General features: G+C 61.3%; 51 protein-coding genes and 1 tRNA gene (2 of these 52 only partly in view). 31 read left to right on the forward strand and 21 right to left on the reverse strand.

What is annotated here, in order from left to right; genetic code table 11:
- From gyrA to hemB, 3 genes are all read right to left on the reverse strand, one after another.
- A protein-coding gene (gene gyrA, locus KUD11_RS11150) for a DNA gyrase subunit A (RefSeq protein ID WP_181375261.1) crosses the window boundary here: on the reverse strand, positions 1-1,598 show its 5' portion. It extends 1,162 nt beyond the left edge of the window; only the first 1,598 of its 2,760 coding nucleotides appear in the window; its start codon is at positions 1,596-1,598; its stop codon lies off the left edge, out of view.
- A 304-nt stretch (positions 1,599-1,902) separates the two neighbouring features.
- Positions 1,903-2,466, reverse strand: coding sequence for a lipid-binding SYLF domain-containing protein (locus tag KUD11_RS11155; RefSeq protein ID WP_109384637.1), 564 nt, complete (start codon positions 2,464-2,466; stop codon positions 1,903-1,905).
- Between the two features lie 123 nt (positions 2,467-2,589).
- Positions 2,590-3,597 carry a porphobilinogen synthase gene (gene hemB / locus KUD11_RS11160; protein ID WP_109384636.1) on the reverse strand — a complete coding sequence of 336 codons (1,008 nt, stop codon included), beginning with the start codon at positions 3,595-3,597 and terminating at the stop codon, positions 2,590-2,592.
- A gap of 116 nt (positions 3,598-3,713) precedes the next feature.
- Between hemB and KUD11_RS11165 the strand changes: the two genes are divergently transcribed.
- Entirely contained in the window at positions 3,714-4,241 is a 528-nt protein-coding gene (locus KUD11_RS11165) for a component of SufBCD complex (RefSeq protein WP_109387923.1), read from the forward strand.
- A 9-nt stretch (positions 4,242-4,250) separates the two neighbouring features.
- On the forward strand, positions 4,251-7,715 hold the full coding sequence (gene mfd / locus KUD11_RS11170; protein ID WP_109384635.1) for a transcription-repair coupling factor: 3,465 nt from the start codon (positions 4,251-4,253) through the stop codon (positions 7,713-7,715).
- Positions 7,716-7,846: 131 nt separating this feature from the next.
- Here the strand turns inward: mfd and KUD11_RS11175 are convergent, their stop codons facing one another.
- Entirely contained in the window at positions 7,847-8,083 is a 237-nt protein-coding gene (locus tag KUD11_RS11175; protein ID WP_109384634.1) for a hypothetical protein, read from the reverse strand.
- A 3-nt stretch (positions 8,084-8,086) separates the two neighbouring features.
- Positions 8,087-8,740, reverse strand: coding sequence for an alpha/beta hydrolase (locus KUD11_RS11180; protein ID WP_109384633.1), 654 nt, complete (start codon positions 8,738-8,740; stop codon positions 8,087-8,089).
- A gap of 182 nt (positions 8,741-8,922) precedes the next feature.
- On the opposite strand from KUD11_RS11180, the gene KUD11_RS11185 reads away from it, so the two are divergent.
- The 11 genes from KUD11_RS11185 to KUD11_RS11235 all read left to right on the forward strand — a co-directional run bounded on the left by KUD11_RS11185 (position 8,923) and on the right by KUD11_RS11235 (position 18,037).
- Positions 8,923-9,384 carry a Fe-S cluster assembly transcriptional regulator IscR gene (locus tag KUD11_RS11185; RefSeq protein ID WP_109384632.1) on the forward strand — a complete coding sequence of 154 codons (462 nt, stop codon included), beginning with the start codon at positions 8,923-8,925 and terminating at the stop codon, positions 9,382-9,384.
- An 88-nt stretch (positions 9,385-9,472) separates the two neighbouring features.
- On the forward strand, positions 9,473-10,513 hold the full coding sequence (locus KUD11_RS11190; protein ID WP_258305373.1) for a cysteine desulfurase family protein: 1,041 nt from the start codon (positions 9,473-9,475) through the stop codon (positions 10,511-10,513).
- A gap of 16 nt (positions 10,514-10,529) precedes the next feature.
- Positions 10,530-12,053 (forward strand): Fe-S cluster assembly protein SufB, encoded by a 1,524-nt coding sequence (sufB, locus tag KUD11_RS11195; protein WP_109387921.1) that lies wholly within the window; start codon positions 10,530-10,532, stop codon positions 12,051-12,053.
- Positions 12,054-12,101: 48 nt separating this feature from the next.
- Positions 12,102-12,878 (forward strand): FkbM family methyltransferase, encoded by a 777-nt coding sequence (locus KUD11_RS11200; RefSeq protein ID WP_224380212.1) that lies wholly within the window; start codon positions 12,102-12,104, stop codon positions 12,876-12,878.
- A 44-nt stretch (positions 12,879-12,922) separates the two neighbouring features.
- Complete coding sequence (locus tag KUD11_RS11205) at positions 12,923-13,525, forward strand: hypothetical protein (protein WP_109387917.1); 603 nt, start codon at positions 12,923-12,925, stop codon at positions 13,523-13,525.
- 36 nt (positions 13,526-13,561) lie between these two features.
- Complete coding sequence (gene sufC, locus KUD11_RS11210; RefSeq protein ID WP_109384631.1) at positions 13,562-14,317, forward strand: Fe-S cluster assembly ATPase SufC; 756 nt, start codon at positions 13,562-13,564, stop codon at positions 14,315-14,317.
- Positions 14,317-15,603: a Fe-S cluster assembly protein SufD gene (gene sufD, locus KUD11_RS11215; RefSeq protein WP_109384630.1), complete on the forward strand. Its 1,287-nt coding sequence runs from the start codon at positions 14,317-14,319 to the stop codon at positions 15,601-15,603. The genes sufC and sufD overlap by 1 nt, the downstream gene beginning before the upstream one ends.
- Positions 15,603-16,088 (forward strand): YIP1 family protein, encoded by a 486-nt coding sequence (locus KUD11_RS11220; RefSeq protein WP_109384629.1) that lies wholly within the window; start codon positions 15,603-15,605, stop codon positions 16,086-16,088. Before sufD ends, KUD11_RS11220 begins: the two co-directional genes overlap by 1 nt.
- On the forward strand, positions 16,073-16,684 hold the full coding sequence (locus tag KUD11_RS11225; RefSeq protein WP_181375260.1) for a Yip1 family protein: 612 nt from the start codon (positions 16,073-16,075) through the stop codon (positions 16,682-16,684). The genes KUD11_RS11220 and KUD11_RS11225 overlap by 16 nt, the downstream gene beginning before the upstream one ends.
- 1 nt (position 16,685) lies before the next feature.
- Complete coding sequence (locus tag KUD11_RS11230) at positions 16,686-17,906, forward strand: cysteine desulfurase (protein WP_109384627.1); 1,221 nt, start codon at positions 16,686-16,688, stop codon at positions 17,904-17,906.
- 54 nt (positions 17,907-17,960) lie between these two features.
- Positions 17,961-18,037: transfer RNA gene (locus KUD11_RS11235), tRNA-Arg, on the forward strand.
- A gap of 835 nt (positions 18,038-18,872) precedes the next feature.
- Here the strand turns inward: KUD11_RS11235 and KUD11_RS11240 are convergent.
- The gene (locus KUD11_RS11240) at positions 18,873-20,255 is read right to left on the reverse strand and encodes a M20/M25/M40 family metallo-hydrolase (protein ID WP_109384625.1); all 1,383 of its coding nucleotides are present in this window, start codon (positions 20,253-20,255) and stop codon (positions 18,873-18,875) included.
- A gap of 235 nt (positions 20,256-20,490) precedes the next feature.
- Here KUD11_RS11240 and hemA point away from each other — a divergent pair, with 235 nt between their 5' ends.
- The 3 genes from hemA to ispG all read left to right on the forward strand — a co-directional run bounded on the left by hemA (position 20,491) and on the right by ispG (position 24,331).
- Positions 20,491-21,726: a 5-aminolevulinate synthase gene (gene hemA / locus KUD11_RS11245; protein WP_109384624.1), complete on the forward strand. Its 1,236-nt coding sequence runs from the start codon at positions 20,491-20,493 to the stop codon at positions 21,724-21,726.
- Between the two features lie 108 nt (positions 21,727-21,834).
- Positions 21,835-23,115: a helix-turn-helix domain-containing protein gene (locus KUD11_RS11250; RefSeq protein ID WP_109384623.1), complete on the forward strand. Its 1,281-nt coding sequence runs from the start codon at positions 21,835-21,837 to the stop codon at positions 23,113-23,115.
- A gap of 70 nt (positions 23,116-23,185) precedes the next feature.
- Entirely contained in the window at positions 23,186-24,331 is a 1,146-nt protein-coding gene (gene ispG, locus KUD11_RS11255) for a flavodoxin-dependent (E)-4-hydroxy-3-methylbut-2-enyl-diphosphate synthase (RefSeq protein WP_109384622.1), read from the forward strand.
- Between the two features lie 27 nt (positions 24,332-24,358).
- On the opposite strand, the gene KUD11_RS11260 is transcribed toward ispG, so the two are convergent.
- Together KUD11_RS11260 and KUD11_RS11265 are read right to left on the reverse strand one after the other, a co-directional pair.
- Positions 24,359-25,111: a DsbA family protein gene (locus tag KUD11_RS11260; protein ID WP_109384621.1), complete on the reverse strand. Its 753-nt coding sequence runs from the start codon at positions 25,109-25,111 to the stop codon at positions 24,359-24,361.
- 32 nt (positions 25,112-25,143) lie between these two features.
- Complete coding sequence (locus KUD11_RS11265; RefSeq protein ID WP_109384620.1) at positions 25,144-26,463, reverse strand: M48 family metalloprotease; 1,320 nt, start codon at positions 26,461-26,463, stop codon at positions 25,144-25,146.
- Positions 26,464-26,519: 56 nt separating this feature from the next.
- On the opposite strand from KUD11_RS11265, the gene KUD11_RS11270 reads away from it, so the two are divergent.
- The 6 genes from KUD11_RS11270 to KUD11_RS11295 all read left to right on the forward strand — a co-directional run bounded on the left by KUD11_RS11270 (position 26,520) and on the right by KUD11_RS11295 (position 35,162).
- Entirely contained in the window at positions 26,520-27,662 is a 1,143-nt protein-coding gene (locus KUD11_RS11270; RefSeq protein ID WP_109384619.1) for a pyridoxal phosphate-dependent aminotransferase, read from the forward strand.
- Positions 27,663-27,762: 100 nt separating this feature from the next.
- Positions 27,763-28,983, forward strand: a complete 1,221-nt coding sequence (locus tag KUD11_RS11275; protein WP_109384618.1) for an N-acetylmuramoyl-L-alanine amidase — start codon at positions 27,763-27,765, stop codon at positions 28,981-28,983.
- 100 nt (positions 28,984-29,083) lie between these two features.
- Positions 29,084-31,600: a penicillin-binding protein 1A gene (locus tag KUD11_RS11280; protein ID WP_109384617.1), complete on the forward strand. Its 2,517-nt coding sequence runs from the start codon at positions 29,084-29,086 to the stop codon at positions 31,598-31,600.
- 113 nt (positions 31,601-31,713) lie between these two features.
- On the forward strand, positions 31,714-32,838 hold the full coding sequence (prfB, locus tag KUD11_RS11285; RefSeq protein WP_109384616.1) for a peptide chain release factor 2: 1,125 nt from the start codon (positions 31,714-31,716) through the stop codon (positions 32,836-32,838).
- 98 nt (positions 32,839-32,936) lie between these two features.
- The gene (locus tag KUD11_RS11290; protein ID WP_109384615.1) at positions 32,937-34,319 is read left to right on the forward strand and encodes an amidase; all 1,383 of its coding nucleotides are present in this window, start codon (positions 32,937-32,939) and stop codon (positions 34,317-34,319) included.
- 57 nt (positions 34,320-34,376) lie between these two features.
- A complete protein-coding gene (locus tag KUD11_RS11295; protein ID WP_109384614.1) occupies positions 34,377-35,162 on the forward strand; it encodes a DUF2189 domain-containing protein in 786 nt (261 codons plus the stop codon).
- Positions 35,163-35,165: 3 nt separating this feature from the next.
- Here the strand turns inward: KUD11_RS11295 and KUD11_RS11300 are convergent, their stop codons facing one another.
- The 3 genes from KUD11_RS11300 to KUD11_RS11310 form a co-directional block, all read right to left on the reverse strand.
- Positions 35,166-35,378, reverse strand: a complete 213-nt coding sequence (locus tag KUD11_RS11300; protein WP_109384613.1) for a hypothetical protein — start codon at positions 35,376-35,378, stop codon at positions 35,166-35,168.
- Positions 35,375-36,538: an aromatic ring-hydroxylating oxygenase subunit alpha gene (locus KUD11_RS11305; protein ID WP_109384612.1), complete on the reverse strand. Its 1,164-nt coding sequence runs from the start codon at positions 36,536-36,538 to the stop codon at positions 35,375-35,377. The genes KUD11_RS11300 and KUD11_RS11305 overlap by 4 nt, the downstream gene beginning before the upstream one ends.
- A 148-nt stretch (positions 36,539-36,686) precedes the next feature.
- The gene (locus tag KUD11_RS11310) at positions 36,687-37,499 is read right to left on the reverse strand and encodes a helix-turn-helix domain-containing protein (RefSeq protein ID WP_109384611.1); all 813 of its coding nucleotides are present in this window, start codon (positions 37,497-37,499) and stop codon (positions 36,687-36,689) included.
- Between the two features lie 246 nt (positions 37,500-37,745).
- Here KUD11_RS11310 and KUD11_RS11315 point away from each other — a divergent pair, with 246 nt between their 5' ends.
- Entirely contained in the window at positions 37,746-38,090 is a 345-nt protein-coding gene (locus KUD11_RS11315; RefSeq protein ID WP_109384610.1) for a hypothetical protein, read from the forward strand.
- A gap of 53 nt (positions 38,091-38,143) precedes the next feature.
- On the opposite strand, the gene ilvN is transcribed toward KUD11_RS11315, so the two are convergent.
- The 6 genes from ilvN to KUD11_RS11345 all read right to left on the reverse strand — a co-directional run bounded on the left by ilvN (position 38,144) and on the right by KUD11_RS11345 (position 43,529).
- A complete protein-coding gene (gene ilvN, locus KUD11_RS11320; protein WP_109384609.1) occupies positions 38,144-38,704 on the reverse strand; it encodes an acetolactate synthase small subunit in 561 nt (186 codons plus the stop codon).
- 38 nt (positions 38,705-38,742) lie between these two features.
- Complete coding sequence (locus KUD11_RS11325) at positions 38,743-40,497, reverse strand: acetolactate synthase 3 large subunit (RefSeq protein ID WP_109384608.1); 1,755 nt, start codon at positions 40,495-40,497, stop codon at positions 38,743-38,745.
- A 413-nt stretch (positions 40,498-40,910) separates the two neighbouring features.
- Positions 40,911-41,258, reverse strand: a complete 348-nt coding sequence (locus KUD11_RS11330; RefSeq protein WP_146190824.1) for a hypothetical protein — start codon at positions 41,256-41,258, stop codon at positions 40,911-40,913.
- A gap of 69 nt (positions 41,259-41,327) precedes the next feature.
- Positions 41,328-42,158: an arginyltransferase gene (locus KUD11_RS11335; RefSeq protein ID WP_109384606.1), complete on the reverse strand. Its 831-nt coding sequence runs from the start codon at positions 42,156-42,158 to the stop codon at positions 41,328-41,330.
- A gap of 89 nt (positions 42,159-42,247) precedes the next feature.
- On the reverse strand, positions 42,248-42,703 hold the full coding sequence (locus tag KUD11_RS11340) for an RDD family protein (RefSeq protein ID WP_109387915.1): 456 nt from the start codon (positions 42,701-42,703) through the stop codon (positions 42,248-42,250).
- 358 nt (positions 42,704-43,061) lie between these two features.
- A complete protein-coding gene (locus KUD11_RS11345; RefSeq protein ID WP_109387913.1) occupies positions 43,062-43,529 on the reverse strand; it encodes a YbaK/EbsC family protein in 468 nt (155 codons plus the stop codon).
- Between the two features lie 78 nt (positions 43,530-43,607).
- Between KUD11_RS11345 and KUD11_RS11350 the strand changes: the two genes are divergently transcribed.
- The 5 genes from KUD11_RS11350 to KUD11_RS11370 all read left to right on the forward strand — a co-directional run bounded on the left by KUD11_RS11350 (position 43,608) and on the right by KUD11_RS11370 (position 49,308).
- The gene (locus tag KUD11_RS11350) at positions 43,608-46,439 is read left to right on the forward strand and encodes a bifunctional [glutamine synthetase] adenylyltransferase/[glutamine synthetase]-adenylyl-L-tyrosine phosphorylase (RefSeq protein ID WP_109384605.1); all 2,832 of its coding nucleotides are present in this window, start codon (positions 43,608-43,610) and stop codon (positions 46,437-46,439) included.
- Positions 46,440-46,451: 12 nt separating this feature from the next.
- Complete coding sequence (locus KUD11_RS11355; protein ID WP_109384604.1) at positions 46,452-46,733, forward strand: hypothetical protein; 282 nt, start codon at positions 46,452-46,454, stop codon at positions 46,731-46,733.
- Positions 46,734-46,887: 154 nt separating this feature from the next.
- Positions 46,888-47,517 carry a DUF6778 family protein gene (locus KUD11_RS11360; protein ID WP_109384603.1) on the forward strand — a complete coding sequence of 210 codons (630 nt, stop codon included), beginning with the start codon at positions 46,888-46,890 and terminating at the stop codon, positions 47,515-47,517.
- 37 nt (positions 47,518-47,554) lie between these two features.
- Positions 47,555-48,772, forward strand: coding sequence for an RSP_2647 family RNA methyltransferase (locus tag KUD11_RS11365; RefSeq protein WP_109384602.1), 1,218 nt, complete (start codon positions 47,555-47,557; stop codon positions 48,770-48,772).
- Positions 48,769-49,308, forward strand: coding sequence for an RSP_2648 family PIN domain-containing protein (locus KUD11_RS11370; RefSeq protein ID WP_109384601.1), 540 nt, complete (start codon positions 48,769-48,771; stop codon positions 49,306-49,308). The genes KUD11_RS11365 and KUD11_RS11370 overlap by 4 nt, the downstream gene beginning before the upstream one ends.
- Positions 49,309-49,359: 51 nt before the next feature.
- Here the strand turns inward: KUD11_RS11370 and KUD11_RS11375 are convergent, their stop codons facing one another.
- The 3 genes from KUD11_RS11375 to KUD11_RS11385 all read right to left on the reverse strand — a co-directional run bounded on the left by KUD11_RS11375 (position 49,360) and on the right by KUD11_RS11385 (position 52,277).
- Positions 49,360-50,040, reverse strand: coding sequence for a M48 family metallopeptidase (locus tag KUD11_RS11375; RefSeq protein ID WP_109384600.1), 681 nt, complete (start codon positions 50,038-50,040; stop codon positions 49,360-49,362).
- Positions 50,041-50,098: 58 nt separating this feature from the next.
- A complete protein-coding gene (locus KUD11_RS11380) occupies positions 50,099-51,247 on the reverse strand; it encodes a M24 family metallopeptidase (protein ID WP_109384599.1) in 1,149 nt (382 codons plus the stop codon).
- A gap of 76 nt (positions 51,248-51,323) precedes the next feature.
- A complete protein-coding gene (locus KUD11_RS11385) occupies positions 51,324-52,277 on the reverse strand; it encodes a radical SAM protein (RefSeq protein ID WP_109387911.1) in 954 nt (317 codons plus the stop codon).
- 154 nt (positions 52,278-52,431) lie between these two features.
- Between KUD11_RS11385 and zwf the strand changes: the two genes are divergently transcribed.
- Genes zwf through pgi form a run of 3 tightly spaced genes read left to right on the forward strand, consistent with a single transcriptional unit; the run spans position 52,432 to position 56,164 of the window.
- Complete coding sequence (gene zwf / locus KUD11_RS11390; protein ID WP_109384598.1) at positions 52,432-53,886, forward strand: glucose-6-phosphate dehydrogenase; 1,455 nt, start codon at positions 52,432-52,434, stop codon at positions 53,884-53,886.
- Positions 53,883-54,557, forward strand: coding sequence for a 6-phosphogluconolactonase (gene pgl / locus KUD11_RS11395; protein WP_109384597.1), 675 nt, complete (start codon positions 53,883-53,885; stop codon positions 54,555-54,557). Before zwf ends, pgl begins: the two co-directional genes overlap by 4 nt.
- A complete protein-coding gene (gene pgi, locus KUD11_RS11400) occupies positions 54,554-56,164 on the forward strand; it encodes a glucose-6-phosphate isomerase (RefSeq protein ID WP_181375259.1) in 1,611 nt (536 codons plus the stop codon). The genes pgl and pgi overlap by 4 nt, the downstream gene beginning before the upstream one ends.
- A gap of 33 nt (positions 56,165-56,197) precedes the next feature.
- Here the strand turns inward: pgi and eno are convergent, their stop codons facing one another.
- Positions 56,198-56,780 carry the 3' end of a phosphopyruvate hydratase gene (gene eno / locus KUD11_RS11405; RefSeq protein ID WP_109384595.1) on the reverse strand. The gene runs 695 nt beyond the window's last position, so only the last 583 of its 1,278 coding nucleotides appear in the window; its start codon lies beyond the right edge, outside the window — the gene reads right to left on this strand; it ends in the stop codon at positions 56,198-56,200.

Below are 56,780 nucleotides of genomic sequence, written 5' to 3' on the forward strand. Positions count from 1 at the left end.
TCACCGGACCAATCGACGATCTCGGTGCGGCGGGGGACGGCGAATTGCTCGCGCACCTCGGAAAGCTCATCGGAGATGATGCTCATGATCCGCTCGCGCGAGGCGAGAATGGCGAGGTATTCCTTGATCTTGGCGGCCAGCTCTTGCAGTTCGTCGGTGACTTCCTTGACGCCAATTTGTGTGAGGCGTTGCAGGCGCAGATCGAGGATAGCACGGGCTTGGGTCTCGCTCAGATTATACGTCCCGTCCTCGTTGGCACGGTGCGTTGGATCATCAATGAGCGCGATATATTCGAGGATATCGCCCGCAGGCCAACGGCGTGTCATCAGCTTCATCCGGGCCTCGGCGGCATCGGCCGACGAACGGATCGTGGCGACGATCTCGTCCACATTGCTGACGGCCACGGCGAGACCGCAGAGAACGTGGCTCCGCTCGCGGGCGCGGCGTAGCTCAAACGCGGTGCGGCGCGCGACAACCTCTTCGCGGAAGGCGATGAAGGATGTGAGGAACCGCCGCAGCGTCAATTGTTCGGGTCGCCCGCCATTGAGGGCGAGCATGTTACAGCCGAAATAGGTCTGCATTGGGGTAAAGCGGAAAAGCTGGTTCAGCACGACCTCGGCTGTCGCATCGCGCTTGAGCTCCACCACCACACGCACGCCATTACGGTCGCTTTCGTCCTGCACATGGGCAATGCCTTCGATGCGTTTTTCGCGTGCGGCCTCGGCGATCCGCTCAATCATCGTGGCCTTGTTTACCTGATAGGGGATCTCTTCGATAATAATGGCATAGCGGTCTTTGCGGATCTCTTCCATCCGGGTTTTCGCCCGCACGATGACGCTGCCACGCCCTTCAAGATACGCTTTGCGCGCGCCTGTCCGCCCCAGCATGATGCCACCCGTGGGGAAATCGGGGCCGGGCACATATTCGATGAGATCTTCGGAGGTGAGGTCCGGGTTCTCGATCAGCGCCAGCGTGGCATCGACCACTTCGCCAAGGTTATGGGGCGGAATGTTTGTGGCCATGCCCACGGCAATGCCGCCTGCGCCATTGACCAACATGTTCGGGAAGCGGGCGGGCAAGACAGTGGGTTCGCGGTCTTTGCCGTCGTAATTGTCTTGGAAATCAACGGTGTCTTTGTCGATATCGGCCAAGAGATAGGCCGCAGGCTTGTCCATGCGCACTTCTGTGTAGCGCATCGCGGCGGGGTTATCGCCGTCCATGGAGCCAAAGTTCCCTTGCCCGTCGAGAAGGGGCAGCGACATCGAGAAATCTTGTGCCATCCGCACCAGCGCGTCATAGATCGCGCTGTCGCCATGTGGGTGGTATTTGCCCATCACGTCACCAACGGCGCGCGCGGATTTGCGGTAGGGTTTGTCGTGGCTGTTTCCGGCCTCGTGCATCGCGTAAAGGATGCGCCGATGCACGGGTTTGAGCCCATCGCGCAGGTCGGGAATGGCGCGACTGACGATCACCGACATCGCATAATCGAGATAGGAGGTTTTCATCTCCTCCTCAATGGAGATGCGCGGCCCCGTGTAGGGTGGCTTCTCGGGAGCGTTTTCGTCTATGTTCTCAGGGGGTTGGGGCGTATCGCTCAACGTGCACCTGCCTTGCTTGTCATGCTCAATATCTTGTGTGACAGACTATATCAGAGGGCGGATATAGGGTGCAATGACCCATCTCTACAGGGGCCATATCCTAACAGGGATGATCGCTAACCTCTTGCGATAAAACAAAATTAATTAGTACCTTGTGTGAAAAACCTATGCGCTTCTTTTCGCGCGCTCACTGCTTCGCGCGGCCCCCATCAAAAGAGTGTCTCAGGTTTGCGATAAAACGCTTTGGGCGGCCAACAAAGTCATGGCCACCCGCTCGCCAATAAAGCCTCGCGCGTGGCAGCCCTTATGGGATGATGCGCGTGTATTTCATGCCTTCGATTGAGGCCCCGGCCAGAAGCCCGGCCTGCCCGAAGATCACCGCATTGACCGGCGCCACGGAGGTGGTCGTCTCGGCGCGGATATTCTCGCCCTGATCGCGGAAGACATATTCCACATCCGCACCCGCAGCCCAGCCGGAGGACCGGCGAAAGCCCGAAAGCGCCTCATCAGTCATGAAAAACAGAACATGGGCGAATTGTTGCGCGCCGATTTGCAAGCCGACGCTGCCCTTGGTGGCGGAGTAATAATCAACAGTTGCGCCGCCGATTTGCAGCGCACCGCGTCCGTAGCCGCCGCCAATGCCGAGGCCCGCCTCGGTGACGAGTGGCATCACTAGGATGCCCGTCGATTTGTCGGCCAAATCCTGCGTGCCGGGGAAATTGTTGTAGAGGTAGTTCAGCGTGGCGTCGACGCGCGCGTCGATCACTTGGGGGCCGGGGCTGCCGATACCGTTGCCACATGCTGCCATCGTGGTGAGGCCCGTGGCTGCTGCACCGAGCATAAGCCCGCGTCTTGTGAAGTTGCTCATAATATATGCCTGTATGTTGCCTGATACATGCCGAACGTTCGAGCGCCCGATCTGCGCAAAACTATAGGCGGAAGGGCGCGCAATGTCACCCGGTTTTGCAGTTTTTAGGCAAGATCGCGCCGCTTAGGCTCCGGCCTTGGCCAGGCGCCGCGCCATGGCTGGTGCAAAATAGGTCAAAATTCCGTCGCAGCCCGCGCGTTTGAACGCCATGAGGCTTTCTTCCATCGCGCGGTCGCCGTCGATCCAGCCGTTCTGCGCGGCGGCCATGATCATCGCGTATTCGCCCGACACCTGATAGGCGAATGTCGGCGCGCCAAATGTTTCTTTCGCGCGGCGACATATGTCGAGATAGGGCATTCCCGGCTTGACCATCACCATATCGGCACCCTCGGCAAGATCGCGCTCAATCAGACGCAGCGCCTCATCCGTGTTGGCCGGGTTCATCTGATACGTCCGCTTGTCGCCCTTCAGAGCACCAGACGCCCCCACAGCATCCCGAAAGGGGCCGTAAAAGGCGCTGGCATATTTAGCAGCATAGCTCAGCAGCATCACATTGCGGTGGCCCGCACCTTCAAGTGCGCTTCGGATCGCACCGATGCGCCCGTCCATCATGTCGGAGGGGCCGATAATGTCCACGCCCGCCTCCGCTTGGCTCAGCGCCTGCCGTACCAGCGCCTCGACGGTTTCGTCGTTGATGATCTCGCCATCCACCACGAACCCGTCATGCCCGGTGTCCGAATAGGGGTCGAGCGCCACATCCGTCATGATCGAAATCTCGGGCACAGCCGCCTTGATAGCACGGGTGGCGCGGTTGCTGAGGTTGTCGGGGTTCCAGGCCTCGGCGCAATCTTCGGTGCGGTTGCGGGCATCGGTGTAGGGAAAGAGGCAGATCGCGGGGATGCCCAGATCGGCAGCCTCGCGCGCGGCCTCAACCACCTTGTCCACGCTGCGGCGCACCACACTGGGCATGGAGGGCACCGGCTCTTCGATCCCTTCACCATCGCGCACAAAGACGGGCCAGATAAAATCCGAGGCACTCAGACTGTTCTCAGCCACCAGCGCGCGAATGGACGCGTTTTGGCGCGTGCGGCGCAGGCGTGTGGCGGGGAAGGGAGCTTGGGTTGGGCGCATCGAGACATTCCTTCTAAGGTGCCGTTTTACTGGCATGGAAATTGCCGCATCTCAAGGGGTAGGAATTGCCGCGCGGCGGCGGTATGAGGGGCGTTCAAGGCAATCGCGGGCAGGCCATGGACTGGTATACCACCGTTTTCGAACTCATCGACATGCGCAGCTTCAGCAACCTTTGGTACTGGATCGCGCTTGCTGTGCTGTGGTCAACCGTCAGCCATTGGGTTCTGGGCGTGCCGTGGGATCTGGTGATCCGCGCCCGCAAACAGCAGGGTCAGGCGCTTGAGGATATGGAAGCGCTGGTGCGGATCAACGTGGATCGCACGCTCTATATTGCGCGGGAATCAGGTCTGTTGCTGGCCGCTTTTGGGTTTTTCCTGCTAACGGTTCTGGTTCTCATTGGCTTCGTATACAAACGCGAATTTGCCCAAGCGGTGTTCTTGCTGGGGGTGCCGATGGGGATTGTCTGGCTTTTGTCCGTGGCCACCGCCACCCGGATTGAGGCGCAGGCGCTAGAGGGGGCGGCGCTGATCAAGCGGCTCCACAAGCACCGCACGATTGTGCAGCTGATCGGTGTCGTGTCGATCTTCATGACCGCAATGTGGGGGATGCTGCAAAATCTCTCGGCCTCGGTCCTCGGGATCTGAGGCGCGCGGATGGCTGGACCTGCTCCATTGACCGTGTCGGGCGCGCCCGAAGGGTTTGACGCGCAGCTTGTGCTCAAGGAGGCGGCTGGCGGCGGCGTGATCCATGTGGCGCGCGATGACAAGCGTATGGCGGCCATGGCGGCAGCACTGAGATTCTTCGCGCCCGAAATGCCGGTTTTGATGTTTCCCGGCTGGGATTGTCTGCCTTATGATCGGGTCTCGCCCAATGCCGATATCTCCGCCACGCGGATGGCCACGCTGGCCACGCTGGTGCATGGTGGGCCGTCCAAGTTTGTCTTGCTGACCACGCTCGGGGCCGCGATGCAGCGTATTCCGCCGCGCGATGTTTTGCGCAAGGCGGCGTTTTCCGCGCATGTGAACCAACAGATCGATGAGGCGGCGTTGCGCGCCTTTCTCGTGCGCATGGGCTTTGTGCAATCGCCCACCGTGACCGAGCCCGGCGATTACGCCGTGCGCGGCGGCATCATCGATATTTTCCCGCCGGGGTCGGGCGGGCCTGTGCGGCTTGATCTCTTTGGTGATGTGCTGGACGGCATCCGCCGCTTTGATCCGGCGACACAGCGCACCACCGCGCAGCTTCAGGCGATTGAGCTTGCCCCCGTCTCCGAGGTTATACTCGACGAGGCTGGTATCACCCGATTTCGGCAAAACTACCGGATCGAGTTTGGCTCTGCCGGCACGGATGACCCGCTCTATGAGGCGGTGAGCGCCGGGCGCAAGCATCAGGGCGTGGAGCATTGGCTGCCGTTCTTTTACGAGCATCTTGAGAAGCTGACAGAGTATTTGCCGGATGCACCTGTGGTGATGGATGATGCGGTTACCCCGGCGCGGCTGGCGCGCTGGGACAGTATTGCGGATCAATATGACGCGCGCCGCCACGCGCTGAGCGCCAAGGGACGGGGGGATAGCGTTTATAAGCCTGTGCCGCCGGAGCTTTTGTACCTCAACGACGCGACGTGGACCGCAGCCCTCGCGCCGCACCGCGCCATTCAACTGTCCGTCTTGCCGCAAGCCACCGGCGCGGGTGTCACGGATGCGGGAGGCCGTATCGGCCGCAGCTTCGCGCCGGAGCGACAGCAAGAATCCGTCAGCCTCTTTGGCGCTTTGAAGGATCATATCAACGCTCAATTGTCCAAGGGGCCTGTCCTGCTGGCGAGCTATTCTGAGGGCGCGCGCGAGCGTATGGAGGGCCTTCTGGCGGATGAGGGCTTGCTGGGGCCGGTGACGGTGAAATCCGCCACACGGATGGGCAAGTCAGGCTTGCATCTGGCCGTTTGGGGCCTTGAGAACGGGTTTGAAGGCCCGTTAGGCGACGGGCATCTGACGGTGATTGCAGAGCAGGATATCCTCGGCGACCGTCTCATCCGTGCGCCCAAACGCCGCCGCCGCGCCGAGAACTTCCTGACCGAGGCGAACGCGCTTAGCCCCGGTGATCTGATCGTGCATGTGGATCACGGCGTCGGGCGCTATCACGGGCTTGAGGTGATCACCGCGCTCGGGGCGGCGCATGAATGTCTCGTGCTGGAATATGCGGAGAACTCAAAACTCTACCTGCCGGTCGAGAATATCGAACTGCTCAGCAAATTCGGCCATGAAGAAGGCTTGCTGGACAAGCTGGGCGGTGGCGCTTGGCAATCGAAGAAAGCCAAGCTCAAAGAGCGTATCCGCGAGATGGCCGACAAGCTCATTCGCCTGGCGGCTGAACGTGCACTGCGCACGGCCCCCGTGCTCGACCCCGAGCATCACGCGTGGGAGGAATTCTCCGCCCGCTTCCCCTATGAGGAAACCGACGATCAGCTGCGCGCCATCGAAGACGTGATGGCCGACTTGCAAGCCGGCACCCCGATGGACCGCCTCATTTGCGGCGATGTGGGCTTTGGCAAGACCGAAGTGGCGATGCGCGCGGCTTTTGCCGCGGCCATGTCGGGGATGCAGGTCGCGGTAATCGCCCCCACGACCCTGCTCGCGCGGCAGCATTACAAAAGCTTCGCCGAGCGGTTTCGCGGCTTTCCCATCACCGTCCGGCCTCTGTCGCGTTTCATCAGCGCCAAGGAGGCGGCCGCGACCCGCGAGGGGCTGTCGCGCGGTCAGGTCGATATCGTTGTAGGAACCCACGCCCTCTTGGCCAAATCCATCCGCTTCGCCAATCTCGGCCTTCTGGTCATCGACGAGGAGCAACGCTTCGGCGTGGGCCATAAAGAGCGCCTCAAGGCCCTGCGTTCGGACGTGCATGTTCTCACGCTCACGGCCACGCCCATCCCTCGCACGCTGCAACTCAGCCTGTCGGGCGTGCGCGACCTCAGCATCATCGGCACGCCGCCGGTGGACCGCCTCTCGATCCGCACCTATGTCAGCGAGTTCGACACGGTGACGATCCGCGAGGCGCTCCTGCGCGAACATTACCGTGGCGGGCAAAGCTTCTACGTGGTCCCGCGCATCACGGATCTGCCCGAGATCGAGGCGTTTTTGGAAAGCCAACTGCCCGAGCTGAGCTATGTCATCGCCCATGGCCAGATGGCGGCGGGCGAGCTCGATACAAGGATGAACGCCTTTTATGATGGCAAATACGATATCCTCGTCGCCACTACGATTGTCGAATCGGGCCTCGATATTCCCACGGCCAACACGATGATCATCCACCGCTCGGACATGTTCGGCCTGAGCCAGCTCTACCAGATTCGGGGCCGCGTGGGCCGCTCCAAAACCCGCGCCTATGCCTATCTCACCACCAAACCGCGCATGAAACTCACAACAACGGCGCAAAAACGCCTCCGCGTGCTGGGCAGCCTCGACACGCTGGGTGCCGGCTTCACGCTTGCCTCTCAGGATCTCGACATCCGCGGCGCGGGCAACCTTCTGGGCGAAGAGCAATCCGGCCAGATGCGCGACGTGGGATACGAGCTTTACCAATCCATGCTGGAAGAGGCGATCGCCAAGATCAAAGCAGGCGAGATGGAAGGCCTCAGCGAGGCCGACACCCAATGGGCACCGCAAATCAACCTCGGCGTGCCGGTGCTGATCCCCGAAGATTACGTGCCCGACCTCGACGTCCGCCTCGGCCTCTATCGCCGCCTCAGCGGCCTGCAAAGCAAGGTGGAGCTGGAAGGCTTCGCCGCCGAGCTGATCGACCGTTTTGGCAAGCTGCCCAGGGAAGTGAACATGCTCATGCTTGTCATGCGCATCAAATCCATGTGCAAAAAGGCAGGCATAGCCAAGCTCGACGCTGGGCCGAAAGGGGCTACGCTCCAGTTCCACAACGATAAATTCGCGTCCCCCCAAGGCCTTGTTGAGTTCATAGAAGAGCAAAATGGCCTCGCCAAACTGCGCGACAACAAGATCGTCGTGCGGCGCGACTGGGCCAAGGAAGCCGATAAGATCAAAGGCGCTTTCGCCATCGCGCGCGATCTTGCAGAAAAGGTGATTGCCGAGAAGAAAAAGCGCAAGAAGGCTTAACCGCCCCGGCTTCTTTTCAGTTAAAATACTCAAAACCGCCCAAGAACGCGCTGCCGCCAATCGCATGGCGCAGGCTCCGCAATCGCGCGCCAATCCAAAAAAACCGGCGCGCCGCAAGGCGCTCCTTTGGATCAAGTGTCGGTTTGCTGCGTTGCCTTGAAGGCCTTGATGCGCGCCAGAAGCATCGCGCGTGCCTTTATGTTGGCGCGCCGGACGCGCACTGCGGTTAAAAACGCTTCCTCGGCTGTTTGCGATGTGGCCCCCATCAGATTGGCCAGATCATCAACGATCCGCTCATCGCCGGTTAAGTCCTCGGCTTTGAGCGCCTCTTGCGCCAGTTGGTCCGCCAGTTCCTCGGCAACCCCCATGGCTCAGCGCGTCCCTTCCGTCAGGCGGCGCTTCACATAGCCTGTAACGTTGTCAATCATCACATCCATATGAGGCTCTTCAAAGAAATGCCCGGCCCCTTCCAGCTGATCATGCTGCACAGTGATGCCTTGCTGCTCGTGCAGCTTGTTCACCAGCGTGGTCGTGTCCGCAGGCGGGGCCACACGGTCATTCGTGCCGTTGATAATGAGGCCGGAGGATGGGCAGGGGGCGAGGAAGGAAAAGTCATACATATTGGCTGGTGGCGATACGGAGATGAATCCGGTGATCTCCGGGCGGCGCATCAAAAGCTGCATCCCGATCCACGCGCCGAATGAAAACCCGGCAACCCAGCAATGCTTGGAGTTGGCGTTCATCGATTGCAGGTAATCGAGCGCTGAGGCCGCGTCGCTTAACTCGCCAACGCCCTGATCGTATTCACCTTGAGAGCGCCCGACACCGCGAAAATTGAACCGCAGCACGGTGAAGCCCATATTGTAGAAGGCGTAATGCAGGTTGTAGACAACCTTGTTGTTCATCGTCCCGCCAAACTGAGGATGGGGATGCAGCACGATTGCAATCGGCGCGTCCTTTTCCTTTTGCGGGTGATAGCGCCCTTCCAGGCGGCCTTCTGGGCCGGGAAAGATAACTTCGGGCATGGGAAGTCCTTTTGCGTCTAGGTGCGAGCTTGGCTTGACGGCGGAGGCTCATAACCTTAGAATTATTCTAAATTTACTGGGCGGGCGGCTGCGAAGCCCTCCAGTCGGCTAGCAAGCGAGATAAGCGCTGCACGCGGCGGCGTCAATCTTTTCGCGCAAGGCATAAGCAGGGGGACGGCGCGTTGAAACTGAGCACGAAGGGGCGATATGCCATGGTGGCGCTCTCGGATATAGCACTTCAACCCGAGGGGTCTCTCGTGACGTTGGGTGATATCTCGCGGCGGCAGAACATATCACTCCCCTATCTTGAGCAGCTTTTTGTGAAGCTGCGCCGGGCCGAGCTTGTAACGTCGGTGCGCGGTCCGGGCGGCGGATACAGGCTGGCGCGGGCGACATCAGACATTCGTGTGGTGGAGATTCTCTCGGCCGTGGATGAGACGGTGGACGCGATGCATAAAGGGGCAGGCGCCTCCGGTGGAGCTTCGGGCACACGGGCGCAATCCATGACCAACCGGCTTTGGGAGGGGCTCAGCGCGCAGGTCTATGTGTTCTTGCACCAGACACGGCTGAGTGATGTGGTTGGTAATTCGCTGGCCCCCTGTCCGGCCGTGCCCACGCTTTTTGCGGTGGTGGACGAGGAGTGATGGGGCTTTGCCCCCGCCGCGCAAAAATCAGGATTTTTGAGCGGCTCCCCCAGGATATTTTGAGCAAGAAGAGTATAGGGGATTTCGTGTGAGGGTGTATCTTGATCATAATGCGACAGCCCCTCTGCGCTCTGAGGCGCGCGCGGCCATGCTGGATGCTATGGATATCTGTGGCAACCCCTCCAGCGTGCATGGCGAAGGCCGAGCGGCCAAGGGCCTGATCGAGCGCGCGCGCGCGCAGGTTTCCGCAGCTCTTGGAGCCGATGGGGCGGATATCATCTTTACCTCGGGGGCAACTGAGGCCGCGGCGCTGGCCTGTGCGGGGCGGGGGCTTTTGGGCGCTGCGGTGGAGCATGACGCGGTGCGTGCGTGGATCACTGAGGATTTGGCTGTGGCGCAATCGGGCGCGGTCAGTGTGCCGCATCCGGGTCTGTCGGCCTTGCAACTGGCCAATTCGGAGACTGGCATCCTTCAGACTCTTCCAGAGGGGCTGGCCGTGTCGGATATGACGCAGGCGCTTGGCAAGATCCCCTTCGCATTCAATTGGAGCGGTGCCGAGATGGGGCTGATTTCGGCCCACAAGCTGGGCGGTCCCAAGGGGATCGGCGCACTTGTCGTGCGGCGTGGGACGGAAGTGGCGGCGCAGATCCGTGGTGGCGGGCAGGAGATGGGGCGTCGGTCTGGTACGGAAAACGTCATAGGAATCGTTGGGTTCGGGGCCGCAGCTGAAGCGGCTGCGCGCGATTTGGAGGCGGGCGTTTGGGCGCGGGTTGAAAAACTTAGAAACATTCTAGAAAAGACCATTGCAGATCATTCGAAAGAGACTATTTTTGTCGGGAATGATGGCGCGCGTCTGCCAAATACGAGTTGCATGATCACGACCGGTTGGAAGGGCGAGACGCAAGTGATGGCCATGGACCTTGCAGGGTTCGCCATCTCAGCGGGCAGCGCGTGTTCCAGCGGCAAGGTCAAGGCGAGCAATGTGCTCCTGGCCATGGGATTTGACGGGGAGGCGGCCAGTTCGGCCATTCGGGTTTCGCTTGGCCCGGAGACGACCCAAGAAGATGTAATGCGATTTGCCGAGGCTTGGGCAAGGCGTGCAGAGAAACACCGCGCCCGTGCGGCGTGATGACAAGGAGACAGCTATGACGGTTTTGGATGACACACAGGTCAAGGACGGCGTTGATCAGGAGACGGTCGATGCGGTGCGCGAAGTGGGCGGCACTTATAAACACGGCTGGTCCACGGATATCGAGATGGAGTTTGCGCCGAAGGGCCTGACCACCGATATTGTGAAGCTGATCTCCGAGAAAAACGAAGAGCCGGAATGGATGCTGGAATGGCGTCTGGAGGCGTATGCGCGCTGGCTCACCAAGGCAGAGCCTGATTGGGCGATGGTGGATTATCCTGAGATTGATTTTCAGGACCAGTATTATTACGCGCGGCCCCAATCTATGGCCGTGAAGCCCAAATCTCTGGATGAGGTGGACCCCAAGCTGCTTGCGACCTACGCGAAGCTGGGTATCCCTTTGAAGGAACAGATGATTTTGGCGGGCGTCGAGGGGGCCGAAGACATTCCTGCCGAGGGCCGCAAGGTGGCCGTCGATGCGGTGTTTGATTCCGTCTCGCTGGGCACCACGTTCCAGAAAGAGCTGGCGGAGGCGGGCGTCATCTTCTGCTCAATCTCCGAGGCGATCCGTGAGCATCCTGAGCTTGTGAAGAAATATCTCGGCTCTGTCGTGCCGGTATCGGATAATTTCTACGCGACTCTTAACAGTGCCGTGTTCTCTGACGGCTCGTTTGTCTATGTGCCGCCCGGCGTGCGCTGCCCAATGGAGCTTTCCACCTATTTCCGCATTAACGCGGAGAACACAGGCCAGTTTGAGCGGACATTGATCATCGCCGATAAAGGCAGCTATGTCAGCTACTTGGAAGGTTGCACCGCACCGCAGCGTGATGAGAGCCAGCTTCACGCCGCCGTGGTCGAGATCATCATCGAAGAAGATGCCGAGGTGAAATATTCCACCGTTCAGAACTGGTATCCCGGAGATGAGAACGGCAAGGGCGGCATCTATAACTTCGTGACCAAGCGCGCCGATTGCCGGGGCGACCGGGCCAAGGTGATGTGGACCCAAGTCGAGACTGGCTCCGCCGTGACGTGGAAGTACCCGTCCTGCATCCTGCGCGGCGATGATAGCCAGGGCGAGTTCTATTCCATCGCTATTGCCAACAATATGCAGCAGGCCGATACCGGCACCAAGATGATCCATCTGGGCAAGCGCACGAAATCGCGCATCGTGTCCAAGGGGATCAGCGCGGGCCGCGCGCAGAATACCTATCGCGGTCTGGTAAGTATGCACCCTAAGGCCAAGGAATCACGCAATTATACGCAATGTGATAGCCTTTTGATCGGGGACAAATGCGGCGCGCACACGGTGCCTTACATCGAGGTGCGCAACAACTCCTCGCGTGTGGAGCATGAGGCAACGACCTCCAAGGTGGATGATGATCAGATGTTCTATTGCCGCGCGCGTGGCATGGACGAGGAGGAGGCCGTGGCCCTCGTGGTCAATGGGTTTTGCAAGGACGTTTTGCAGGCCTTGCCGATGGAATTTGCCATGGAAGCGCAACAGCTTGTGGCGATTTCTCTGGAAGGCTCCGTCGGGTAACCCAGTGACTGTCTTTGCGATCATAGGGCCTGCCCGGAGGGTGCGGGGATGAGCGAAATTGTCTTGCCTTTGCCCGAACAGGCGGATGCGGGGTATTTCGACCTCGCAGTCGCACGGGCGGCCATGCACGCGGGAACCCCTTTGGCGTTCCCGCCGTTCGAGGTTCTGCATGTGCCGAGGATGGGGCTGAGCCTATGCTGCAACTACGTCCGTGATCCGATCCAGAATGCGTGGCGGCGGGGAGAGTTCTTTGAGGAAGAAGAGCTTTCCTTGCTGTCAGGCAACGTCAACACCGACGCGCATATCATTGATATTGGGGCAAATGTTGGCAATCATGCCCTCTATTTCGCCACCCGCATGAAGGCACAGCGCGTTGTCGTCGTGGAGCCTAATCCGCTGGCGATGGCTCCTTTGATGGCGAATGTTCTGATCAACCGGCTGGAGGGTGTGATCGACATCTCGGCGCTTGGGGTTGGTCTGTCAGACGCATCCGAGGCTGGATACGGGATGAAGCGGCACGATAAGAACCTTGGTGCGACAAAGATGTTTGCGGGCACCGGCGAGATGCAGGTGCATGCGGGCGACGATCTCTTTGAGGGCGAGACGCCTGACTTGATCAAGATCGACGTGGAAGGCATGGAAATAAAAGTGCTTTCCGGCTTGGAGCGTATGATTTCCAGATACCGTCCTGTGATCCTCGTAGAGGTGGATGGTGAGAATGACACGGCGTTTCAGGACTGGCGCGTGCGGCATGGCTACGCGGAGGCGGCAGCTATCCGTCATAGCCGCAAGAACTGTAATTATCTCCTGTTGCCCGAGGGTTGAGTGATGATCTTGGTGGCACAGCATACAAAGCGAGCGGGGCGCGCATGAGCGAGGCGGCAATCATAGAGCGGCCTGAGTTGACCCTGCCACCTGCGGAGGCGGCGCATGTGCGCAGCGCCTATTCTGAGGCGGATGTGATCCTTGAATATGGCTCAGGCGGGTCAACCATCGTGGCGTCCGAGCTGCCCGGCAAGACCGTGTTCTCGGTGGAGAGTGATCAGGCCTGGGCCGAGATGATGCAAGCTTACCTGTCGCAGAACAGGCCCGCGGCTGGTACGCGGGTCGATGTGATCTGGGCCGATGTGGGCCCCACGAAGGAGTGGGGCTATCCGCAATCAAACAAGGGTTGGCGGCGCTTTGCCGACTATCCTTTGGGTGTTTGGGAGTTGCCGGAGTTCAAACAACCCGATGTAGTGCTGGTGGATGGGCGGTTCCGGGCGGGCTGCGTCATGGCCACGGCGTTTTTGACCAAGAGGCCGGTGCGCCTTTTGGTCGATGATTACAAGCGGCGCAAATACTATCACAACGTCGAGGACTTCCTCGGCACCCCCAGACTGATCGGGCGTATGGCGGAGTTTGAGGCGCGTCCGATGCCCGTTCCCGCCGCCCGGCTGCGCGAGATTTTCACAATGATGACCCGGCCCTGAGCGGCCTTCACAAGATAAACGTAAGAGGAAGAATAAATGCTTGAGATCAAAAACCTGCATGTCGATCTGGAAGAAGAAGACAAGACAATCTTGAAGGGCGTGAACTTGAGCATCGAGGGCGGCAGCGTCCATGCGATCATGGGGCCCAACGGCTCGGGCAAGTCCACGCTGTCTTATGTGCTCTCGGGCAAGGACGGGTATGAGGTGACCAAGGGCTCTGCCACGCTTGAGGGCAAGGATATCCTTGAGATGGAGCCCGAAGAGCGCGCCTCAGCTGGCCTGTTCCTGGCGTTTCAATACCCGATCGAGATCCCTGGCGTGGGCAACATGACCTTCCTGCGCACGGCTGTGAATGCACAGCGCAAGGCACGCGGAGAAGAGGAGATGAGCGCTGCTGAATTCCTCAAGGTGGTCCGCGCCAAGGCCAAAGATCTCAAGATCGACGCCGACATGCTCAAGCGTCCGGTCAATGTGGGCTTCTCGGGCGGCGAGAAGAAGCGCAACGAGATCCTTCAGATGGCGATGCTGGAGCCCAAGATGTGCATCCTTGACGAGACCGATTCCGGCCTTGACGTGGACGCGATGAAGCTTGTCTCTGAGGGCGTGAACGCGCTGCGTGATGCGGGCCGAGGCTTTCTGGTTATCACGCATTATCAACGCCTTCTGGACCACATCAAACCTGATTTCGTGCACATCATGGCCGATGGGCGCATTGTGAAATCCGGTGGGCCTGAGCTGGCGCTGGAAGTTGAGAAGAACGGCTATGCGGATATTCTGGCGGAGGTGGCGTAATGGCTGCTGTGCAGAAAAAATCTGATACGACTGCGGCCCGGCTGGAGGGTCTGAGTATCCCCACGGGTGGTGCGTGGGCCACATCTGCGCGCGCTGACGCTTTGGCGCGCGTGCAGTCCATAGGGCTGCCGGACCGGCGGGACGAATATTGGAAATTCACCCGCCCCGATACGTTGGTGCAAGCAGAGGCGCCACGTGCGGCGCTCTTTACTGAGGACAAAGAGACGATCTTTGGCGAGGTTGATCGCCTTCAGATCGTCTTCGTTGATGGCGTGTTCGATGCGGATCAGAGCGATGATCTGAGCCTTGAAGGTGTGTCCATCGAGCGGCTACGTGATGCGGCGGAGGCCGATATCCATTGGGCCAAGGATCTCTACGGCGTCTTGGAGACGCGCGGGCAGGACCCCGTGGCGCGGCCTCTCGCGGCGCTCAACACCGCGGCGGCCACGGACGGGATCGTGATCCATGTGACCGGCAAGGCCGCGAAACCCATTCATCTGCGCTATCTGCATGCGGAGGAGACATCGGACGCGATCCTGCACCATCTGGTGAAACTGGAGGCGGGTGCGGATGTAACCATCCTTGAGAGCGGCCCGGCCGCGGCGCGGTTCAACAAATGCATGGAAATCGACATCGCGGATGGCGCGGCCTTTCATCATGTGCGCACCCAAGGGCGCGATCATGAGCGCCGCGCGGTCACGCATATGTTCACCCGTCTGGGCAACAAATCTGCGTTCAAATCCTTCACCATGACAGCCAATGGTGTGCTGACGCGCAATGAGTGCATCATTGAGCTGACCGGGGATGACGCGATTGCGCATGTTGCGGGCGCTGCGATGGGCGACGGCGACTTTCACCATGACGACACGGTTTTCATCACCCATGACGCGGAGCGGTGCGAGAGCCGTCAGGTCTTCAAGAAGGTGCTGCGCAACGGGGCCACGGGCGTGTTTCAGGGCAAGATCCTTGTCAAAGCGGGCGCTCAGAAGACCGATGGCTACCAGATCAGCCAGTCGCTTTTGCTCGACGGTGACAGTCAGTTCCTCGCCAAGCCGGAGTTGGAGATTTATGCGGATGATGTGATCTGTTCGCATGGCTCGACCTCGGGTGCGATTGACGAAGAGGCGCTCTTTTATCTGCGCGCACGCGGCGTGCCGGAAGGGCAGGCGACGGACCTTCTGACCCTGTCGTTTCTGGCTGAGGCGGTGGACGAGATCGAGGATGACGGTCTGCGCGAGGAGGTCACCGGCCTTCTGGCGGGGTGGCTGGAGCGTCGGCGCGGCTAATGCCTGTCTCCTCCGATATCGTGGCGACCTATAAGGGGCCGGGGCGTGTGATGCGCCGGCAACTTGATATGGGCGAGAATGAAGGCCGCGCGCTTGCGATCCTTATGGGCAGCTGTGTGCTGGTTTTCATCTCGCAACTGCCCAGTCTGGCGCGCAAGGCCCATCTTGACGGGGTGGAGCTGAACGGGCTGCTGGGGGCGTCGCTCTTCTCATGGCTTTTCATCGCCCCGTTGCTGCTTTACGTGGTCGCTCTCATCAGCCATGGGATCGCCAGGCTCTTTGGCGGTCGCGGCACCGGATTTGGCGCGCGTATGGCGCTTTTCTGGTCGTTTCTGGCGGCCTCACCGCTTTTGCTTTTGCATGGGCTGGTGGCTGGGTTTGTCGGTGCGGGGCCACAGATGACTCTCGTTGGCGTGGTATGGTGGGTGGTTTTGGTGCTCTTCTGGGCGCTCAGCCTGAAAGAGGCGGAATGGGGACGCAAATGAATGCGGCATTGATGCAGGATCTGGTGGGGCAGACGCTCACCGCACCGCGCGCGGCGGCAGAGCGGCTCATGGCGATGGGGCTGCCGCTCCAATGGCTGTGGATGGCGCTGGCGCTGATGTGCGTCCTCAACGCTATCGTCTATTCAATCTCGCTGGCGCTTGTTCCGGCTGTCGATCCGGTGACGGGTGCGCAGCTTGTGCCGGGGATGTTCCAATCCCCTTTCGTGTTTGCAGGCTTTCTTGGCGTCGCTTTGGTCCTGACCGTGCTGATGCTGGGCTGGGTTGGGCGCGGTATGGGCGGGCAGGCGCAGACCGGCGATCTTTTGGTGCTGATCGTGTGGATGCAGGTTCTGCGCCTTGGGGTGCAGCTTGTGATGCTGGTCGTGGCGCCTGTGGCGCCTGTTTGGGGCGCTCTTTTTATCGTTGTGGCCTCGTTTTGGGGGCTCGTTATCCTATGTGTTTTCATTCAGGCGGCGCATCGGTTTGAGACCGTGTTCAAGGCGATCTTGGTGTTGATCGTTGCGATTTTGGCAATGGCGGCAGGCTTGTCGCTTGTTCTCGGTGCCGTTGGCACAGCAATTCCCGGAGGCAGTTAGGATGCTTGATTTTCAAAAGGTGCGGGCGGATTTCCCGATCCTGAGCCGTGAGGTGAATGGCAAGCCTTTGGTTTATCTCGACAGCGGGGCGTCGGCGCAAAAGCCGCAAGTGGTGATTGACGCTATTACGCGCGCCTATTCTGAAGAATACGCCAATGTCCACCGGGGCCTGCATTACCTCAGCAACCTCGCGACCGAGAAATACGAGGGTGTGCGCGGCATCATCGCGCGGTTCCTCGGTGTGGCGGACGAGCGGCAGATCGTGCTGAATTCCGGCACCACCGAGGGCATCAACATGGTCGCCTATGGCTGGGCCATGCCACGGTTTGAGCCGGGCGACGAGATTGTGCTGAGCGTGATGGAGCATCACGCCAATATCGTGCCGTGGCATTTCTTGCGCGAACGGCAGGGTGCTGTGCTCAAATGGGTGGATGTGGACAGCGCCGGGGGCCTCGATGCGCAGGCGGTGATCGACGCGATTGGGCCGCGGACCAAGCTGGTGGCGATCTCGCATCTGTCCAATGTCTTGGGCACCAAGGTGGACGTGAAGGCGATCTGTGCGGCGGCGCGCGAAAAGGGTGTGGCAGTGATGGTCGATGGCAGTCAGGCTGCCGTGCATATGCCGGTCGATCTGGATGATATGGGTTGTGATTTCTACGCGGTCACCGGCCACAAGCTTTACGGCCCCTCAGGGTCCGGTGCTATCTTTGTGCGCTCTGATCGGATGGCCGAGATGCGGCCCTTCCTTGGGGGGGGCGACATGATCCGCGATGTGCACCGCGACACGGTCATCTATAACGACGCGCCGATGAAGTTCGAGGCCGGCACGCCGGGCATCGTGCAGACCATCGGGCTGGGCGTGGCGCTTGAGTATATGATGGATCTGGGGATGCAGAACATCGCCGCCCATGAGGACAGCCTGCGCGATTACGCCGTGGAGCGTCTGAGCGGGCTCAACTGGCTTCAGCTCCAAGGCACGCAAGCCGACAAGGCCGCGATCTTCAGCTTCACGCTGGACGGGGCAGGGCACGCGCATGACATCTCGACCATTCTCGACAAGAAGGGCGTGGCCGTGCGCGCAGGCCAGCATTGCGCGCAGCCCTTGATGGAGCATATGGGCCTTAGCGCCACCTGCCGCGCGTCCTTTGCAGTCTACAACACCACAGAGGATGTTGATGTGCTGGTCGAGGCGCTGGAGCTTTGCCACGAGCTTTTCGCCTGAGCGCTGATTTGACGTTGCGAGCAGGGCAGAGGGCGGCTATATCCCGCGACAGATGCACCTGTAGCTCAGCTGGATAGAGCGCTGCCCTCCGAAGGCAGAGGCCAGAGGTTCGAATCCTCTCAGGTGCGCCACAAGGGGTTTGGCACAGCCAAACACCTCAGCCGAAGTTCCGAACGCGCACGCTAGGGGTTTGGCACAGCCAAACACCTCCACCAGAATATCCAAGCAGGTACCCAAGGATGTTGGCATAGCCAAACACCTCCAAAGACGTCCAGGCGCGCACCTAAGCGGCAGGTGTTTGCAAAGCAAATACCGGGAACGGAAATGTGACCTCTGAGTTTGCCCCCACGCACTCCAAGCGAAATAGCGTGAATTCCTCCCCCTAAACGGGACCTCAAGGCGGGATTTATCGAGGTTGGCCTTGAGCCCTTATCAGATCACCGCAGCAAGCGCTGCGACTGTCTCGTTTGGAAAACTATCCAACAAAAGAGTGTTGGTGGCAGATTTGGTGCAAATTGATGTACTAAAGCGTTTTGAGAAAAACTGAGGCACTGCTTTTTTCGAAATATTTTAGGAAAATAGTTAATTTTATGTTAACACTTTTTTATTGTCAGGAGATTCAAATGAAATTTTTCACTTTAATTGCCGCGACGGCCGCCGTCGCACTCTCTTTGTCAGCAATGGTTGCCGATGCTCATGGGGGTGGTTGTCGGAAATCTTCTCCTCCGGGCCAATGTTGTCATGCAGATAATAGCAACGGTGGACGCGTACACTGCCACTGATTGGCATTGCTCTGGAGTTCAGCGTTCTGTGCTGCCTGCTGAAAGTACGTTTAAGAACTTTGCGGGTAACCTAAACGGGACAGGATGTCCTTTGCGTCGATAGATGCGCTCTCTTGTAGCGTTCCAAAACGCTCATTTTCAAGAACTACGCCAACAGAACCGCAAACCAAACCGACCAAACCCCTCACCCAATCGCATCCAAAATTCGCGCCCAGCTGCGGGTGCCTTTGTGGAAGCTTTCCATGTCGTATTTCTCGTTGGGGGAGTGGATGGCGTCGTCATCCTTGCCAAAACCGATCAGCATCGCGGTCATGCCTAGGATCTCGCCGAAATGCCCGGCGATGGGGATGGAGCCGCCGCAGCCGACATAGGCGGCGGGCAGGGGCCATTCGTCGCTGAGGGCGGCGCGCGCGGCCTCGAAGGCCGGATCGCTGGTTTCCATGATGCCTGCGCGGCTGCCGCCATGGGCGTGAAACTCAGCCGTGCAATCGGCGGGCAGGTGGGCGGCCACATGGGCGCGGAACGCGTCGCGCACGCGGTCCGGGTCTTGCCCCTCGACAAGGCGGAAGCTGATCTTGGCGCTGGCCTCCGAGGGCAGCACGGTCTTGAACCCCGCGCCGGTATATCCGCCCCAGATGCCGTTCACCTCCGCCGTGGGCCGTGACCAGATCATCTCTAGCGGCATCCGCGCATCCTCGCCCGCAAGCACCGAGAGGCCCACATCGCCGAGAAAACCGGCGTGGTCAAACCCGAGCCCCTCCCATTGCGCGCGCATCGCGGGCGAAAGCTCGGGGATACCATCGTAGAACCCCTCAAGCGTCACCCGCCCCGTGGCGTCATGCAGGCCCGCGAGCATGTCCGAGAGCACCCGGATCGGGTTCATCGCCAGCCCGCCGAAAAAGCCCGAGTGCAAGTCCACCTTGGGTCCGATGATCTTGACCTGCTCGCTGACCATACCGCGCAGCATGGTCACGATTGCGGGGGTTTTGGATTGAAAGAGCCCGGTGTCGCAGATGAGAGCGATATCGGCGCGCAGCTCGTCGGCGTTTTCCTGCATGAAGGGGATGAGCGAAGGCGAGCCTGATTCTTCTTCGCCCTCAAAGAAGAAGGTGATCTTGCAGGGCATTTCGCCCGTGACGTCGCGATAGGCGCGGCAGGCCTCAAGAAAGGTCATAAGCTGGCCTTTATCGTCGCCCGCACCGCGTCCGCGGATCACCTTGCCCTTGGCGGTGTCCTCGACCTTCGCGTCAAACGGATCCGAGACCCAAAGCTCCACAGGGTCCACTGGCTGCACGTCATAATGGCCATAGAAAAGCACATGACGCCCGGTCGCACCTTTGGGCCCATCCACGTGGCCCACAACCATCGGATGGCCCGGGGTGGCGCGCTTTTCTGCTGTCACACCAAGGGCTTGTAGGTCGCGCACCAGCCAGTCCGCCGCCTCCTCGCACTGTGCCTTATAGGCCGGATCAGTGGAGATAGACGGGATGCGCATCAGCTCCAGCAGGCGGTCGGTCGCGGCGGGAAGCTCGGCGTCGATACGGTCGAGAATGGCAGTCAGGGACATCGGGGCACCTCGGGCTTGGGTCATGGACGCAAGAACCGTATCAGCCGCCGTGGGGGTGTCCAGCCAATTGACCTGACGATTTGACCTGGATCAAGTTTTTACAGCGCGGCATTTTGTAACCTGTTGCCGAACCGGAGCGCGATCTATATCCAACGAAAGCAACGAAATCGTAGCATTTTATGCTCAAGACCCTGCAACGCGCGACGCGGGGACGAAGAAGAAGGGTAGACCCCCAGTGACAACATCGACGAACTATTCCGCGAAGCTCGACGAGGCTCTGGGCCGGCTGCACGAAGAGGGGCGTTATCGCACCTTTATTGATATTGAGCGTCGCCGCGGGCAGTTTCCGCACGCAACATGGCGCCGCCCGGATGGGACCGAGCAGGATATCACCGTGTGGTGTGGCAACGACTACCTCGGCATGGGGCAAAACCCCGTTGTGCTGGACGCGATGCACGAAGCGATTGATGCCACTGGCGCGGGCTCGGGCGGGACGCGGAATATTTCCGGCACCACGGTCTATCACAAGGCGCTGGAGGCCGAGCTTGCCGATCTGCATGGCAAGGAAGCGGCCCTTCTCTTTACGTCCGCCTATATCGCGAATGATGCAACTTTAAGCACTTTGCCCAAATTGTTCCCCGGTCTGATCATCTACTCTGACGCGCTCAACCATGCGTCGATGATCGAGGGCGTGCGCCGCAATGGCGGGGCCAAGCGGATTTTTCGGCACAATGATGTGGAGCATCTGCGCGAGTTGCTGGCAGCCGATGATCCGTCCGCGCCCAAGCTGATCGCGTTTGAGAGCGTCTATTCCATGGATGGCGATTTTGGCCCCATCGAGGCCATTTGCGATCTGGCGGATGAGTTTGGCGCGCTGACCTATATCGACGAGGTCCACGCTGTCGGCATGTACGGCCCGCGCGGGGCTGGTGTGGCTGAGCGTGACCGCTTGATGCACCGTCTCGATATTATCAACGGCACGCTGGCCAAGGCTTACGGCGTGATGGGGGGCTATATCGCGGCCTCTGTAAAAATGTGTGACGCTGTAAGGTCTTACGCGCCCGGTTTTATCTTCACATCGTCTCTGGCGCCCGCTGTGGCTGCTGGCGCTGCGGCCAGCGTCAAATTCCTCAAGACGGACCGGACATTGCGCGAGCAGCACCAGACACAGGCGAAAATCCTCAAGATGCGCCTCAAGGGTATGGGCCTACCAATCATTGATCACGGCAGTCATATCATTCCCGTGATTGTCGGCGACCCGGTTCATACCAAAAAGCTGAGCGATATGCTGCTTGAGGGCTATGGCATCTATGTGCAGCCCATCAACTATCCCACAGTGCCGCGCGGCACGGAGCGTCTGCGCTTCACCCCGTCGCCGGTCCATGGTCCGGGCGAGATGAATAAGCTTGTGACGGCTATGGACGAACTTTGGAGCCATTGTGCGCTGAATCGTGCCGAAATGTCTGCCTGAGGCTTGGCACGTGCAATAAAACTTGGCATGTGCTAGCTTGATCAAAAGATAGGTAACGGCTCGAATCGTATTTCCGGGTCAAATCCTAAGCATTGAAGGGCAGGTAGCATGATCTTGCGTCGTTTTTCGCGCAGTAACGGTGTGAAGGAAGCAGAGCCGCGCGGCTTTGATTCCTTTGAGCTGCGTCTGGGCGATTTGATGCGGGGCGAGCGCGCCACTTTGGGCAAATCCCTTCTCGATGTTGAGCGCGAACTGCGCATCAAGGCGAGCTATGTGGCCGCCATCGAGAATGCTGATCCTGAATCCTTTGATACTCCCGGTTTCATTCCCGGTTATGTGCGCTCTTATGCCCGGTATCTTGGCATGGACCCAGATCGCGCCTTTGCCACTTTTTGCACCGAAAGCGGGTTCTCCACAGCCCACGGCATGTCTGCAGCCGCCTCGGCAATCCGGCGGCCTGATGAGTTTGTGCAGCGCTCTACAAAGCGCAATGAGGACCGTTTGGTCTCACCCAGCACACCGTTTGTGCCCGCTGCCGAGAGCCTCTTGTCGCGGATCGAGCCGGGGGCGATTGGTTCCGTCACGGTGCTGGTCGCGCTGATTGCGGCGATTGGATATGGCGGCTGGACTGTGCTCAACGAAGTGCAGCGCGTGCAGGTCGCCCCGGTTGAGAACACGCCCAGCGTGCTGGTCGATTTGGACCCGTTGGCGGGTGTGAGCATGGGGCAGGGCGCTGAGCCTGCGATGACATCCAATTTCAGCGCACCCGATGCCGGTGCGCTTGACCGTCTTTACCGGCCTGAGGCGCTGGACGTGCCAGTGCTCGTCGCGCGCGACGCACCGATTTCCACGCTCGATCCCCGTCGTATGGGCGCATTGAGCGACGAAGGGACCCGCAACGCCGCCCGCCAGATTGCTTTGGACAACGCGGCGGGGGCTGCGGGTAATTCCGTCCGCGCCGAGGGCTTGGCAATTGATGCCGCACTTGCGTCCGTTCTGGGCAGCGATATCCCCGCGCCGCGCCCCGGTGCGCCAATTGTCGTAGGTGCAGGCGCGCCCGGCGTGCAAATGGTGGCCGTGCGTCCCGCTTGGGTGCGCGTCCGCTCGGCTGAGGGTAGCGTGATCTTTGAGGGCGTGATGAACGCTGGCGACACATATTCTGTGCCCGCGACCGAGGCGCCGCCCACATTGCGTGTCGGCGAATCTGGTGCCATCTATTTCTTGGTGAATGGTCAGCATTACGGCCCCGCCGGTCCCCGTGGGTCTGTGACCTCCAATTTGTCGCTTGCCTCGGATCTGCTAACAGGCACTCTTGAGGTTGCGGACCTGACGCAGGACGAAGATCTTACCCGCTATCTTGCGGCTCTTCAGGGTGCTGCTGCCGAGTAAGATTGCACCGGCGCGACGCATCTCCTATCTTGGCAGATAACGAACACTCCCATCGCCAAGGAAGCCTTTGATGTCGCTCAACCATATCCGCCCATGGCGCAACATCTACCGCCGTAAGAGCCGCCAAATCCATGTGGGCAATGTGCCCGTTGGGGGCGATGCACCTATTTCGGTGCAAACGATGACCAATACGCTCACCACAGATGTGAAGGGCACCATAGCCCAGGTGCAGGCGGCGGCGGATGCGGGCGCAGACATTGTGCGGATTTCCGTGCCGGATCAGGACAGTTCCAAAGCCCTGAAGGAGATTGTGCGCGAAAGCCCGGTGCCCATCGTGGCCGATATCCACTTCCATTATAAGCGCGGGATCGAGGCGGCAGAGGCCGGGGCGGCATGTCTCAGGATCAATCCCGGTAATATCGGGGATGAAACCCGCGTGCGGGAGGTGATCAGGGCGGCCCGCGATCATAACTGCTCAATCCGCATCGGCGTGAACGCGGGCAGTCTTGAGAAGCATCTGCTTGATAAATACGGTGAGCCGTGCCCGGATGCGATGGTGGAATCCGGCATGGATCACATTAAGATCCTTCAAGATAACGACTTTCACGAGTTCAAGATCAGCTGCAAGGCCTCCGATGTCTTCATGGCCGCCGCCGCTTACCAGCAGTTGGCTGAGGCCACGGATGCGCCCATCCATCTTGGGATCACCGAGGCGGGCGGGCTGATCAGTGGCACGGTGAAATCGGCTATCGGCATGGGGAACCTCTTGTGGATGGGGATCGGCGATACGATCCGTGTGAGCCTTTCGGCGGACCCGGTGGAAGAGGTGAAGATGGGGTTTGAGATCCTCAAATCCCTCGGCCTTAGGCACCGGGGCGTGAACATCATCAGTTGCCCCAGCTGTGCGCGGCAGGGGTTCGACGTGATCAAAACCGTCGAGGCTTTGGAGCAGCGCTTGGAGCATATCAAGACGCCGATGAGCCTGTCGATCATTGGCTGTGTGGTCAATGGACCGGGCGAGGCGCTGATGACAGATGTGGGCTTTACCGGGGGCGGCGCAGGCTCGGGGATGGTCTATCTCGCGGGGGCGCAGAGCCACAAGCTGAGCAACGAGAAGATGATCGAGCATATTGTGGAGCAGGTCGAGCAAAAGGCGGCCGAACTTGACGCTCAGGCCGCCCTTGAGGCTGCGGAAGCGACGCAAGCGGCTGAATAAGCCGCCGCCTGCGCCTTGCGCTTTGGCTCAGTTCTCGCGGATGTCCGCCACGATTTCCAGCATCCCCTCAAGAGGGACATAGCCACGCACCATCCGGTCCTGCATGACGAAACCCGGCGTGCCGCGAAGACCCAAGGTTGCGGCCAGTTCCGAGTTGGCCACAAGCACTGCGTCCACTTTGGGCGCGTCCATGCCTGCGAGGATCGGCGCGGGGTCCAGCTCAAGCGCCTCGGCGATACGGGTAAACGCCGCCTCATTCAGACGGCCCCCAAATGTCATCATCGCATCATGCACCGCCTTATAGGCGTCTTCGCCCGCGACCTGCAAAGTCGAGATGGCAAAGCGCGCGGCAAGGACAGAAGGCTCTCCCAGAACCGGCAATTCCTTGAACACCAGTCGGATATTGCCATCGCCCTCAACAAGTTCGGCCACTTCCGGGTGTGCCTTTTTGCAAAATCCACAGGCATAATCGAGGAATTCCACGATCGTCACATCGCCATCCGGGTTGCCACCCGCCCATGAGACGCCATCGTTGAAAATCGCCTCGGCATTGGCCGCGATCAGGTCGCCATCATTGGCTGATTGCAGCTCTTCTTGCTGGGCGTTGAACACATCGACCGCTTCAAAGACCACGGCGGGGTTTTCCAGAAGGTAGCTGCGCACGGCGTCGCCAAACGCTGCACGCTCGGCTTCGCTCATATCCGCAAGGTCGAGGGCCGCAACCGGGCTGACGGCGAGACAGGCGGCGAGGGCTGCTGGAAGGGTGCGTTTCAGGGTCATTTAGGGGGCATCTCCGTTGGATTATCTCTGAATTATCTCTGCGCGACTTTCGCGGCTTGAAGCACATCCTGCGCACGCTGCCAACCGCCCGAGCCGCGTGGCAAAAGCCCCGAGGCGCGGTTGGCATGGATCACCGCATCATCAAGCCTACCGATCAGGGCATAGCGTTCGGCGGTCACAACCGATGCGAGACCCGCATTGCCGGACTTAGCATGTGCGGCGGCCAGATCGCGCATCACGCGCATATCGCGGCCATCGCGAGACCGGGCGCGCTCCAAAACATCCAGAGCTTTCGCTGTGTCTCCTTGGGTCAGTAGCGCGCGCCCATAGGAGCCAAGGATCAGGGCGTTGCGCGGAGCGGCGTTCACGGCGCGCGCATAGGCGGCTGTGGCAGGAGCGAATTGGCGGCTCTCCATCAGAATCTGGCCGCGCAACTCGTGGTAGAACGGATCGTTGGGCCGTGCCGCCAAGGCGCGGTCCATGGCAGCCAGCGATTTGCGCAGGTCGGATTGGCGGTGATAGGCGATTGCCTCACGCATGGCGCGCACATCGGCAAAGCCGCTCTCGCCCGCGCGGGTGAGGGTCCATTTCGGGTTGCGCTGAAACGCCGAGAGTTTGCCCTTCGCGCGCGCAAACCAGTACAGATCGGTGTTGGAGGGGGTGAAGCGGCCCTTGTAGGGCTCGGCCAGCCGCTGCAACACGCGGATACGGTCGGCAGACAAGGGGTGCGTGCTGGCGTAAGGATCGCGGCGCGCGGCGGACAGCGCCTCTTGGCCGCGAAAGAGATCCATCACCTCGACGGCCCCGTGCGGGTCAATCCCTGCGCGCACCATGTAGCTGATCGCGGCATTGTCGGCGCTGCTTTCCTCGCTGCGATTATGCGCAAAGAAGAGCCGTTGTGCGGTGCCTTGGCTGCCGGCGGCGATACCAGCTGCGGCCTGCGCGTTGCCGGTGGCGGCACCCGCGATGGCGGCAAGGGCAAGCCCGAGGCTCGCCGCCGTGCGCGCGTTGCGGAAATTGATCGGGCGGCGCACGAGGTGGCCATTGGCGATATGCGCCGCCTCATGGGCCAGAACGGCCTGAAGCATTTGCGGCGAGGTCATTTTGAGGAGCAGGCCGGAATGGATGAAAATACTGTCTTGATCAATCACGAAGGCGTTGAGGCTACGATCATCAATCACAAGGATATTCATCCGGCTGGCACTCAGGCCCGCCGCCTGCAAAACAGGGCTCGCCAGCTGTTTCAGCGCGTATTCGATATCGGGATCACGCAAAAGCGTGACCGCGCGGGCCGGATGCGCCAGCGTGAACGACAGGATGATACAGGCGGCAAAGAGGCGCAGCAGCTGCATTGACGGCGGCTCCGTTTCAAGATGAAAAGCACGTTTGAATACTGTGGGAGAAAGCCATGCGGAACTCAAGGCGATCTGAGGTCGCTCCCTTCATCGTGATGGATGTGATGGAGGCGGCGCGCGCGGCAGAGGCCGCGGGGCGCCATATCATTCACATGGAGGTGGGCCAGCCCGGCACGCCCGCACCCGAGGGCGCGCGCGCCGCATTGGCCACGGCCATGGACGAAGACGCGATGGGCTATACGGTCGCCCTTGGTCTGCCGCAATTGCGCGCGCGCATCGCAGAGCTTTATGGCCAGTGGTATGATATCGACCTCGCGCCAAGCCGCGTGATCGTGACGCCGGGCTCATCAGGCGCGTTCATACTCGCGTTCACATCGCTCTTTGATACGGGCGCGCGGGTGGGCATCGGCGCGCCGGGTTATCCCAGCTACCGCCAGATCCTTAGTGCGCTGGACCTGACCCCGGTGGATATTCAGACGCGGGCGGAAAACCGCCTTCAGCCTGTGCCGGAGGATCTGGAGGGGCTCAATCTAGACGGGCTGATGGTGGCGAGCCCTGCGAATCCGTCGGGCACGATGCTGGATCGGGGCGCGCTTGGCGCTTTGATGGACGCGGCGGCGGGGCAGGATGCCGGGTTTATCTCGGACGAGATTTATCACGGGATTGAGTATGAAGCGAAGGCCGTCTCCGCGCTGGAGATCAGCGACGAATGCTATGTGATCAACTCGTTCTCGAAGTATTTCTCGATGACCGGATGGCGCGCGGGCTGGATGGTGGTGCCGGAGAGCCATGTGCGCGTGATCGAGCGGCTGGCGCAGAACCTTTTCATCTGCCCGCCCCATGCAAGTCAGATTGCGGCCTTGGCTGCTATGGATTGCACCGAGGAACTTGAGGCGAATATGGAGGTCTACCGGGCCAACCGTTTGCTGATGCTGGAGGGATTGCCACGCGCCGGGTTCACCAAGATCGCGCCGCCCGATGGGGCGTTTTACGTTTATGCGGATGTGAGCGATTTAACGAATGACAGCCGCGCCTTTGCCGCCGAAATACTGGACAAGGCAGGTGTGGCCGTCACGCCGGGTCTGGATTTTGATCCTGTGCGCGGGGCAGGAACCTTGCGGTTTTCCTATGCCCGCAGCACGGCGGATATCGAGGAAGGTCTCGCGCGGCTGACGGCGTTTATGGCCGCGCGATAGGGTCCGGTGCGCGGTCCAAAGGGGCGGGACATGGCCGCGCTGGTTTGCTATGCTGCGCGCAGAAGCCGGATAAACCGGCGCAGTTTTTGGGTTGAGCAGTATGATCCGCTTTCTTCATGTCCTTTTGGCCGCCCTTCTTCTGAGCGGTGCGGCGCAGGCGCAAACGCAACCCCAAGGGTTTGGCGCGCTGGCCCGTCTGGATGCCGAGGGCAGCAGCATGATTGAGACGCGCGCAGGCGTTGAGATTACCCTCGCGCTGAGCCAAGGGGTGCCGTATCGCGCCTTCACCCTCGCAGAGCCTGCGCGGCTGGTGCTGGATTTTCGTGAGGTGGATTGGGGCGGTGTGCATGCCCGCGGCCTCAGCCAGACGGGGCGTGTGGCCGATGTGCGCGTGGGCGGATTTCGCCCGGGTTGGTCGCGCATGGTGGTTGATCTGGCGGCCCCTCTGGCGCTTGCGGAGGCCGACCTGCGCATTGACGAGTTCACTGGCACCGCGCGCCTGATCCTGCGCCTTGAAGAGACGGCGCCCGAGGATTTTGCCGCGCGCTCGGGCCTGCCCAACACGCCCGGATGGGACGCGCCCGAGCCTGAGAAGCGCATCCCGCGCGATCCCGATGCGCCTATAGTGATCGTGCTTGATCCCGGCCATGGCGGCATTGATCCCGGCGCGGAGACTGAGGAAATCCTTGAGAAGGACCTCATGCTCAGCTTCGCGCGGCAGCTTAAGGAAATGCTGCTCCGCACCGGGGCGTTTGAGGTCGTGTTGACCCGCGACGACGATAGTTTTGTGTCGTTGGAGCGGCGTGTGCAAATTGCGCATCGCGCAGGCGCGGATGTGTTCTTGTCGCTGCATGCCGATTCTCTGGGCGAGGGGAATGCACGGGGAGCGACCGTCTATACCTTGTCCGAAGATGCGTCTGACGAGGCCTCCGCAGCCCTTGCCGAACGGCACGAGCGGGCGGACCTTCTGGCCGGGGCGGATCTAAGCGGCTCAGATGATGTGGTGGCGGATATCCTCATGGATCTGGCGCGGATGGAGACGCAGCCGCGCGCCGATCTTCTGGCCCGCGCGCTTATCCTCGGCATTCGCGAGAGCGGCCTGCCGCTCAACAATCGCCCGCAGCGCAGCGCATCTTTCTCGGTGCTGAAGTCGCCCGATATCCCGTCGATCCTTCTGGAGCTTGGGTTTTTGTCCAGTGGGCGTGATCTGGGCAACATGATTGATCCTGAATGGCGGCTCGACATGGCCATAGCGATCACCGACGGCCTCAAGGCGTGGCGTCTGGCCGATGCAGCGGGTGCAAGCCTCGTGCGGCAATGAGCGCGCATGAGCGAGAAGCGGCCCCGCGCGGCCATAGGCTTTTGACGTCGGGCGCTTGCGTGCTTATACGGTCAATGACACGAGAGCAGCGGGGGTTAGCGTGCTCAGATCTATCTTGACCTTTTTCGGCTCTATTTTCAGTCTCATCACGCTTGGGCTGATGATGGTCGCGCTAACCATCGGTGCGGTGTTCTATATCTATGGCAAGGACCTTCCCAGCCACGAGAGCCTTGCCAATTATCAACCCCCCACGATCAGCCGCATCTTCTCGGGCGAGGGGCGCATCATTGATGAGTTTTCGCGCGAGCGCAGGCTTTTCACCCCTGCCGAGGAAATCCCTGACCTTGTGAAGCAGGCCTTCATTTCCGCCGAAGACAAAAACTTCTACAGCCACGGCGGCTATGATGCGCGCAGCATCGCGGCGGCGGCGGTTGATGCCGTGCGCTCGCGCGGGCAGGACGTGCGCGGGGCCTCCACCATCACGCAGCAGGTGATGAAGAACTTCCTTCTTGATGGCTCCCGCCGGGCTGAGCGGAAGATCAAGGAGATCATCCTCGCCACGCGGATCGAGGAAACTTTGGATAAAGAACGTATCCTTGAGCTTTACCTCAACGAGATTTTCCTGGGCCAGAATTCTTACGGCGTGGCCGCCGCGTCTCAGACGTATTTCAACAAATCACTGGCCGAGCTTGCCCCGCATGAGGCGGCGTTTCTCGCCTCCATGCCCAAGGCCCCGTCGGATTATCATCCCGTGCGCCAAAAAGACCGCCTGCAAGCGCGGCGTGATTTTGTGCTGCGCGAGATGAAGGAAAATGGCTTTTTGACCCAAGAGGTCTACGAGAGTGAAAAGGCGGCCCCGCTGCGCTCGGTCCAGAATGAGGATTTTGAGCCTTTCTCTGCCGCCTTGCCGCCGCGCGATTATTTCACCGATGAGATTCGCCGCGAGTTGAGCCGTGAAGTTGGCGAGGGTGAGTTTTTCACCGGCGGGCTGAGCGTGCGGGCCACGCTGGACCCCGAAATGCAGGTCCATGCGGCCCATGCGCTGCAACGCAAGCTGGAGCAATATGACCGCGGTCTTGGCCGGTGGCGCGGTACTGGCGTGACCCTTCCGCCCGAAGCGCTTGAGAGCGAAGCCGCATGGCGTGAGGCGCTGGCCGCGACGCGGGTTGCGCGTGATGTGACGCTGGAGAGCCAGTGGTACCCGGCGGTGGTGCTGGAGACCGGCGATCAGGACATGCGGATCGGGATCGAGGGTGTTGTGGAAACCGAGGCTGAGCCGCATGTCGTGCCACGCGGTGATATCGGCTGGTTGCCTGGCAACTTTCAAAACACGTTCGAGCGTGGCGAGGTCGTGCATGTGCGGCGCATGGTCGATGACGGGGCGTTCATCCGCTGGACCCTGCGCCAAGTGCCCGAAGTGCAAGGCGGCTTCATGGCGATGGACGTGAATACAGGCCGTGTGATCGCGATGCAGGGCGGGTTTTCCTATCAAAATTCGGTCTTCAACCGCGCGACACAGGCCAAACGGCAGCCCGGCTCCAGCTTCAAACCGTTCGTTTATGCCGCCGCCCTCGACAGCGGGTATAGCCCGGCCACCATCGTGGTGGACGCGCCCATCGAGATCGACACGCCACAGGGTCTTTGGCGGCCGCGCAACTCGTCCAACCGGTTCTACGGCCCGACGCCGCTGCGCACCGGGATTGAGCAGTCGCGGAACCTGATGACCATTCGTCTGGCCCAAGAGGTGGGCATGGACACGGTGGCGTCATATGCCGAGCGGTTCGGTGTTTATGACCGGATGGGCGCGTTTTTGGCCAATTCACTGGGCTCTGAGGAGACCACGCTTTACCAAATGGTCGCGGCCTATGCGATGTTCGCCAATGGCGGTGAGCGGGTGGAGCCTACCCTCGTGGACCGGGTGCAGGACCGTTATGGTCGCACGGTCTACCGCCATGACACGCGCCGCTGCACCGATTGTGACGATCCGGGCATAGCGCCCAACCGCAGCCCACGGATTGTCTCGGACCGCGAGCGTGTGATGGACGCGATCACGGCATACCAGCTGACGTCGATGATGCGCGGTGTGGTCGAGCGCGGCACAGCGCGCGGCCATGTCAACCTGAGCGTGCCTGTGGCGGGCAAGACCGGCACCACCAACGAGGCGCGTGACGTGTGGTTCGTGGGCTTTACGTCCAATATCGTCGCGGGTTGCTATATTGGCTATGACCAGCCGCGCCCCATGGGCAGGGGTGCCTATGGCGGTGGCATGTGTGGCCCGGTCTTTACCGAGTTCATGCGCGAGGCGACCGCGAAATATGGTGGCGGTGAATTCGATGTCCCACCCGGTGGCACGTTCATCAATATCGACCGCTTCACAGGGGCGCGCCTGTCGGAAGACGCCACTGGTGCGAATGTGGTGGCGGAGTATTTCCGCGAGGGTCAGGATCTTATCTTTGGCATGGCCTTTGATGGTGGGTTTGCGATGGGCAATGATCTGGAGCTGTTCCAATCGGGCGAGACTGAGGAAGTGCGCGAGGTTGTCACGTCGACCGGCGAGACGGCCACGGTGGGCGAGAAGGCCACATTTGGCTCAATCAGCTCGGGCGGGCTTTACTGATCCACGCGACCCTCGACCGGTTTAGGACACATCTCTCATATGCGCGCTATCGCTTGAGGTGGGCGGTTGGCTGGGCTATTTGTGCGCCCTGACCCATAAGGACACTTCGCCCCATGCGCGCTGAAATTCAGACCCTCGTTGCCGAGATCGAAACCTCGCTGGAGCTTTTGCGCCAGCGTATGGACTGGGAAAGTGTCCAGCACCGTCTGGAGGAGTTCAACGCGCGAGTCGAGGACCCCACGCTTTGGGACGATCCGGCCAAGGCGCAAAAGCTGATGCGGGACCGCCAATCGCTGGTCGATGCGCTGGCCACCCATGACGGCATTGCGCAGGAGCTGTCGGACAATCAAGAGCTGATCGAGATGGGCGACTTGGAGGGCGATGCCGACGTGGTGGCCGAGGCCGAGGCCGCGATGCGTGCCTTGCAGGCCCGTGCGGCAGCCAAGGAACTTGAGGCGCTCTTGAACGGAGAGGCGGATGCCAATGACACGTTTTTGGAGATCAATGCAGGCGCGGGCGGCACCGAAAGCTGTGATTGGGCCAGTATGCTGGCGCGGATGTATGTCCGCTGGGCTGAAAAGCGTGGCTATACTGTGGAGCTGCAATCGGAAAGTGCGGGCGATGAGGCGGGTATAAAGTCAGCCGCCTACAAGATCAGTGGGCATAACGCCTATGGCTGGCTAAAATCCGAGAGCGGGGTGCACCGTCTGGTGCGGATATCGCCCTACGATTCGGCGGCCAAGCGGCACACGTCTTTCAGCTCGGTCTGGGTGTATCCGGTGGTCGATGACGACATTGATATCGAGGTGAACCCGTCCGATATCCGCATCGACACTTACCGGAGTTCGGGCGCGGGCGGGCAGCACGTCAACACGACAGATTCTGCCGTGCGCATCACCCACCATCCCACTGGGATTGTCGTGACCAGCTCCGAGAAATCCCAGCACCAGAACCGCGATATCGCCATGAAGGCTTTGAAATCGCGGCTCTACCAGATGGAGCTGGACCGTCGCAACGTAGCCATCAACGAGGCGCATGAAAACAAGGGCGACGCAGGCTGGGGCAACCAGATCCGGTCTTATGTTTTGCAGCCCTACCAGATGGTCAAGGACCTGCGGACACAGGTGGAGACATCAGACACCAAAGGCGTTCTCGACGGCGATCTCGATGCGTTCATGGCCGCGACCTTGGCACAGGATGTGAGCGGGAAGAGCCGGGCCGAGGCGCAGGGCGACTGAGCGGTTTGGCCTTCCGCAGGCCTAGGGTTTGAGTATTTTTGCTAAGAAGAAGCCTGGGGGGCTGAGTGCGGCGGCTCCTTGGTTTGGGGGGCTTTGGAATGGACGATCTTTTGACGATGGTGGCCGGAGCCCAGGCGCGGGCGATGGCATCAGGGCAGGTGCGGGCCGTGGATGTGATGGCGGCGACGCTGGCGCGGGTGGCGGAGGTGAACGGGGCGGTCAATGCATTGGTCACTCTGGCGCCTGAGGCGGATTTGATGGCCGCCGCGCGGGCAGTGGATGCGGGCGGTGCGCTTGGGCCGCTTCACGGTGTGCCGGTGGCGATCAAGGACCTGGCCAATGCGGCGGGGTTTGCGACGTCACAAGGGTCGCCGATTTTTGCGGGGCAGGTGGCGGCGCGCGATGATGCGCATGTGGCGCGGTTGCGCGCGGCGGGCGCGATCGTGATCGGCAAGAGCAATGTGCCGGAATTTGGCATTGGCTCGCAGACTTATAATCCGGTTTTTGGTGCGACGGGCAACCCCTACGACCTTGCGCGCAGTGCGGGCGGCTCGTCGGGTGGGGCGGCGGCGGCGCTGGCACTTGGGATGGTGCAGATCGCGGATGGGTCGGACATGATGGGCAGCCTGCGCAATCCGGCAGCATGGTGCAATGTCTATGGGATGCGGCCCACATGGGGGGTGGTGCCCGCTGGGCCAAGCGATGAGGTGTATCTGCATCATCTGTCGACCAATGGGCCGATGGCGCGCTCACCTGAGGATATGGCGCTGTTGCTTGATGTGATGGCGGGGCCGGTGGCGGTGCAGCCGTTTGGGCGGGCGCTTGAGGTCGCGACCTGTCCTGCGGTGCCGCGTATTGGCTGGCTTGGCGATTGGGGCGGGGCCTATGCAATGGCGCCGGGGATATTGGAGCTTTGCGAGGCTGCTCTCGCGCCACTCGGGGCGGTGGAGGCGCTTGGCCCCCCGATGGAGGCAGGTGTGCTTTGGGAGAGCTGGTGCGTGCTGCGCAGTTGGGCGATTGGCATGGGGCTTGCCGAGATCATGGGGGACGCGCGGCGCGCGCAGCTCAAGCCCGAGGCGGTGTGGGAGGCGGAGCGAGGACTGGGCTTTACCGGAGCTGATATCCATGCGGCTAGCGTTCAGCGCAGTGCGTGGCGCGCCACCGCTATGCAGCTTTTTGAACGGTTCGATGTGCTTGCTTTGCCCGCGGCACAGGTCTGGCCCTTTGACAAGCACGAGACGTGGCCGCGCGCGATTGGCGCGCGCCGGATGGACACCTATCACCGCTGGATGGAGGTGGTGATCCCGGCCAGTTTGATCGGGCTTCCGGCGGTTTGTGTGCCTGCGGGATTTGGGGCGGAGGGCCTGCCGATGGGAGTGCAGCTGATTGGGCGGCCCGGTTCGGACAGGATGCTTCTGGAGCTTGCCGCACGGCATCACGCGGCCACGCCGTGGCCTCAGATACGCCCGCCTGTGCTTTGAGCCTTTGAGCGCGGCGCAGGGCGCGCTAGAGTGCTCTGAAACAGGGGAGGGGCAGACATGTCATTGACTGAGACACCAGAGCTGGGCGTGCCGCCCATGGGGCCTGTCCGGATGCCGATGCTGGGTGTGGCCCTCAGCCGAGGCTGGCGCGATATGCGCGCGGCACCGCTTTATGCGTTGGCCTTTGCGGGGGTCTATGTGGCGCTTGGCTGGCTCATGACATGGGTGACGATCGCCACGGGCAAGACCTATTGGCTGGTCTTTGCCGCCGTGGGCTTTCCGCTTTTTGGACCATTCGCCGCCGTTGGCCTCTACGAGGTGTCGCGCCGGTTGCAACAGGGGCGGGCGCTGGAGGCGCGGGGTATCTTTGGCGTGATCCTGCACCAAAGCACGCGCCAATTGCCGTCGATCTGCGTGATCATCGTGATGGTGTTTCTCTTCTGGTTCTTCCTCGCGCACATGATCTTTGCGCTCTTCATGGGGCATGCGGCGATGACCAATGTCTCCACGTCCTTTGAGGTCTACACCACGGTGAACGGTATCTCGATGCTGGCGGTGGGCACGGTGGTGGGGGGGCTCTTTGCGATGCTCCTTTACATGATCACGGTGTTTTCTCTACCACTCCTTTTGGACCGCGAGATTGATTTCGTAACCGCGATGATCACCAGCTTTGGCCATGTCGCAGCCAATCCCGGCCCAATGCTGGTTTGGGCGATCTTTGTGGCACTGGTGACGTTTCTTGCGATGATCCCGGGGTTTTTCGGGCTTTTCATCGTGCTGCCGCTCTTGGGGCACGCGACATGGCATCTTTATTGGCAGGTCGTGGAGGCGGGAGAGGCCTGAGCTTTATTCCTCGCGCCCGTGCAGTTTGAGCCGCGCATGCAGCGCTGCCGCCTCAGCCGTACCTGCCTCCAGCGCGAAGACAAACGCATGGGTCAGGAAAAAACACGCCGCATCGAGCGAGTTTGCCTCATCTGCGGCCTGTGTGTAGAGGCGGATCAGCGCAGGCCTGTCATACGCGGCGTGCGCGGCCAGCATATCCGCATCGAGCGCGTTCATTCCGCCGCTTGAGCGCTGTCTGCCGCGCGGTGGCCGAGCACCTTGCCCGCGACCCATGCGTGAAAGCAATGTGTTGGGCTGTCCATCACGGGGGAGAAACGCCCGCCGTCGAACCCGGCCACGCGGCGGCCTTTCTGCATACCTTCGACGACGAAGATATCCTCCTCGAACACGGTTTTCCAAAGTTGCGCGTTGCGCGCGCGCAGACCTTCGGGCGTGCCGTCCTCTGCGTAATAGAGGTGGACGTGCTCAACCGTGTGGCCCGGCCCTTTGGGCTCAAGGATGATGGCGAAGGCATGATCGCGGTGCACGCCGAGAAGGACGTTGGGATAGACGGCGACATACTCCGCCTGCTCGTTCCATTTTGCACCAACCCCTTCAAAGTCGGGAAATTTGTTGCCATCCTCATCACTGAGCTGGCGGTATACGAGCGTGCCTTGGCCGGAATATTCCTCGGGCGCTTCGATATGGTAATGATCCTCCAGCCGCGAATAGCTGTTGAGGCCGGGATGCACCCAAGGCAGGTGATAGCTCTCGCAATAGTTCTCGACCGCGAGCTTCCAGTTGCAGGCGACTTCAAGCTGAAACCGGCTGCTGGGACCGCCATGATGAAGCGGCAGATCGAACTCTGCCCAGCGGGCGATGATATCGGCCATCGCGACCTCAAACGCGGGTGCCGCGCCCGAGAGGTTGATCCACACGATATCGCGCCAGATATGGGAGCGGACCTCATTGAGGCCAAGCTCATTGCGTTTGATCGAGGCATGCGTGTTCTGACCGGGGCCACCCACATGCGGGGTTGAGACCAGATCGCCCTTCGTGGAATAGCACCATGAATGATAGGGGCAGCGGATCGCGCCTTCGATCTTGCGCGGCTCCTCCACGAGGATCATCCCCCGGTGGCGGCAGATGTTCTGAAAGACCCGCACCGCACCGTCCTTGTCACGCAAGAGCAAAAGCGGCTGACCCATGAAATCCATGGGCACGGCATCGCCAGGCTCGGGCACATCGGCGGCAACGGCAAGGCCCGCCCACTGGGTGAAAAGGAGTGCGTGGCTTTCTTCTTCAAACACGGCGGGGTCGATGTAATGGGCGTTGGGCAGGCCATTGGCGCTTTCGACGGGGCGGCGGACGCGGCTCAGGTCGGTGAGGTGGGTCATGGGGGCATTCCCTTCCTTGTGTCTGCGGCAGGTTGGCACGATTCTGTGCAAACTGCCCCCACCGCAAACGACATGGCTTTGCTCACCGCGACATGGGGCCGCGACATGGGGCCGTGAGTTGGGGCAGGGACGGGGGCAGGATCGAGGGCTAGCGGAAGGGCTGATCCAGTCGCAAAAGTCGCGCGTGGAAGGGGGCGAGTGCCTCAAGCGGGACAAGGCCCGACAGGCGCGCCTCCGCAAGGACGCGCGGCATGTCGTGGCCCAGATGCTCATAGACCATCCGCACGGCGCGTGGCGCGTTGATCTTCTCGCGCACGGTGCGGGTGACGTAACCTTCCCAGATATTTTGCTGAAACGAGGTTTCTTGCGCCAGGAAGTTGAACGAGGCCGAAAGTGCGTTGCGATGGCTCACAATGACCATGATGCCCTCTTCCTGACGCATCACAATCCCACGATATTCACGGTCGGCTGCGGCCACGGAAATCCCCTGTTTGGCGAGGGCCGCGCGCGGCTCATATCCGCGCAGGAAGGTGTAGCCATCCTCGCGGTGCACAAAGACCAGACCCATGACGAACTGGCTGTCATCGAGAAAACTGCGCCGCACGAAACGGTAGAACCCGCTGGGGAAAAGCTCAGGGGGCACCTCCACGGGCGCGCCGCCGAAAAATCCTTTCACGGCGGGGTGGCCCAACAGATCGAAAGCGGCGGGGCGCAGCGTCTCGGCGGGTTCCAACAGGATGCGCGCATCGACGCCAAAGAACGTGCACATGCGGTGCAACACGTCGGGGCGCGGAAAGCTCTCGCCGGTGAGGTAGCGATTGAATTGCGTACGGTTGATGCCGAGATCGCGGCAGAGCCCCGCCACAGACGGGTAATCAGCACTAAGTCTGCGCAAGTTATCCCCGAAAATGGCGCGCAGGCTGGCCGGGTCTACCTGATATGAGCTGCCTTTTCGCGTCATGATGTGAGGCGCGTCGGGGAGGGGTGTTTCAAGAGGATATCTCGTCCCTGTGAAAAAAGCGGTCGGGAAGATAGTTGCATGGATTTGTGACGTTGTCACGATAGGTGACGCTATTTAGCGTCATTTTTTGCCAGCTCTGACACAAAGAGGTCTCCGAAACGGAGATTTAAACATAGCCCCAAAAGTCTGAAAAAGACATTCTTATCAGAGGACAAGCGTTTTGTTAAGATCATTAGGGGAGACATCATGTACGGTGTAGTCATTTGGAGCGACCAAGTTAAAAACCGGGCTGTGATCTGGTGTGAAGACCATGGTGACCTCGCGTATTTTCGCGGTGAGACCACTGGTCTCGAAGTGGCAGAGATAGGGCCGGGTGATCTGGTTGAGTTTGATCTGGCGGCGAGCGATGGGCTTCGACTTGCTGATGCACCGCGTCTTGTTTCCGAAAAAAGCCACCTCCATATCACGCGCGCGCTGAGCCGCACCACACCCGCCGTTCCTGCGCCACGCAAGCGGCGTAGTGAGATGTCGTCAGGCTGGGATGCGGAAATCGTGCGTTTCGATCGGGCGCGCTGCGCTGGCGCTGCCTGACAGGGCCGGGCGGGGTCCTTGGAGTAGCACCCCAATTGCGTTCCAAAAGGCGGTCAGAGCCCCCGAGGCAAGGCCGCCACGCCCGTTCTTGCAATGTCCATCAAACCCAATGGGCGCATCAGATCCGCAAACGCGTCGATCTTCTCGGATGTACCGGTGATCTCGAAGACAAAGCTGTCGAGCGTGCTGTCCACCACATTGGCGCGGAAAATATCCGCCAGCCGCAAGGCCTCGACCCGCTTGTCACCCGCACCCTCAACCTTCATCAAGGCCAATTCCCGCTCTACTGAGTGCCCCTCAACGGTGAGGTCGTGAACCTCATGCACGGGGATGATCCGGCCCAACTGCGTCTTGATCTGCTCGATCACCTGCGGGGTGCCTGTTGTCACGATGGTGATCCGTGAGCGGTGCCCCTCATGGTCGATCTCGGCCACGGTCAGGCTGTCAATATTGTAGCCGCGCCCGGAAAAAAGCCCGATAACGCGCGCCAAAACCCCGGCCTCGTTATCCACGATCACAGCGAGTGTATGCTGTTCTTCCACATCCGAGAAGGTGGGGCGTAGGTTGTAGGCCGAATGCTTGTTCGAGCCTTTTTTGATTTTCAGAGCTGACATCTGATCATTCCTTTGACTGGGGGCGGACGCTGTGACGGTTAGACCAACACGCTGCCCTTGGCATCAATCACGCCTTGGGTATCGGCCTCGCCCAGAAGCATTTCGTTATGTGCCTTGCCCGACGGGATCATCGGGAAGCAATTTTCATGCCGCGTCACGAGGCAATCAAAGATCACCGGCCCGTCATGTTCGACCATTTCCATGATCGCGTCATCCAGATCGGCGGGGTCGGAGCAAAGGATGCCCTTCGCGCCAAACGCCTCGGCCAGCTTCACAAAATCAGGCAGGGCCTCGGACCAGCTGTGCGAATAGCGCTCGCCGTGCAAAAGTTCCTGCCACTGGCGCACCATTCCGAGCCGTTCATTGTTGAGGATGAACTGCTTGACCGGCAGGCGGAATTGCACCGCCGTGCCCATCTCCTGCATGTTCATCAGCCATGATGCCTCACCGGCCACGTTGATCACCAGCGCCTCGGGATGCGCCATTTGCACCCCGATGGAGGCCGGGAAGCCGTAGCCCATGGTGCCGAGGCCCCCGGAGGTCATCCAGCGGTTCGGGCCGTCAAAGCCGATATATTGCGCGGCCCACATCTGATGCTGGCCCACTTCGGTGCAGACATAGCGGTCATATTTCTTGGTCAGCGCCTCAAGCCGGGCCAGCGCGTGCTGCGGCTTGATCACCGAGCCTTTTTGCTCAAACTTCAGGCAATCCACCTTGCGCCAGGTGTCAATCTTGCCGCGCCATTTGACGATGCCTTCGCTGTTCACTTTGCGCCCGCGTGATTTCCACACGTTCAGCATATCCTCAAGCACATGGCCCACATCCCCGACGATTGGGATGTCGGCCTTGATCACCTTGTTGATGGAGGAGGGGTCAATGTCGATATGGGCTTTTTTGGAGCCGGGCGAGAACGCATCCAGACGCCCCGTGATGCGGTCGTCGAACCGCGCGCCGATATTGATCATCAGATCGCAATCATGCATCGCCATGTTCGCTTCATAAAGCCCGTGCATCCCCAGCATGCCGAGCCAATGCTCGCCACTTGCCGGATAGGCACCGAGACCCATCAAGGTCGAGGTGATTGGGATGCCTGTCGCGTCCACAAGTTCGCGCAGAAGCTGGCTTGCGGCGGGGCCCGAGTTGATCACGCCGCCGCCTGTGTAAAAGAGCGGGCGTTTGGCGGTTTCCATCGCGGCCACAAGCTCGGTGATCGCCTCCATGTCGCCTTTGACCTGCGGCTGATAGCGGCTGACCTTGGCTTTGCCCTTGGGCGTGTAGGTGCCGGAGGCGAATTGCACGTCCTTGGGGATGTCCACCAAAACGGGTCCGGGGCGGCCCGTGGTGGACACGTGGAAGGCCTCATGGATCACGCCCGAGAGCTTCTCGGTCTCCTTCACCAGCCAGTTATGCTTGGTGCAGGGGCGGGTGATGCCAACGGTGTCGGCCTCCTGAAAGGCGTCCGAGCCAATCATGAATGTTGGTACCTGTCCGGTGAGCACCACGATCGGGATTGAATCCATCAAAGCATCGGTCAGGCCCGTCACCGCGTTCGTGGCACCGGGGCCGGAGGTCACGAGGACCACACCGGGCTTGCCGGACGCGCGCGCATATCCTTCTGCCGCGTGGACCGCACCTTGTTCGTGGCGCACGAGGATATGTTTGATATCGTTTTGCTGAAACACCTCGTCATAAATCGGTAGCACAGCACCGCCGGGATAGCCGAATACCGTGTCCACGCCCTGATCCCTAAGGGCCTGAACCACCATTTTCGCTCCGGTCATCTGACGTGTCATTGCTGTGCTCCGTTCATCACATCATTTCTTGGTGCAGACATAAAAAAAGCCCCCGAAAATCCGGAGGCGCATGGGGGTCCCAATGGGATGCCGTTACCGGCCCATGCGCCACGTGCTTACGATGATGACTAGCTGTGCCAAAAGGGCGCTCCTCATGCTGCGTGTGAAGTAATATGGGGGGGGTGCTGGGGCGTCAACCCAGTTTTGCGGAGAAAGTAACAAAACGTAGCGCTTTTCTTTTCATTTGTTGCGTGAAGAGTGGGTAAAGCATACGGGTTGCCTCTTTTGCGGTGGAATTGCCGCGCCTGGAGGGCGCATAGAGGCCTGCGAGCGCCGGACCGCATCCAAAGGGCGCGTCATGCAAAAAGGCCGCCCGGGTCGGGGCGGCCTTTCGAGAGTTTTGAGAGCTGGGCTCAGAATTCGTTCGGATTGCCCGGAACGAGCGTGCCTGTGCCGTCCTCGTTGCCGTCATTGATCCATGTCACCATGTCGCCCTCGATATGGACAGACCAGCAAGCTGGGGCCTCGCCGTAAGCAAAGCACATCTGATCATTCTCGACGGACCAAGTGCCCGTATAATCCGCGCCTTTGATCGTACCATCAGCGTCATAGAATTCGGTGTAGGCACCGGATTCGACCATGCTGCCCTGAACCGTGTTGCCCGAAATCGCGGCCATGATCTCTTCGCCAGTTGCGGCGTCATGCGCCCATGCGGGGGCTGCTACCAGGGTCAGTGCCATCGCCATAAGACCGTTTTTCATAAATCCTGTCCTTTTGTCTGACTTGTGCCCGCAGCAAGCGGGCCAACCGCGCGCAAAGTCAAGCGCCGCTTAACTCCGGCTGGGGCGCAGCGGCATCCCATCGGGCAGTGTGATATCGGCCACTTGTTCGGCAATCGGATCATTGCTGAGCGGATGGGCCTGCGCATCATAGTCGGCGGGGTTGCGCATTTTCTCCCATGCGCCGCCCAAGTAAACCTCAAGCCCTGAAAAGGCGGATTTGTAGCCCATCTTTGCGCTGCCGGGCACCCAATAGCCCAGATAGACATGGGGGAGGCCGCTTTCGCGCGCGATGTCGATATGATCGAGGATCACATAAGTGCCCAGCGAGTTGCGCTGCCAGTCCGGCTCAAAGAACGAGTAAACCATGCTCAGCCCGTCATCGAGCACATCCGTCAGGCACACACCAATCAGAGCGCCTGTCTCAGCTTCGGTATACTCCACCACCCGCGTGTGGATCGGCGTCTCCTCCACCATGGCGGCGAATTCAAATGCATCCATATCCGCCATGCCGCCCGCCGCGTGGCGGCTCTCGAGATACCGGCGGAAAAGGGCATATTGATCTTCCGTGGCCCAAGGCGAGGATGTGCGTCGCTCCAGCACCTTGTTGCGGCGCAGCACACGTTTTTGGCTTTTTGAGGGGGTGAAATCCGCCACGCTGATTCGCGCCGAGAGACACGCCGCGCAATCGGCACAAGACGGACGGTAGAGCACATTCTGCGACCGCCGGAAGCCTTGCTTGGAAAGCCCGTCATTCAAACGCTGCGCCCCATCGCCTTGCAAAGCGGTAAAGAGTTTACGCTCCATCCGCCCCTCAAGGTAGGGACACGGTTGTGGGGCCGTCACATAAAATTGCGGCGCAAGGGGCAGGGTATGGCGCATAGGGGCTCAGCAGAACTTCTTGTATTTCGCGTTTCTGAGAAAAGCGTAACAAGGAAGTTACCGCCCGCCAAGTCTTGATGAAGAAACCCTTAACGCCGGGCGGGACCTGCGCGGCGATTGATGGCCACAGTGCCAAGCACATGGTCGGTCAGCCCTTGGGCGCGCTGCGTGCTCAGCATCATCACGATGGACGCGATCTGCGCCGGGAAGACGGCGATGGAGAGCGAATAGCCCAGCGTATGCAGCGCCGCCATCGGCAGATCAAAAAGCTGCCCGTCGCGTTGGCGAAACTCTATCGCCATGACCTGCATCCCCCATGTGGCCGATCCGCGCGCGATTGTGGCGGTGCGGTAGGCAAAGCCCAGTACGACATAAAGCGCGGGGAAGATCAAAAGCCCGATGCCCAGCGTAAAGACCACAGCCACGAGGCACATCGCCAGAATAACCGCCGTATCAATCACCCAGGCCAAAAGGCGTTTGGTTGGTATATCGGCGTAGAATTCGGGCTGTCGCTCGGGGTCGGGGAGGTGGTGTGTTTCGGTCATCATGCTCTCTTATATGGGAGCACGCCCGCCGGTGAAAAGGGCGGGCGTGTTTTGATGTGGGTCTTTGGCGCGTTGGGGGCGACGTTCCGCCGTATCGTTACGCGGTTTCGGTGCGCGGTCATGGTATTTGAGGACACGTTCGACGTCGGCTTGTTCTTTGCGGCGCGCCTCAAACCCACGAGGGTCACTGTCCCAATGGAGAGCTATAGGCACTGCGGGGGGGCAGGTGGCGGCGCTCCTGTCGGGGGTTTTCCGGGTCATGGTGATATCTGGGGTATCGCCGGGTTCTGCGGTTGTCCGGGCTGTGCAAAAGGGGAGGTCGATAGGGTTGATATCTTAGCGTGCAAGAGAACAGTCCCTAAACGGAGAAGTCCGCAACCTGCGCACCTGACAGGCGTAGCATCTCCTCCGGAGGTGCGCCAAACACATGCCGTGGTGTGCCGGCAGCGGCCCATATCTCGGCAAATTCCATCAGGCGTGGGTCGAAAAATGCACGCGGTGGGGTGAGGTGCCCGATGGGCGACACGCCCCCGATGGCAAACCCGGTCTGGGCGCGGATCAGCGCCGCATTGGCGCGCGTGAGAGGCTCCCCGGCCAAGGCACTCGCGCGCGTGGCGTCCACCTGCCGCCCGCCCGCCGTGATAAAGAGGATCGCGGCCCCGCTCTCGGTACCTGCGAAAATGATAGATTTTGCGATCTGGTCAATCTCGCAGCCCACCAGATCGGCGGCCATCTGTGCGGTCGTGGCTTGTCCCACTTCGCGCGGGGTCACGTCCAGACCTCCGGCGCTGAGGGCTGCGATAACCCGTTTCAGGCTTTTGCTCATATCATTCTCCAAATTTGCACGCAGCATAATGGCCTGCGCCCCATTGACCAGCCTTGCCGCTCGCGTATCACTGAGCGCATGAGCCTTGCCGCCCGCATCACGCGCCTGCCGCGCCCTTATGAGCCTGCTCCGGGAGCGGAGGCGCGGGTGCTCTTTCCTGCGCTGAGCGGCGATGTGGCCGCGCTGATTGAAGGCGCGGCTGGATGCAGCCCATACCTGCGTGGCCTGATCCACAAAGAGGCGGAGTGGCTCGGCCCCGCTTTGGACGGGCCCGAGGTGGCGATGGACGCGCTCTTTACCGCATTGCGCGCAGAGACCGGCGATCCCGGCACGCTCTTGCGCCAGACCAAACGCCGGGCCGCTTTGCTCATAGGCCTTATGGATCTTGGCGGCGCGTGGACGCTGAGCGAGGTCACCGGCGCGCTCACAACGCTGGCCGATGCCGCCTGCCAATGCGCACTCCGCTTTGCCGTGGGGGCGGAGATCAAGCGCGGCAAGCTGCCCGGCAAGGCCCTTGAGGATGCGCAGACCGCCGCCGGGATGACCATTCTGGCGATGGGGAAAATGGGCGCGGGCGAGCTAAATTATTCCTCGGATGTCGATCTGATCTGCCTTTTTGACGAGACGCAGTTCAACCCGGATGAGTACCACGAGGCGCGCACCAGCTTTGTCCGCGCCACACGGCGGATGTGCGCCCTTCTGAGCGAGAACACCGCCGAGGGATATGTGTTTCGCACCGATCTGCGCCTGCGCCCTGATCCCGGTGTGACGCCCGTGACCATGGCGATGGCGGCGGCGGAGACCTATTACGAAAGCCTTGGGCGCACATGGGAGCGGGCGGCCTATATCAAGGCGCGCCCTGCGGCGGGTGATCTTGAGGCTGGTGCGCGGTTCATCGAGACGCTCAGGCCGTTTGTGTGGCGCAGGCATCTCGATTTCGCGGCCATCGAGGACGCGCATAACATGCGGCTTCGCATTCGCGCCCATAAGGGCCTCGCGGGGCCGATCACCCTTTCGGGGCACAACATGAAGCTGGGTCGCGGCGGCATCCGCGAGATCGAGTTTTTCACCCAAACCCGCCAGATTATTGCGGGCGGGCGTGACCCGTCGCTGCGGCTGCGCGGGACGGTGGAGGGGCTTGCGCAACTGGCCGCAAAGGAATGGATACCCGTGGCTGTGGCGCAGGACTTGACCGAGCATTACCGCTTTCACCGCGAGGTGGAGCACCGATTGCAAATGCTGCGCGACGCCCAGACGCACACATTGCCCACCACCGAGGATGAATTTGACCGCCTTGCCGCCTTCATGGGGCGCGAGACGGGCGAGCTGAAGGCCGAGATCACGGCCCGGCTCAGCGCTGTCGATGCGATGATCGAGCGGTTTTTCCGGCCTGAGGAAAGCGCGGATGGGAGCGAGGCAACCGCGCCTGGATCAGCCCCTGATGGGGCCGTGCTTGATGGGGCCGTGCTCGCCCGCTGGCCGGGCTATCCTGCGCTGCGCTCGGACCGGGCGGGGCAGATTTTCCGCCGCCTGCGCCCCGATATCCTTGCGCGGCTGGCCGCCACCTCTCATCCCGGCGAGGCGCTTTTGGCGTTCGATGCGTTCCTCGCCGGTCTGCCTGCCGGGGTGCAGGTCTTTTCACTCTTCGAGGCCAATCCACAGCTGATTGATCTGATGGTTGATATCGCGGGCACCGCGCCGGGGCTCGCCGCGTATCTTGCGCGCAATGCGGCGGTGTTTGACGCGGTTATTGCCGGGGATTTCTTCGCGCCGTGGCCGGGCACCGCCACCCTAACGGAGGCGCTGACCCTGCGCCTGAAGGCCGAGGCGGATTATGAGCATCGTCTCGGCACCGCCCGCCGTTGGCGGCGCGAATGGCATTTTCGCATCGGTGTGCACCATCTGCGCGGCTTGATCGACGCCCCTACAGCAGGGCAGCATTACGCCGACTTGGCCGAGGCGGTGCTCGCCGCCCTCTGGCCCGTCGTGGGCGCACATTTCGCCGAAAAGCATGGGGGAGCACCGGGGCAGGAGGCTGGACGGGGCGCGGCGCTCATTGCGATGGGCTCGCTCGGCGCGGCACAGCTCAATGCAGGCTCTGACCTTGATCTGATCGTGATCTATGATGCGGGCGGGGTGGAGACCTCCGAGGGCCGCCGCCCGCTGCCCGCGCGCACGTATTATGCGCGCCTCACACAGGCGATGATCACCGCCGTGACAGCACCCATGGCCGAAGGGCGGCTTTATGAGGTAGATATGCGCCTGCGCCCCTCGGGCAATCAGGGGCCTGTGGCAACAGGCTGGCAGGCGTTTCAGGATTACCAGCGCCAGCAGGCATGGGTCTGGGAACATCTGGCGCTGACCCGCGCGCGGGTGATTGCGGGGCCGGATGCGCTGAGCGCCGAGATCGAGGTGTTTCGTCTGGAGCTTCTGAGCAAGCCCGCAGCCCCCGAGCAGGTTCTCAAGGACGTGAGCGAGATGCGTGCGCGCATCGCAGCGGCCAAGGCCCCGGCGGGTCCGCTTGATCCCAAGCTGGGACCAGGACGGCTTCAGGATATCGAGCTGATTGCACAGGCCGCGTCCCTGATGGCCGAGACCACAGAGCAGAGCGCAGAGCGCAGCATTCGGGGCGGACTGGCCGCTGGTGTCGCAATTGGGTGGTTGGAGGACGCGGATGAGGTGGCGCTCAATCGCGCGGCAGGGCTTTGTGCGTCAATGGTGCAGGTCTTGCGCCTTTTGGGTCCGGACACGCCGATGCCAGATGAGATTGGCGCGGGCGCGCGCGCAATGCTGCTGCGCGAGACCGGGCAGGAAAGCATGGGCGCGCTTGCGACGGCGCTAGACGAGGCCACGGCACAGGCTGCCAAAGTTATCACCGCCGCGCTTGCCCGCGTGCCGCGCCAGCCCTGAGGAGGCCCGCCGATGGATCGCGACCCGCTCGACCACAAGAACCTGATGCGCGAGGCGTTTCGGATCGAGGGGATCACACCGGAGGAATGTCGCTCGATCTTTCTTGACTGGGCGCTGTCGCTGCCCGAGGGGACGGATATGCAAGGCGCGATCCAAACGATCCTCACCCGGCATGCCGCCGCCCCCGAAGACCACCCCATGTCGCAAGTGTTGCGCGAGGGGCAGGAGACCGCCGCGCGCCCGCGCCGCCGGGGCGGTTGGAAAGCGCGGCCACGCGGGGTGGGCGAGGCCTGAACCGGGCCCGTGCCACGCCAGGGTTGCCGCGAAACAATCCCGAACTGACCTCGGGATTATCTCCGTTTTGTCTAAAACCTGCCCCAATCAGGCGCGATCTTCCTCTCGGTAAATCGGGCATACTGCCCGCAGAACGGCCAAGGAGGATCACGCAATGAAACCGCTTCGTTTGATCGCAGCCATGATGATGGGTCTCGCCGTTTCGGCGTGCGCCACACCCGACACCGCGTCGCGCAACGCGCCGCTTGAGACGCCCGAGCGTGTGGCGCCGATAGCGCTTGATGTGCAAAGTGTCACCGTAACCGTGCCCGAGACACTCGAGGTGTCCGAAAAGAACCGCTATTATCCGGGTGGCGATATCGTCTGGCGTGGGGATGCACCCGGCAACCGTCACGCACAGGTGCGGGCGATGGTGCAGGCCGCGATGGAGCGTGGCACTGCTGATATGACGCTCGGCCTTCCGGTGGCTGTGGAGGTGGAAATCACCCGCTTTCACGCGCTGACCGAAAAGGCCCGCTACACCGTGGGCGGGGTGCATGACATTGAGTTCATTCTGACCCTCAAAGATCCCGTGACGGGGGCCATCATCGCGGCCCCGCGTGAGATCAAGGCCGATCTCAAAGCCTTTGGCGGCACCCAAGCCATTCAGGCCGAGCAGCGCGGCCAGACCCAAAAGGTGCGCATCACAGGGCATTTGGCCCAAGTGATCGCCGCCGAGCTGAACGAGCCGGGCAGCTTCAAATCCGCCGATCTTGGGATTATGGGCCTGATCAACCAGCTGTGATCTTTCGCATAGCAAAGAAAGCCTTTAAGGGGGTGGCATGCAGCCATCCCCTTTTCCCATTATCCGCCTCAAACCCAAAACCTCGCCGCGCGCTTTGCGCCACGGCTTTCCTTGGGTCTATGACAACGAGCTTGTAACCGACCGCCGCACAAAGGCGCTGGAGCCGGGCTCCATGGCCGTGCTGGAGGATGCGAACCGCGCGCCCATTGCGCTCGTCTCGGTCAACCCTGCCTCGCGTATCATGGCGCGGGTGATGGACCTTGATCCCGCCGCACAGATTGATGCGGCATGGCTTAAGGCCAAGCTTGCCCGCGCCTATGCGATGCGCGCGCAGCTATACCCCGCGCCGTTCTACCGGCTTGTTCATGCCGAGGGGGACGGGCTTCCCGGCGTGATCATCGACCTTTTTGGCGACACGGCGGTGGTTCAACCCAATGCCGCTTGGGCAGAGGCGATGATTGACGATCTGGCGCGCGTGCTGGTGGAGGTGACGGGCGTTTCAAACGTGCTCAAGAACGCCGCAGGCCGTGCACGTGGTCTGGAAGGGCTGGATGATCAGAGCGGTGTTTTGATTGGCGCAGCCCCCGAGGGGCCCGTGCCGGTGCCGATGAACGGGGCCATTTACATGGCCGATCTGACCGGCGGGCAAAAGACCGGGCTTTTCTACGATCAACGCCCCAACCATGCGTTTGCCGCGGCGCTTGCGGCGCCCATGGCGGTGGGCGGGCAGGGCGCACGCGTCCTTGATGTCTTCACCCATGTGGGCGGCTTTGCGCTGGCCAGCCTTGCTGGCGGGGCTGCCTCTGCGCTGGCTGTAGATGGGTCTGCGCCGGCGCTTGATCTCGCGCAGGCCGGGGCGGCGGCGATGGGGGCTGAGGCGCGGTTTGAGACGCGCAAGGGCGATGCGTTCGACGTGTTGACGGCGCTTGGCGAGGAAAACGCGCTCTTTGATCTGGTCGTTTGCGACCCGCCCGCGTTTGCGCCCAGCAAAAAGGCGCTTGATGCGGGGCTTCGCGCCTATGAGCGGACTGCACGACTGGCCGCTCCGCTGGTCGAGGCGAGCGGATATCTGGTCTTGTGCTCATGTTCTCACGCGGTGGATCTGGATGCGTTTCGCCGGGCCTCCATTCGGGGCATTGGCCGCGCCGGGCGTCAGGCGCAGTTGATCCACACAGGCTTTGCGGGTCCGGATCATCCGATGCACGCACATCTGGCGGAAACGGGTTATCTCAAGGCGCTCTTCTTCCGCCTATGAAGGCGCTGCTGGATACGTGCGTTATCTATCCAACGGTGATGCGCGAGATGCTTCTGGGAGCGGCGCGCATGGGGGCGTTTACCCCGCTCTGGTCCGCGCGCATCCTTGAAGAATGGGTGCGTGCAGCGAAAAAGCTGGGCCCTGAGGGGGCTGCGCAGGCGGCGGGAGAGGCCGCCCTTTTGCAAGCCGCTTGGCCCGGTGCGGTGGTGTCATACCCCCCAAGTCTGGAGGCGCGGCTCTGGCTGCCCGATCCGGCGGATACACATGTTTTGGCCGCGGCCATCGCGGGATCGGCGGATGCGATCATCACCCTCAACGCCAAGGATTTCCCGCGCAATATCTTGGCGGAAGAGGGTGTGAGCCGCGTTGATCCGGATGCGTTCTTGCATGGGATTTGGGCTGCACACCCAGAGGCGATGGCAGAGGTCGGATCGCGTGTGCTGAGCGAGGCGCGGCGGCTTTCTGGCGCGGATTGGCAGATTCGGGCGCTGTTGAAAAAGGCGCGACTGCCGAGGATGGCCAAGGCTTTGAGCTAAAGCGTTTCGAGCCAGACCTGAGGCATTGCTTGTCTTGAAACGCTTTGGGGCTCAGCCCCATTTGGCCTCATGGCGCTCAATTGCTGCGATCCGCTCCTCCGTTTTGGGGTGGCTCAGGAGCCATGCAGGAGCTGCCCCTGCGCGTTGCTCTGTCAGGGCCTCAAGCTTGGCAAAGAGCGACTTTTGTGGCCCCGTGCCCAGCCCCGCTTTGATCATCAAGGCAGAGGCGTATTCATCGGCCTCATACTCATCGCCGCGCGACAGGCGCGCGGCCAGAAGGGACATCACGGCTCCCGCGATCCACGGGCCCACGAAGGGAATGAACCGCCCGATCACCATCGCCAATGCCGTGCGCAGGGCGTTTTGGCCCGAAAAGTCTATCATGCGGCGGCGGGAATGGCCCAAGGCGACATGGCCCAGCTCATGCGCGATGACGCTGGTCAATTCCTCGGCGCTGACCTCACCGGATTGGAATTTGCGGTAAAAGCCGCGGGTGATGAAGATGCGCCCGTCGGGGGCAGCAAGGCCATTCACAGGGTCAATCTCATAGATATGGACGCGGATGCGCGGCAGATCGAGCGCCTTGGCCAGACGGTCGGTCATGGATTTGAGCTTCGGATCGGCCAGCTCGGTCGATTTATCGTTCAACTCGCGCGAGGTGCGCCAGACGGAGAAGCGATACATTGCGAGGGCGTAGAGGATCGCCAGAAGGATCGGGGTAAACTTGATCATGGCCTATATATAGGGCGGGCCTTGCCCCTCATCTAGCCCTTGGGAACTCTCTTTTGTCTCAGGCGGTGAGCATTTCCAGAGGGCTGCGCGAGAGACGCTCCACGCCGGTTTCCGTGACAAGCACCGAATGGCCCAATGTCATGGCAAGGCCCGCGTCGCTATCCATCAGGATCATGTGCAGGAAGAACACCTGACCCGCTTGCATTGGCAGGGGATTGCCCTCGTAGAACATCGGAAAATCCACCCAGATCGGATTGTAAACCGCGCCCATGCCGTATCCGCAGGCCTGAAGCCGTGCGTGCCCAAGGCCGCGCGCGTCGAAGACCTTGGCATGGGCATCGAAGACGTTTCCCATGGGATCACCGGGGCGGATGGCATCTTCGCAGGCCTCAATCGCCTCTTTGGCGGCGTCGAACATATGGGTCTGGCTGGCGTTTGGCGCGCCGATCACGACAGTGCGCATCATCGCCGCGTGATAGCGAGCATAGGCGCCAGACCACTCAAGAGTGAGCTGATCCTGGGCGTCCAGAGTGCGGCGGCCCGAATAATAGCGGCAGAGAAGCGCGCCGGGGCCAGAGCCGAGGATGAACTCATTGCCCGCGTAATCGCCACCGCCTTTGAAGACCGCGCCTTGCATGGCGGCGAGGATGTCGCCCTCGAAGGCACCGGCATGGGTGGTGTCGATGGCGGCGTCGAGCGCATCATCCGACAGCGCCGCGGCGCGGCGGTGCATCGTGATCTCTGCCGGGGATTTGATCCGGCGCAGCGCGCGGATGAGGTCCGACGCATCAATGAGGCTGGGCAGGGCGGCGCGCAAAAGCTGTCCGTTGTAATCGGTGAGACCGGCGGTCTGGCTTTCAAAGCCGATGCGCTTGCCGGTAAGGCCCATGCGCGCGAGCAGGTCTTTGAGATGTGTGGCGGGATTGCTGCCTTCATGCTCGGGCCAGATGGTGATCTGATCCTCGGCCAAGGTGGAGGTGTGGCGCGCCTGGCGTAGATCGGGCATCCGCGTCATCAAGTTGATCTCGCCATCGGCGCTGAGCACCATGGTCTGAAACATCGCGAAACCGAACGTGTCATATCCTGTGAGCCAGAGATGGCTTTCGGGGGCGAAGAGGAGGATGGCATCAAGACCTGCCGCGCGTAAGGCGGCGGTGGCACGGGCTTGGCGCGCGTCGAATTCGGGTCGCTCGAAATGGATGGGCATGGGGTATCCTCGCTAACCTGCCTCCGGCGGGGATATTTGAGGCAAGAAGAAGCGGGGGCGCAAGCGCTATTGCGATCTATGCGGAGCAGCTGGCCCCGCCGAGGACGCAGAATTTGGCGCAGTGGGGGTGGTTGAGGGCTACGTCGCGCTCGGCTTCTTGCAGCGTGCGGCCCAGCTCAAATTCTGGCGCATAGGGCAGCAGAGTGCAGGCGAGCACGGCGGGGGCGTCCGCGCCTTTACGTTTGACCACCATGCGCGACGAGGCGCACATCACGTCATTCGGGGATTTGCCCAAGATGCTCCAGCATGCGGTGGTGATTTCGGGCACGTCGACATTTTCGTCCATCTCTGGGAAAAGCACTGTCTCGCCGGGATTTGTGGCGTCGATCGCATAGCCGCGGGCGGCAAAAAGGGCGGCGTAGCCTGCGCGGCTGGTGGCGTCGCTGTCGCCCCAGACGGTGCGGCCCGCAACGGCCATGCGCGCGCCGATGGATTTGAGCCAATCCATGCCTTCAAGCGTGCGTGCAAAGGCGCCCAGCCCACGCTCTTCGTCATGCAGCCCCTCGGACCAGTGATCGACGGAGATGCGCAGCGTGAGACGGTCGCCGAACTCCTCCACCAGTGCTGCAAGCCCGGTTTGCACGGTTTTGCGCATCATTGGGCGCATGGCGTTGGTGAGGATGAGCACGTCAAACCCCGCCTCAAGCGCGCTGCGGGCCATTGTGTTCATCTCGGGGTTCATGAAAGGCTCACCGCCGGTGAAGGCAATTTCGCGGATGGGCCATGCACGCTCTGCGATCTGGGCAAGGTAGTCACGCAGATCGGCGTCTGTGAAATAGACCAGACGGTCATTCTCGGGAGAGCTTTCGATGTAGCAATTGGCGCAGGTGATGTTGCAGAGCGTGCCGGTGTTGAACCACAGCGTCTCAGGATTGGTGAGCGCGACCGTGGCGCGATCTTCGCCCTTGGCGGTGCGCGCGGGATCTTGGAATTTGCCCATATTCGCGGGGGCTTCGGTCCCGTCTTTCATGATCATCGCCTCTTGCATGTTACGCTTGCGACATGCCCTAGCCTGTCCGGGCCCGTGAGAAAACCCGTGCGGTGGGATTTGACATAGTTGTGAACGCGGGCGTGGCTGATAGACTGCACAGTGGCGGGCAGGTTCGCCCAGTAAGGAGGCTCTCATGGTATCGCGTGTCATTCCGGTTGAGCCGTTTGATCTGGTTATTTTTGGCGGCACGGGTGATCTGGCGCGGCGCAAGATCCTGCCGGCGCTGTTCCGGCGGTTTTGTGCCGGGCAGATGGGGCCGGAGGCGCGGGTCATTGGGGCCGCGCGGAGCGAAATGGACACGGCTGCCTATCGTGATTTTGCCCGGTCGGCGATTTTGGAATTCGACGATGATACGGTCTGCGCCGAAGAAAATCTCAGCGGATTTCTGGAGCAGCTCCATTATGTCACGCTGGATGCGCGTGGCGAGACGGGCTGGGATGCGCTCTCGGCTCTGATGGTTGAGGGGCGCATCCGGGCATTTTACTTCTCGGTCGGACCGGGCCTTTTCGGGGATTTGGCCGAGCGGCTGCATTCATATGGCATGGCGGATGCAGAGAGCCGGATTGTGGTGGAGAAGCCCTTTGGCCGCGATCTGGCGTCGGCGCGCGCACTCAACCAAGGGCTGGCGCAGCATTTTGATGAGACACAAATCTACCGGATTGATCATTATTTGGGCAAGGAGACGGTGCAGAACCTGATGGCGATCCGCTTTGGCAACATGCTCTTTGAGCCGCTGTGGAATGCGCAATATGTGGATCATATCCAGATCACCGTGGCCGAGGCGCGCGGCGTGGGGTCGCGCGGCGGGTATTACGACAAATCCGGCGCGCTGCGCGATATGGTGCAGAACCATATGATGCAGCTTTTGTGCCTCATTGCGATGGAGCCACCTGCGAAATTTGACCCAGATGCGGTGCGCGACGAGAAGCTGAAGGTGATCCGCGCGCTGGACCCGGTCGGCGCGGACGATGTGGTGCGGGGGCAGTATGAGGGCACCAAGGAGCGGCCGGGATACCGCAATCAGGTGGAAAACCGCGACACCCATACCGAGAGCTTTGTGGCCCTGCGCGCCCATATCGGCAACTGGCGCTGGTCGGGCACGCCGTTTTATCTGCGCACCGGCAAGAGGCTGAAGGCGCGCGCGAGCGAGATTGCCGTCGTGTTGAAGGAGGCGCCGCACTCGATCTTCGGCACGCAAGCAGGGCATCATGCCAATATCCTCACGATCCGCCTTCAGCCCAATGAGGGGATTGAGCTGGGCGTGACCATTAAGGAACCGGGGCCGGGGGGGATGCGCCTTGTGGATGTGCCGCTGGACATGACATTTGCCGAGGCGCTGGGGCCCGATACAGCCGATTTTCCCGATGCCTATGAGCGGCTCATCATGGACGTGGTGCGCGGGGATCAGACGCTTTTCATGCGTGGCGATGAGGTGGAGGCGGCATGGCGCTGGACCGACCCGATCATCGAGGGGTGGCAAAATTCAAGCGTGGCCCCAATCCTTTACGCCTCGGGCAGTTCCGGCCCCGATGATGCGCTCATGTTGATGCATCGCGATGGACGCCGCTGGCGGGAGATACGGGCATGAATTTCATTGAATACGCAGATGCCGAGATGATGGCGATGGATCTGGCCAATGTGCTGGTGGGTGAGTTGGGCGCGGTGCTGCGCCATCAGGACCGCGCGCTTTTGGTGGTGCCGGGGGGCAGCACGCCGGGGCCGATTTTCGACAGCTTATGTGCCGCCAATCTCGACTGGGCGCGCGTTGATGTTTTGCTCAGTGATGAGCGCTGGCGGCCCGAAGAGCATGTGCGCTCCAACACACGGCTGATCCGCGAGCGGCTTTTGGTGGGGCGGGCGGCGGCGGCCAATCTGTTGCCGCTCTACATGAAGGGGCGCACCCCTGCGGAGGCGGCGCCGCAGCTTGCGGGGCGGATCGCGGGGCATTTGCCGATCTCGGTGATGCTCTTGGGGATGGGCACGGATATGCACACGGCCTCGCTTTTTCCGCGCGCGCCGGGGCTTGAGGCCGCGCTTGATCCGCATGCGCCGATCCTTGTGCCTGTTGAGATGCCGGACGCGCCAGAGCCGCGGATCTCGCTCAGTGCGGCGGTGCTCAATGGGGCTATGTCCAAGCATATCGTGATCACCGGAGCGGCCAAGCGGCGCGCGATTGAGGCCGCGCGGGGCCTGCATCCGCGTGAAGCGCCTGTGGCCGCGATCTTGGGCGATGCGACCGTGCATTGGGCAGAGGCGTGAGCGATATGTGGGAAGGGCTCAAAGCCCAGGCCGAGGCTGCGCTGGCGCGCGGTATCACGCCGCTCTTTGAGGATGCCGGGCGGGCCGAGGCGTTTTCGATCTGGGCGGATGGGATGCTCTTTGATTATTCCAAGACCCACCTCGATACGGCTGCGCGGGCCGCCTTGCTGGCGCTGGTAGAGGAGAGCGGTGTCGCGGCGCGGCGCGCGGCGATGTTCTCGGGTGCCAAAATCAACGAGACCGAAGGGCGCCCGGTGCTGCACACGGCCCTGCGCGGCCTCTCGGGCGGGCCTGTTATGGTGGACGGTGCGGATGTGATGCCGGGCGTGCGCGAGACGCTGGCGCGGATGCGCGCCTTTGCCGAGGCTGTGCGCGGCGGGCGGTTTCAAGGGGCGGGCGGGGCGATCACCGATGTGGTCAATATCGGGATTGGCGGCTCGCATCTTGGCCCTGAAATGGCGACGCGCGCGCTTGGCCCGTTTCACGATGGGCCGCGGTGCCATTTCGTGTCCAACGTGGATGGGGCCGACATTCAAGGCGTGCTGCAAGAGATTGATCCCGAAACAACTTTGGTAATCGTCGCCTCCAAGACATTCACCACGGTTGAGACGATGACCAATGCCGAAACCGCCCGTGTATGGATGGCGCGCGCGCGCGCGGATACGGGCGCGCAATTCGTGGCGCTATCCTCTTCTGAGGAACGGGCCGCCGCCTTTGGTATACCGCCCGAGCGGGTGTTTGGGTTTGAGGATTGGGTCGGCGGGCGCTATTCGCTCTGGGGGCCAATTGGGCTGTCGTTGATGATCGCCATCGGGCCGGACGCGTTTGAGGAGATGCTGCGTGGAGGCGAGGTGATGGACCACCATTTCCGCAGCGCGCCGATGGATGCGAACATGCCTGTGATGTTGGCGCTGCTTGGGCTTTGGCACAGCCGTGCGTGCGGGTTTCCGACCCGTGCCGTGCTGCCCTATGATCAACGGCTGGGGCGGCTTCCGGCCTATCTGCAACAGCTTGAGATGGAATCGAACGGCAAGCGCGTGGCGCGCGACGGGACCACCTTGGACGGGGCCAGCGGGCCTATTGTCTGGGGGGAGGCGGGCACCAATGGGCAGCACGCGTTCTACCAGCTTCTGCATCAAGGCACGCAGATCGTGCCTTGTGAATTTATCGTGGCTGCCCAAGGGCATGAGCCGGACTTGCCCCATCACCACAGGCTTCTTGTGGCCAATTGCCTTGCGCAATCCGAGGCGCTGATGCGCGGACGCAGCCTTGACGAGGCGCGCGCATTAATGGCCGCAAGCGGGCTGAGCGGGGCAGCCCTTGAGCGGCACGCGCGCCACCGGGTCTTTCCGGGCGGGCGGCCCTCCAGCACGCTGATCTATGACCGGCTTACGCCCTATCGGTTGGGGCAGATTGTGGCGCTTTATGAGCACCGTGTTTTTGTCGAGGGCGTGATCCTAGGGATCAATTCGTTTGATCAATGGGGGGTCGAGCTGGGCAAGGAATTGGCGGTTGAGCTGGACCCTTTGATGGCGGGTGCGGACGCGCAGCACAAGGATGGCTCAACTCAAGCCCTGTTGCGGTTCTACCGCGACAAACAAGGCTGAGGGGCGGGCGCTGCTCAGGCCCGTCGCCGTCTCTTAGCTGCGCAGGATCGACCGACCCGCATAAATCGCGCTCTCGCCCAGCATTTCCTCGATACGGATCAATTGGTTATACTTGGCCAGCCGGTCGGAGCGCGCGAGGCTGCCGGTCTTGATCTGTCCGCAATTCGTGGCCACGGCCAGATCGGCGATGGTGGCATCCTCCGTCTCGCCCGAGCGGTGGGACATCACGTTGGTGTAGCGCGCGCGGTGCGCCATCTCCACCGCTTGAAGAGTTTCCGTCAACGTACCGATTTGATTGACTTTTACCAGCATGGAGTTGGCGCAACCGCGCGTGATCCCATCGGCAAGGCGCACCGGGTTGGTCACAAAGAGATCGTCGCCCACAAGCTGGCACCGGTCGCCCAGAGCTTCGGTCAGCATCTTCCAGCCGTCCCAATCATCTTCATCCATACCGTCCTCGATCGAGATGATCGGATAGTCGTTGACCAGCGCGGCAAGATAGGTGGCGTTCTCTTCGCTGCTGAGGGTTTTCCCTTCTCCAGCAAGCACATATTTGCCATCCTTGAAGTATTCCGTCGCCGCACAATCAAGTGCCAGGCAGATATCTTCGCCTGGC

Origin of the sequence: Roseovarius carneus, assembly GCF_020141465.1 — a bacterium.
Lineage (GTDB): Bacteria > Pseudomonadota > Alphaproteobacteria > Rhodobacterales > Rhodobacteraceae > Roseovarius > Roseovarius carneus.

Excerpts from the sequence above, each read along its gene's own strand:
- KUD11_RS11155 (WP_109384637.1), bottom strand. The coding sequence starts at position 2,466 with ATGAGCAACTTCACAAGACGCGGGCTTATGCTCGGTGCAGCAGCCACG.
- hemB (WP_109384636.1), bottom strand. The coding sequence starts at position 3,597 with ATGCGCCCAACCCAAGCTCCCTTCCCCGCCACACGCCTGCGCCGCACG.
- KUD11_RS11165 (WP_109387923.1), top strand. The coding sequence starts at position 3,714 with ATGGACTGGTATACCACCGTTTTCGAACTCATCGACATGCGCAGCTTC.
- mfd (WP_109384635.1), top strand. The coding sequence starts at position 4,251 with ATGGCTGGACCTGCTCCATTGACCGTGTCGGGCGCGCCCGAAGGGTTT.
- KUD11_RS11175 (WP_109384634.1), bottom strand. The coding sequence starts at position 8,083 with ATGGGGGTTGCCGAGGAACTGGCGGACCAACTGGCGCAAGAGGCGCTC.
- KUD11_RS11180 (WP_109384633.1), bottom strand. The coding sequence starts at position 8,740 with ATGCCCGAAGTTATCTTTCCCGGCCCAGAAGGCCGCCTGGAAGGGCGC.
- sufB (WP_109387921.1), top strand. The coding sequence starts at position 10,530 with ATGACGGTTTTGGATGACACACAGGTCAAGGACGGCGTTGATCAGGAG.
- KUD11_RS11200 (WP_224380212.1), top strand. The coding sequence starts at position 12,102 with ATGAGCGAAATTGTCTTGCCTTTGCCCGAACAGGCGGATGCGGGGTAT.
- KUD11_RS11205 (WP_109387917.1), top strand. The coding sequence starts at position 12,923 with ATGAGCGAGGCGGCAATCATAGAGCGGCCTGAGTTGACCCTGCCACCT.
- sufC (WP_109384631.1), top strand. The coding sequence starts at position 13,562 with ATGCTTGAGATCAAAAACCTGCATGTCGATCTGGAAGAAGAAGACAAG.
- sufD (WP_109384630.1), top strand. The coding sequence starts at position 14,317 with ATGGCTGCTGTGCAGAAAAAATCTGATACGACTGCGGCCCGGCTGGAG.
- KUD11_RS11220 (WP_109384629.1), top strand. The coding sequence starts at position 15,603 with ATGCCTGTCTCCTCCGATATCGTGGCGACCTATAAGGGGCCGGGGCGT.
- KUD11_RS11225 (WP_181375260.1), top strand. The coding sequence starts at position 16,073 with ATGGGGACGCAAATGAATGCGGCATTGATGCAGGATCTGGTGGGGCAG.
- KUD11_RS11230 (WP_109384627.1), top strand. The coding sequence starts at position 16,686 with ATGCTTGATTTTCAAAAGGTGCGGGCGGATTTCCCGATCCTGAGCCGT.
- KUD11_RS11240 (WP_109384625.1), bottom strand. The coding sequence starts at position 20,255 with ATGTCCCTGACTGCCATTCTCGACCGTATCGACGCCGAGCTTCCCGCC.
- KUD11_RS11250 (WP_109384623.1), top strand. The coding sequence starts at position 21,835 with ATGATCTTGCGTCGTTTTTCGCGCAGTAACGGTGTGAAGGAAGCAGAG.
- ispG (WP_109384622.1), top strand. The coding sequence starts at position 23,186 with ATGTCGCTCAACCATATCCGCCCATGGCGCAACATCTACCGCCGTAAG.
- KUD11_RS11260 (WP_109384621.1), bottom strand. The coding sequence starts at position 25,111 with ATGACCCTGAAACGCACCCTTCCAGCAGCCCTCGCCGCCTGTCTCGCC.
- KUD11_RS11265 (WP_109384620.1), bottom strand. The coding sequence starts at position 26,463 with ATGCAGCTGCTGCGCCTCTTTGCCGCCTGTATCATCCTGTCGTTCACG.
- KUD11_RS11270 (WP_109384619.1), top strand. The coding sequence starts at position 26,520 with ATGCGGAACTCAAGGCGATCTGAGGTCGCTCCCTTCATCGTGATGGAT.
- KUD11_RS11275 (WP_109384618.1), top strand. The coding sequence starts at position 27,763 with ATGATCCGCTTTCTTCATGTCCTTTTGGCCGCCCTTCTTCTGAGCGGT.
- prfB (WP_109384616.1), top strand. The coding sequence starts at position 31,714 with ATGCGCGCTGAAATTCAGACCCTCGTTGCCGAGATCGAAACCTCGCTG.
- KUD11_RS11290 (WP_109384615.1), top strand. The coding sequence starts at position 32,937 with ATGGACGATCTTTTGACGATGGTGGCCGGAGCCCAGGCGCGGGCGATG.
- KUD11_RS11295 (WP_109384614.1), top strand. The coding sequence starts at position 34,377 with ATGTCATTGACTGAGACACCAGAGCTGGGCGTGCCGCCCATGGGGCCT.
- KUD11_RS11300 (WP_109384613.1), bottom strand. The coding sequence starts at position 35,378 with ATGAACGCGCTCGATGCGGATATGCTGGCCGCGCACGCCGCGTATGAC.
- KUD11_RS11305 (WP_109384612.1), bottom strand. The coding sequence starts at position 36,538 with ATGACCCACCTCACCGACCTGAGCCGCGTCCGCCGCCCCGTCGAAAGC.
- KUD11_RS11310 (WP_109384611.1), bottom strand. The coding sequence starts at position 37,499 with ATGACGCGAAAAGGCAGCTCATATCAGGTAGACCCGGCCAGCCTGCGC.
- KUD11_RS11315 (WP_109384610.1), top strand. The coding sequence starts at position 37,746 with ATGTACGGTGTAGTCATTTGGAGCGACCAAGTTAAAAACCGGGCTGTG.
- ilvN (WP_109384609.1), bottom strand. The coding sequence starts at position 38,704 with ATGTCAGCTCTGAAAATCAAAAAAGGCTCGAACAAGCATTCGGCCTAC.
- KUD11_RS11325 (WP_109384608.1), bottom strand. The coding sequence starts at position 40,497 with ATGACACGTCAGATGACCGGAGCGAAAATGGTGGTTCAGGCCCTTAGG.
- KUD11_RS11330 (WP_146190824.1), bottom strand. The coding sequence starts at position 41,258 with ATGAAAAACGGTCTTATGGCGATGGCACTGACCCTGGTAGCAGCCCCC.
- KUD11_RS11335 (WP_109384606.1), bottom strand. The coding sequence starts at position 42,158 with ATGCGCCATACCCTGCCCCTTGCGCCGCAATTTTATGTGACGGCCCCA.
- KUD11_RS11340 (WP_109387915.1), bottom strand. The coding sequence starts at position 42,703 with ATGACCGAAACACACCACCTCCCCGACCCCGAGCGACAGCCCGAATTC.
- KUD11_RS11345 (WP_109387913.1), bottom strand. The coding sequence starts at position 43,529 with ATGAGCAAAAGCCTGAAACGGGTTATCGCAGCCCTCAGCGCCGGAGGT.
- KUD11_RS11350 (WP_109384605.1), top strand. The coding sequence starts at position 43,608 with ATGAGCCTTGCCGCCCGCATCACGCGCCTGCCGCGCCCTTATGAGCCT.
- KUD11_RS11355 (WP_109384604.1), top strand. The coding sequence starts at position 46,452 with ATGGATCGCGACCCGCTCGACCACAAGAACCTGATGCGCGAGGCGTTT.
- KUD11_RS11360 (WP_109384603.1), top strand. The coding sequence starts at position 46,888 with ATGAAACCGCTTCGTTTGATCGCAGCCATGATGATGGGTCTCGCCGTT.
- KUD11_RS11365 (WP_109384602.1), top strand. The coding sequence starts at position 47,555 with ATGCAGCCATCCCCTTTTCCCATTATCCGCCTCAAACCCAAAACCTCG.
- KUD11_RS11370 (WP_109384601.1), top strand. The coding sequence starts at position 48,769 with ATGAAGGCGCTGCTGGATACGTGCGTTATCTATCCAACGGTGATGCGC.
- KUD11_RS11375 (WP_109384600.1), bottom strand. The coding sequence starts at position 50,040 with ATGATCAAGTTTACCCCGATCCTTCTGGCGATCCTCTACGCCCTCGCA.
- KUD11_RS11380 (WP_109384599.1), bottom strand. The coding sequence starts at position 51,247 with ATGCCCATCCATTTCGAGCGACCCGAATTCGACGCGCGCCAAGCCCGT.
- KUD11_RS11385 (WP_109387911.1), bottom strand. The coding sequence starts at position 52,277 with ATGAAAGACGGGACCGAAGCCCCCGCGAATATGGGCAAATTCCAAGAT.
- zwf (WP_109384598.1), top strand. The coding sequence starts at position 52,432 with ATGGTATCGCGTGTCATTCCGGTTGAGCCGTTTGATCTGGTTATTTTT.
- pgl (WP_109384597.1), top strand. The coding sequence starts at position 53,883 with ATGAATTTCATTGAATACGCAGATGCCGAGATGATGGCGATGGATCTG.